Raw genomic sequence first — 54199 nt, forward strand, 5'->3', positions numbered from 1 at the left:
TGATACACCTCTGAAACTCAGTGGCTTGAAGCATGCAACAGAGACAGCAGCAACAAAATTAATGGGTCCAGAACCTAGTTATCTAAAGCGATCTAAAGGGCATACGAAAGCCGTCATCATTGATGACGTCTCTCGGCTTGCCCGAGGTATGAAGGCATACTTGCGAATAAAGGAGGAAATCGAAAGCGCGGGCGGTAAATTGGTAAGCCCTCGACTTCGCTTTGGCGAAAGCGCCGATGAAATCCTGTTTGAGATGATGCAAGCAGTGTTCTCTCAGCACTTCAGCCAAAAAAATGCAGAGACAAACAAGAGCCGCACTCGTGGTCGAATGTTGAACGGATATTATGCTTTCAGCCGCTTGCCGGTTGGCTACCTGTATGTTCGTTCGGACAATCAAGGGCGAAAAAAGGTTGTAAGGGACGAGCCCGTGGCATCCATTCTATCAGAGTTGTTATCAGGGTTTGCCGCTGGTCGCTTCGAAACTGTAGGAGAAGCCAAATCGTTCCTCGAGAATGATCCTACATTCATGCGCTCTATCGGGAAATGCAGGCTTACATACTCATACGTCTCAGCGATACTGCGGCGCCCGATATATGCAGGGCGCTACAGCAACCTCAAGTGGAACATTCCACTCACCAAAGGAAAGCATTCTCCACTGATCTCATAGGAGGAGCATCAGAAAATTCTGAAGCGTTTGGATGGAAAGGTGGTGGCTCGTGTCAGGCAAGATGTCAGCGAGGATTTTCCTCTCCGTGGATTCGTCCTTTGTGAAGCTTGCGGGAACTTCATGACCTCGAATTGGTCAGGAGGAAGATCAAAGCACTATCCTTACTACATTTGCCGAAAACACGGATGCGGCAGGGCCGGAAAGTCAATTCGAAGAGAGCAGATTGAAGGTGAGTTCGAATCTTTGTTGCGCCAGATCCAACCCGAGCCTGGTTTCGTGAAGGTATTTTCCCAAATGCTGCGAGATGCGTGGGAGCTTCGGAGGCTCAAGGATAGACAGTCACGTGGGGAGCGCAAAAAGCGAATCTCTCAGATAAACAGTGAAATTGAAAAGACGACTGACAGATACGTAGACACAGAGTTGGAAGTTGTGTCTGCGGCCCTGGAGAGAAAGCTAGAAAAACTACACAACGAAAAGGCCCATGAGGAACACAAATTAAGGGAATTCGACCAAAACAGCCCAGACTTCTCAGATGCGTTCGAACCGGCAATGCGGATTCTCTCAAGACCTTTTGATATATGGAAAAAGTCAACGCTCGAATGGCGAAAAGCTATGCTCCGAATGATATTTGCAGCTCCAGCAGTCTACAGCCATAAACAAGGGTTTCGAACCGTGAATCTGACTTTACCTTTCAGAGCTTTAGAGGATTTCAAAGCTTCTGAGTCTGGTTTGGTGCCCCCACACGGACTCGAACCGCGGACCTACTGATTACAAATCAGTTGCTCTACCAGCTGAGCTATAGGGGCGCTGGGTGTCGATTACTTTCTCTTTTGACGGACTGCAAGCCTCAATTTTCATCCAAACTTAGGGATTTTGAATTTTCCTTGTGACGCGACCGATCACCTTTAGGTGGGGGGGCAATATTTGACTGTCCCCAGCACAGCCTGTAACTCGACAGGCAGGTTCAGGAATGCAAGGACAAGAACCAATCATGCAGGTTGCTATCCACGCAGGCGCAGCTTTTACCGATGAAGGGCGGCTGCTCAGATCGTTGCAAACCAATGGAGCCGCTCTGGCCCAAAATAGTGTTTCTTATTTTGGCCCTCGTCGTTACCGGCAAGTATTCAAACCGGCATTCCAAGCACTAAATACACGACCGCCGTTGCCAGATGAGATTGAACGCATCCGGAGCAATCTGCCGATCCAACCAGAGGTAGCGCGAGCCATTTTTTCCAGTGAGGGTTTCATTGGTGAGAAAGATTCGGTGCTCGCGGACGGGCAATTCTATCCCTTCGCGGGCAAACGAGTGTCTGTTCTGGAAGAGGCCTTTAGCGATTGTCAGTTAGAATTGTTTCTGGCGCTCAGGAACCCCGGCAGTTTTATCCCGAAATACCTGATGTCTTTACCGGAACAGGCGCGCGAGGACGTGATCCGCAACAATGATCTTAGTCACCTCAGCTGGGTTGAGATGATCGAAGATGTTCACGACTTTGCCCCCGGGGTGCAGATTACCCTGTGGTGCAATGAGGACATTCCGCTTCTATGGGGGGACGTTGTGCGCAGCGTCGGCGGGCTTGCTGCGGACGTTGCGATCAAGGATGAATATGACCTGCTGATCTCTTTGCTGACCGAAGAAGGTCAATCACAAGCGCAGGCGATTCTGGACCAGGTTTCGACGCTTTCACAGGCTGAGACCCGAGACGTTCTTGCAGACATTCTAGCGAACCATGCTCAACCGGACAAAATGGAAGAAGAGCTGGACCTGCCCGGCTGGAGCGATGAGATCATCGACGCATTTTCCGAACTTTACGAGCAGGATCTGGCCAGGTTGGAAACGATGGCCGGGGTGAAGGTTCTGAAACCCTGACCCCAGGCGCGGCTCACATGCCCAACGCTTCCTTATACATTTCGAGTACCGCCTCTTCTTCGGCGATATCGTCCTTGTCGCGTTTGCGCAGCGCGATGACCTTGCGCATCACTTTTGTGTCGTAACCGCGGGCTTTGGCTTCGGCCATGACCTCTTTCTGTTGTTCCGCCAGATCCTTTTTTTCGGCATCCAGGCGTTCAATCCGCTCCACGAACTGACGCAGCTCGCCCGCTGTCACACGGTAGTTGGCGGCGGCCTGATCTTCGGTCACGTCTTCCATATTTATCTCTCCAAAAGGCTGCGATCTGATGCATTAGCAACGGCAGTTAGCCGGATACATTGCCGCCGCGTGAGCTGCAAGCATCCAATCCTCGATGGGCTTGTGCGCGGTCGGTCGATCCGCTAAGCGCAACCAGGATTTGCGGAAAAATGTGGGGAACCATGTTCGAAATCATCACCTGGGGCGGTGCCGCCCTGTCACTTGCAGGCCTGCTGGGTCTGGTTTGGTGTATCCTGCGTGTGATGAAAGCGCGCAAATCCGGCCTGTCGGACGATGAATTGCGCGCCGCCGTTCAAAGCGTCCTGCCGTGGAATCTGGCGTCGCTTTTTCTTTCGGTGATTGGCCTGATGCTGGTGATCTTGGGAATCTCGTTCAGCTGACACTTCGCCTCAGACCGGCATATTGTCGAACTGCGCCTCGATGACATCTTCGCACAAAGCCGCATCCAGGTGTCGCAGGCGCGATGGCACGTGCATGCCTTCCTGACGCATCCGATCAATCACTTTGGTTACACTGGGCTGAAGCGCAAGCCGGGTCTCAAAACAGGCATTCTGCAGCTTTTGCTCCAGGTGTTCGGCTTCGGAATACAAACTTTTTGCAGACATTTTATTCCTCCCAATTTCTATCACTGTCGCCGATATAGGTAACGGTTTTAAGACCTGGTTATCCTGGCGAACAAACGCGCGGAAAACTGCCTGTCGCCCACCCGGTATCGGCAACCTAAGGCAGAATGATTAAATTCTAATCGGAATTGGATTAACTTGCCTTGACACGCATCAAATCAAAGATTGCCGGTTGCATCATATTCTGAAAAACATATATGATGAGTTGCGCGCTGACGGAGAGCCAAATGACACCAATTGTGAAAGCGTTTTTCGACCCTGACACCAATACGGTCTCGTACCTCGTACAAGAACCCGAGGGGACGGCCTGCGCAATCATCGACAGCGTTCTGGACTTCGATCACGCCTCAGGCCGAACAAAGACCGACTCGGCGGATCAGATCGTCGCTTATGTTCGCGACAATGAGCTAAGGGTCGAGTGGATTCTGGAAAGCCATGTGCATGCCGACCACCTTTCAGCGGCACCCTATTTGCAGCAGGAACTGGGCGGAAAAATCGGCATCGGTGAACAGATCGTGACGATCCAGGAAACTTTCGGGAAAATCTTCAACGAAGGGACCGAGTTTCAGCGCGACGGCAGTCAGTTCGATGCTTTGTTCCGCGATGGCGACAGCTTCCATGTCGGGCAGATGCGTGGCGATGTTTTCCACACGCCCGGCCATACGCCCGCCTGCATGACATATGTGATCGGAGACGCGGCTTTTGTCGGTGACACGTTGTTCATGCCCGATTTCGGCACTGCGCGGTGCGATTTTCCAGGTGGATCCTCGGAAATGCTGTTCGAGTCGATCCAGAAGATCCTGGCCCTGCCCGATGATACGCGCATCTTTGTCGGGCATGACTACAAAGCGCCGGGGCGTGATGAATTTGCTTGGGAGACCACCGTCGGAGAGCAAAAAGCCCTTAACGTCCATATCGGACAAGGCAAATCAATCGAGGAATTTGTCGAGATGCGCGATGCCCGCGACGCAACCCTGCCCATGCCGCGCCTGATCCTGCCGTCTTTGCAGGTCAACATGCGGGCGGGGCAAATGCCGCCTGCGGACGAACAGGGCGACGTATTCCTGAAGGTGCCGATCAACAAGTTGTGACACAGACCCATCAGGCGAGTTGAGGATAACAAATGTACATTGAATGGATTTGGGGGCTTGCCGGTGGCCTGCTGATCGGGCTGGGCGCTGCAGTCTACCTTCTGGGCAACGGGCGCATAATGGGCGCCAGCGGGATTCTGGGCGGGCTGATTGATGGCAGTGACCGCACGTTAGAACGCCTAAGCTTCATCGCAGGCGTCATCGCGATGCCGCTTATTTTGAGCCCCCTGCTCTCTTCTGCGCCCATGACCCATCTGACCGACAATTTCACAGTGATCGTCATTGCCGGCGTTTTGGTTGGCGCAGGAACGCGCATTGCCAATGGATGCACCTCGGGGCACGGGGTATGCGGTATCTCTCGATTCTCAATCAGGGGCATCATCGCGACGTTGATCTATATCGGCGCAGGTGGGGCAACAATTGCCCTGATGCGCCATGTATGGGGGCTGATTTGATGCGGGTTCTCATATCGATGCTGGCCGGATCTCTGTTTGGTGCCGGCCTTTTGATTTCGGGCATGACCGATACCACCAAGGTTCAGGGGTGGCTGGATGTGTTTGGAAACTGGGATCCCACCCTGGCATTTGTGATGGGCGGCGCGATCCTGCCGATGCTTATCGCCTGGAGAATGACGACCCACCGCAGACCGCTGACCGGTGGTCAGTTTCCTAAGATGAGCCCGCCCGAGCTGGACCGCCGCCTGATTATCGGTTCCGTGATGTTTGGCATGGGCTGGGGCTTGTCCGGGCTGTGTCCCGGACCCGCTATCGCGTCCATCACCTATGGCGGCCTTGGCGGCGCTGTGTTTCTGGCTGCGATGATCACGGGAATGTTTGCGGCGCCCGGACTTGGTGCGCAACTGGACAGATCCGCAAACGCGGCCTAAGCAATTGCCATGGAGATTCGACCAATAACCCCCCGCTATGCCGTCTCGCCCCAAATCACGGTCGAGGACGTCCCAGCCATCGCCGCAGCAGGTTTCGTTAAGGTCATCTGCAACCGTCCCAATACGGAAGTTCCACCAACCATGCAGTCGGATGCAATCGGACAGGCTGTCCGGGCGGCCGGGATGGAATATGAGGTTCTGGAACTGACCCACCAGACCATGACGCCTGGCAATGTTGCCCTGCAACGAGAATTGGCTGAAAGCTGCTCTGGCCCCGTCTTAGCCTATTGCGCGTCGGGCACGCGCTGCTCAGTGGTTTGGGCTTTAGGTCAGTGCGACCACATGAGCGCGGACGAGATACTCGAGGCCACAACCAAAGCCGGTTATATGCTGGACAACCTGCGCCCCGCGCTGGAGCATATGCGCGGTTCTGACGGCTAAGGACGTTTGGCACTCAGGTCAGGTTGCATCGGGAACGTCGTCCAATCCCGTCAGACCTGCCAGTTGCGAAATTTCGGCTACCATCTGATCCGGGCTACCAAAGCCTAGATCGCCCTCCAATTCGTTCAATGCCACTGCATCTATTGGCATGACCTCATGTGAGGGATCGAATGGCATCGGATCTTTCAGAGCCTCCGGCCCTGGCGCGTTGCTTTGTGCTTCCAGAAACTCGGGCATTTCAGCTTGCTCCAACGCCGCAGCCGAAGCACATTCGTTCAACCGTACCGCGCGCATTCCTCCGCATTGTCCCAAACGTCCAATTGCAGCCCGCGTTCGACCAATTGTCAGGATTTCCGCACGATCCAGCCGTGATCCGGTCAACGGAAGGACATCCCCAACTGACAGCCCGGACAGGGTTGCCAATGGCACTGACATTCTGCCGATCACCGTATTCAATTCGGCCCGAACAACCCCCGACGCTTGCTCAAGCTTCGGGCCGGCAGCAACTTGAATTTCATCATCGGCCCCCTGCTCTGACGGTGTATCGGGCAACAGGACTGTGATCTGCCCCTGTCGTAGCCCGCCGCCAAGTTCTACCGTCAAGCCAAACACGCGATATGCGTCTTCGACCATGGCCAGCGACAAGGAACGCAGATCCGCCATCCGCGCCCGGAATTCATAACCGGCAAGACTGGATTGATCGGCGGCTGTATCGACCAGTGCGACGGCCCTGGTCAAAGCGTCTTCGACCAGCGGCGCCACCATTGCTGCATCCGTATCTGTGTACCCCCGTGCCGTTGGCGGGTTCGGCATAACTTCACCAATTGTCTGCACTTGCACGATCGCTGACACGACCCCCATATCCACGCAAATTGCAGCGGACATCCCGTCCGCGTTGCCCAGGCGCAGCAGCATCCAGTCCGCATCAATCACCTCAGCCAGCGTGTCCTGAGCTTTGAGAGACTCCCTTGCACCGATCACCGATAGCGGCAGCTGGAACTGATCCCCTGCCGTTCGCGCAAAGGCCAGTCTAAGGGCACGAAGAACGGAACGCGGCTTTTCACCTTGTTCCTCTTGTCCTGCCGAAAGTTTGCGCGCCAAAGCTGTGCTGACAGACTGCGTCATGCCCGATACCGATTTGAGTTTCTGAACCTGGTATCCGGTCTAACCCGAGGCAGGTTACCAATGTCTTTATGGTCGCATTATTGCGCAGCTTGCCGGTGCGCCAACGGAAGGCGGACCCGAAAGGCCGCACCGCCTTGCCCAGGAAGATAACTGATCTCGCCGCCCAGACGCTGCATGATCTCGCGGCAGATCGCCAGCCCCAAACCAGCGCCACCCGCCTTGTCCCCACCGACACGGGCAAACTTTTCGAACACCATCGACTGCGCTTCGGGCGGGATGCCACTGCCGTTATCGGTGAAATCAATGACGACCTGCCCCCCGACATCATGGGCCGAGATGGTCAAAACGGGTTCATCCGCGTCGCAATATTTCTGCGCGTTCGAAATCAGATTGATAAAGACCTGCCCCAACCGATCGAGATCAGTGTTCAGCGGAATACGCTCGGACGGTCGCGAGCGGCGAATCCTGAGTTTTGGATGTGACCCCGCCAATGCGCTTGAGACCGCCCGATCCAGGATCGAACCAAGGGTATCCCCACCCATGTTCAGGCTCACACGACCGCTTTCCAGAACGCTCAGGTCCAGCAAATCGTCCAGCAGGCGCGTCAGCCGCAGGGCCTCATCATGGATGATCGCGGCATAGCGCGTTTGCTCTTCGGCACTCAAACCATCCGTATCGCGCATGATCTCCGAAAAGGCCCGGATTGAGGTCATCGGCGTCCGCAATTCATGGCTGACCTGACTGAGGAACCCGTCTTTTTGTTCCGAGATCTGTGTCAGCTTGGTATTCGCCTCCCGCAATTGGCGCGCGGTACGGCTGAGCTCGGCGGATTTGGCCTCAAGCTGGCTGGAATACTCCAACAGTTCCGCCGACTCGTCAGCCACCGCAAGCAAGTCCTCAACCGAAACGGACGATCCACCGACAATCTGCCCGATCATCGCATGGGCCGTGGCCGCGCCGACCGAGCCGCTGAGTTCACGTTCCAGTCTTTCCAAAAATCCCGGCGTGGGCTCCGGCAGGCTTGTCCGTCCACCCTGTGCTTCGGCCTCGTGCTGAAAGAACTCCTGCGCCGGGCCAGAGCCCAGAATGCGCTGTGTCATGATCATCAGGTCTTCGCTTTGCGCCACCGACCCGGTCCAGCCAGCAGGTGAGACCGAGTGGTCAAAAACATTGACGAACTGCGCGCCCTGCAGACGCTCCAACGGGCTTGGGAAACTCAGCAAGGACGCAGCGCAGAACGCAGCCGTGTTCAACGCCAATGACCACATGACCGAGTGGACCATGGGGTCCATTCCTTCGATCCCGAACAGGGCCCTCGGCCGCAACCAGCCCCACCCGAAGGGGCCGTTTTGCAGTACCGAGTCGGGCATTATCGCGCCACCCATCCCCGGCAGTAACAAGGTGTAGATCCACAGCACGAATCCAACCGTCAGCCCAACGAGCGCTCCGGTGCGCGTGGCCCCGCGCCAGAACAACCCACCAACCAGCGCTGGCAGGATCTGGGAAATGCCCGCAAAGGCCACCAGCCCGATCGACGCCAGCGCCGCCCCACCGCCCGACAAGCGGTAATAGTAGTAACCTAGCGCCATGATGACCGCGATGGACACGCGCCGCGCCATCAGCACCACGTTACGCACATCACCCGAGACCGAACCCGCGCCCCCTTGCGTGCTTAGCCAGATCGGCATGACCAGATGGTTCGACACCATGGTCGACAGCGCCATTGCCGTCACGATGACCATAGACGTGGCCGAGGAAAACCCGCCGATAAACGACAGCATCGCCAGCCAGTCGTTCCCTTGCGACAAGGGCACCGTCAGCACGAACAGGTCAGGGTTCGAGCCTTCGGGCATCAAATCCAGACCCACAACGGCGATGGGCACGACAAACAGGCTCATCAACAGCAGATATAGCGGGAAAGCCCAGGCAGCGGTTCTCAGATGCCCCTCATCCGCATTTTCAACGACCATCACCTGAAACATCCGCGGTAAACAGATGAATGCGGCGGCCGAGAGGAAAATGAAGGTCGTCCAACGTCCGGCATCCACGTTCCATTGCCCGATTTCCGAGGCATCGATGCGATCCATCATCGGGCCAATCCCACCCGCAACGCCCCAAACCACGAAGACACCAACCGCAAGCAAGGCAAACAGTTTGACGACCGATTCCAACGCAATGGCGGTGACCACGCCGTGGTGACGCTCATTCGCATCCAGGTTTCGAGTACCAAACAGGATTGCAAACACCGCCAGGCCCGCAGCTACCCAAAACACACTGGAACCTTCTCGGTAGAGGCCCGAGGGATCGGCCTCGGCAAAGATGGAAAAAGACAGTGTAATGGATTGCAGCTGCAACGCTATGTACGGCGTTCCGCCCAAAACGGCCAGAATGGTCACGCAAATGGCCAGCGTGTTGGATTTTCCATATCGCGACGAAATCAAGTCTGCGATGGATGTTACCCGCTGGGTGCGTCCGACCCGCACGAGCTTGCGCAGACCCCACCACCAGCTGAGCATCACCAGCGTCGGCCCAAGGTAAATCGTGACGAACTCTAACCCGGACCGCGCAGCGTTTCCGACAGCGCCGTAAAAGGTCCAGGCCGTGCAATAGATCGACAGTGACAATGTATAGATCAGCGGAGACCGCAACCACGCCCCCCGGCCAGCGGCCGCCATCCGGTCAGCGGCAAAAGCCACCCCGAACAACAGAACGACATAGCCGAGGCAAACCAGGATCAGAACGTTTAGTGTGGCCATCAATCCGACTCTGCCTCGGCATCGTCACTTACAACCATTCGTCTGGCTGCAAATCCAAAGATTAGACTGATTAGGATCAGCAAAGCCCAGCACGTGAAGATATACAGAATTGCTGAAGACAACGGCACGCCATCATCAGATGAGCCTTGGCTTGGCCACAGCAGCGGAATGGCAACAAGAGCGGCCCCCAGAATAGGCAGTAAGCGCGCGGCATCCATCAACCTGCGGCGGCGATAGCTCTGACGCTCGAGAAATAGCGAAGGCCGGACCCCTTGGGGTTTACCATCTTCGCCCGAATTCATGACCGTGTTGCCTGCGCGTGCAGGTCTCGCACCGCTGTCAGCACTTCGGCGTTGGAAAACGGCTTGGTCATAAAGCGGCTGACCCCGGCATTTTCAGCCATTTCCCGGTCGCGCGATTGCCCGCGCGCGGTCAGCATCAAAACGGGCAAATGCTGCATGCCCTCAAGCTCGCGCAGGTTGCGCAAAATCTCCATCCCGCTTTTGCCGGGCAGCATAACGTCCAGTATGACCAGATCAGGATTTGAGCCCTGAATGACTTCTATCGCATCCGACCCTTCTGCGTGTGTTTCAACGTGCCATCCCTCGCGGGTCAGCAAAAATCGAATGGCCTCAGCGATGTTGGGCTCATCCTCAATTAACAGAACCTTGCGGCTCATATGTTCCATCCCTCCCCAAGACAGATTCCGTACGTAAACCTGTCGGCGTTAGCTTAAGCCCTCTGTCAGGAAACTGTCAAAAACCTTCGCTCAAAATCGACGGCTCGCGGCGCGATGCGCAGGCGTCATTCGGGCAGACCCGGCAGCTGGGGCCGACCCGGGTCACGGATTGCGCGCTCGGAGCCCCCTCTTCCACCGCTCGGACAAGCATGACTGAATGATAGGCGGGCGCATCGTCATATCCTGAAACCGCCTGCGGCCACGCGTAGGCATAGCAGTCGAACTCGGCCGCCGTTCGCCCCAATTGCACAACGCGTTTGCGGATCGGAACCAATGGTCTGTTCAGAGCCTGAAAGATGGGCCAGAACGGGCAGGCTTCGCCAAAGCGGGGCATGGCGAAGCCAGGCACGGATTTGCTGAACAGGATACTGCCCGACGCGTCACAGACCACCAACCCGGTCGGCCGCCCTAGATATCCTTCGGGCAATGTCGCCAGCCGCCGCAGGACTGTCGGGATATCTACTGAAAACCGTGCCGCCAGAGCCAGCGGATCAGGCTCGGCCTCGGTCAGAGCCTTCTGCACGTCGTCCAGAGGCATGGCTCTGACATCTGCGGCGTAGGTATCCAGATATCCCTTGGTCACAGTCCGCGCTGCTGCCGATTCAATCGCGCTCAGGTCAATGTCCGCACCGCTTCCGCCGGCTTCGATCTGCGGGAAATGGTGGCTGTTGGCCTGAAAAAAAGCCTCAGCATCCTCCGAGGGTACACCGCGACGGTCATCGGCCGCCTCAGAATCATCCAAATATGCCACCAGAGACTTGGAACTGTCAGCTAGCCTTTCAGCATCCTGGTGCAGGTTGCGGTGAAACCGATCGCGCCACTCGGGCTCGATTTCCTGCGTGTCGGCCAGAATCCCTGCCGTTGAACGAATGGCAGCGGCCGTTGACAGCACCTCGTGCATCGACGCGGCAAGATGTGGATCATGCGTCAGTCGGTCGGACAGGGTTTCAACCGTGCGCTCAAGCGAGACGACCCGGCGATGCATCTGCGCCAGAACTCCGGCCCACCCGGGAAACCGACCTGCGAACTCTTCCAGCGCGTCCACTTCGGCCTGTTGTCCAACCGCATCTGCAGCAGCCTCGCGCAGCGCCGAAATCAGCGTCGCCTCAATCCCTTGGGTCAGCAGCGAAGGCTCAACAGACAGCGCATTGGCGATATCCACCAGCAGCTTGCCCCCGATCCGACGGCGATTGTGTTCGATTAGATTCAAATAGGACGCCGAGATCCCAACCTGCCGCGCAAGCTCGGCCTGCCGCAGACCTGAGATTTGGCGTCGCTCGCGAATGCGGCTACCCGTCAGCGTGTCGCGCATGTTACATCACCCAATTCGACCCATTCTTTTCAAAACTCCCATTAAATTTCTAAAGCTTAAAGGCCGATTTTCATAGCCCATTTACAGCATTCACAACTGCGATTGCGGATGGCCCTTACCTTCCACCCCAGCTTTCGGTGCCCAATCTGCCAAATCTGCATCCACCCTCTTCTAATTTTCCCGAATTCCTTGCACGATAGCCAGATGAGCGACCCAGCCTTCGAATATGCCCCCATCGGATTGGTCGAGTTGGAAAACCGCATCATCCGACGCTGCAATCTGCAATTCGCCCGCACCTTTGGCGGCGAGGAGGCAGAGTATCGCAATATGCCCCTGCTGCACCTCTACCCCTCGGTCGCGGACTGGGAGAGGATCGGACAGCGCGGCCTGAAAGCGATGCAGGACACAGGATATTATACCGACGAACGGGTTATGCGCCGTCGCGACGGTGACCTGTTTTGGTGCCGTGCACGCGGACGATCCCTGACACCGGACGACCCGTTTCGCCATGGCATCTGGAGCTTTTCTGATATCTCCGAAGACCGCCCGCTGGTCGAACTGACAACCCGCGAACGCGAAGTTGCCATCATGTCCTGCCGTGGTCTGTCCGCCAAGGAAATCGGCGTCGAGTTGGGGCTGAGCTATCGCACAATCGAGGCTTACCGCGCCCGTCTGCTAGAGAAGTTCGGCGCGCGCAAACTACCTGAACTTGTGGCAAAACTCTCAGGCATGCCCCTTTAATCCGTTTCCCCCCGAAATATTGGGCAAAACCCCCATCTGACATGCCGAGACTGCGCTTTTCATGACCGTCCGCATAGCTTATAACGCTGCGTAATCAGACCAAAGCCCGCGAGAACAGACGGGCCAAAGGGGAACCGTCGAGGACACTCATGACAGATACCAAACACGAAGCGGACGTGGCATTCATCAAGGCACTGGCCGAACTGCTACGCGAAAATGACCTGACCGAACTGGAAGTCATGCGCGAATATGGTGATGACGACAGTTTGAATGTCCGCGTCAGCCGTATGTCGCAGGTCGCGCCCGCCCCTGTTCAGATGGCCGTACCGGCAGCGGCACCAGCACCCGTAGCAGCAGCCGCTGCACCTGTCGAAGCTCCGGCGGCACAGGAAGATCCGGCCAGCCACCCGGGCGCTGTCACCTCGCCCATGGTAGGAACCGTTTATATGCAGCCCGAACCGGGCGCACCTTCCTTCATCAGCGTCGGCGCATCGGTGTCCGAAGGCGACACACTGCTGATTGTCGAAGCGATGAAAACCATGAACCACATTCACGCACCCAAATCCGGAACCATCAAACGCATTCTGGTCGGTGACGGTGATGCGGTGGAATTCGGCACCCCTCTGGTCATCGTTGAGTAAGGCGGTCCCATGTTCGACAAGATCCTGATTGCCAACCGAGGCGAGATCGCCCTGCGGGTCATCCGCGCTGCCCGCGAGATGGGGATTAAGACGGTCGCCGTCCACTCCACCGCCGATAGCGACGCGATGCATGTGCGCATGGCGGACGAATCGGTCTGCATCGGCCCTCCGCCCAGCCCGCAAAGCTACTTGTCGGTGCCTGCGATCATCTCGGCGTGTGAAATCACTGGCGCACAGGCGATCCACCCTGGCTATGGTTTCCTGTCCGAGAATGCCGAATTCGTGCAGATCGTCGAAGATCACGGCATCACCTTTATCGGCCCCACCGCCGAACACATCCGCGTCATGGGCGACAAGATCACCGCCAAGGACACGATGAAGGCGCTGGGTGTGCCTTGTGTTCCGGGTTCGGACGGCGGCGTGCCCGATCTGGAGACGGCCAAGAAAATCGGTGAGGAATTTGGTTACCCCGTCATCATCAAAGCCACCGCTGGCGGTGGCGGTCGCGGTATGAAAGTCGCGATGAGCGCGGATGAGATGGAAAGCGCATTTATGACCGCACGTGCCGAGGGCAAAGCCGCCTTTGGCAATGACGAGGTCTATATCGAGAAATACCTGACCACGCCCCGCCATATCGAGATCCAGGTCTTTGGTGACGGCAAGGGCAAGGCTGTGCATCTGGGCGAACGCGACTGCTCGCTGCAGCGCCGCCACCAGAAGGTGTTTGAAGAGGCACCCGGCCCCAGCATCACCCCGGAAGAGCGCGCCAAGATCGGTAAAGTCTGCGCGGACGCCGTGGCCAAGATCAATTATATTGGCGCCGGAACCATCGAGTTCTTGTATGAGAACGGTGAGTTCTACTTCATCGAGATGAACACCCGCCTGCAGGTAGAACACCCGGTGACCGAGGGCATCTTTGGCGTCGATCTGGTGCGCGAACAAATTCTCGTCGCAGCTGGCGAACCGATGTCGTTTGGTCAGGACGATCTTGTGATCAACGGCCACGCCATTGAGGTCCGGATCAATGCAGAAAAGCTGCCGAACTTCTCACCCTGCCCGGGCAGAATCTCGGCCTTTCATGCCCCCGGCGGCCTGGGTGTGCGGATGGATTCGGCGCTGTATGATGGGTATTCGATTCCACCATATTACGACTCGCTGATTGCCAAGTTGATCGTACATGGCCGCGACCGGGCCGAGGCGCTGGCACGGCTAGATCGCGCATTGGGCGAACTGATCGTGGACGGTATCGATACAACCGTGCCGCTGTTCCATGCGTTGCTGCAAGAGCCGGAAATCCACAACGGTGATTACAACATTCACTGGCTGGAACACTGGCTTGCGGCGAATATGGCCCAATAAAACCAAGGGACCAGAGGGCACTTGCGCTCTGGTCCCCGGGTATCGCGCATGAGCCTGACCCCTGAACTTTTGCTACACGGTTATTCCATTGGAATTTTCCCGATGGCCGAACACCGCGATGATCCGGAACTGTTCTGGGTCGATCCCAAGTTTCGTGGCGTTTTTCCGTTAGATGGCTTTCATATCTCGCGCAGCCTCGCACGCCGCATTCGAAAGTCCGGCTTTTCCATCAGCATCAACCGCGATTTTGCCGGAGTGGTCGATGGCTGCGCTGATCGGGCAGACACCTGGATCAATGCAGAATTGCGCCGCCTTTATCAACAACTCCACCTCACGGGCCGGGCCCATTCGCTGGAGGTCTGGGATGAGGACGCACTGGTCGGCGGCGTTTATGGCGTTACGTTGGGTGCGGCGTTCTTCGGCGAAAGCATGTTTTCCCGTCGAAAGGATGCCTCGAAAATAGCGCTGGCCTATCTCGTGGATCGCTTGCGCCAAACCGGATTTCGCTTGTTTGACACCCAGTTTCTGACCGCTCATCTGGCGTCTCTGGGAGCGATCGAGATTCCGCGCACGCAATATCGGAATACGCTTGAAGAGGCGATCAATGCCAGTGCGGATTTCGAGGCAGCAGTGCCTCAGTCACCAGACGCAGTGATACAGCGCATCACCCAGACGTCATAACGCGCATGGTCCAGCGCGTTCAGCGCGGGCGACGTGGCAATCATCCAGCCGTCAAACAGTTGATCTGTCCTGCCTTTTTCCCAGATCGTCAAGTAGGCAAACGCATCACCGGTCGGGTTGTCCGCTGGATAGCGGCAATCGCCCAAGGCCACGTCCAACCCAAAAACCGGCAATGTCTGACCATTCCGCATTTCAACATCGACGGTCTGACCGCTGACCTTGTCCAGACCGCGCAGCATTGCGCCAGGACCGGATTGGGCTTTTTGCTGGGCCGTGGCCCCCATCGCGACCAGCAACGCTGCAATCAGGGCAAATCGCTTCATTCGCTTCCGTCCCCGGCGACAAACTTGACCAGCAGGGAAATCAGACTGACGGCACCTTGCGTATCTTCGACTTGATCGCCCGCTTCAAAGTAGAAAGGCGAACCACCCGGCATAATCTCGACAAAGTTGCCGCCCAGCAGCCCTTCGGATGAGATGACAATCGCGCTGTCGTCCGGCACCAGAATTCCGTCAGAGATCGAGAAGGTGGTATCGGCGCGATAGGTTTCGGGATTCAGGTCTACACCGGTTACAGTGCCGATCTTGACACCAGCAAGGCGTACGTCAGTGCCGACGCCTACCCCTTCCAAGGAACGGAAAGAGGCGCCCAGTTCATAGCCGCCACTGCTTTGCGACAGGCCGGTGGATTGGCTGGCGTAAACGCCAAATGCGACGGCACAGGCTAAGACGACCCCACCGACCAGAACTTCGGTTGCATTATAACTCGACATTGCTCGCCTCGTGTTATTCCGGGCTCCAGGCCTCGTAGTCCTTACGCTCGACCGGGTCCGGGCGGCGCAAAGAACCTGCTGGTGCATAAGCCAAAGCAGAGCCTGTCAGATTTTCCTGATGCGGTTTTTCCCAGGATTTGTGTTTCAGCGGTTTGTCCGTCGGCGGCTCATCCCAGGTGCGGTGCAGCCAGCCATGCCAATCGGGGTCAACTCGGCTTGCCTCGGCCTCACCATTGAAAATAACCCAGCGTCTGCTGTCGTCGGCATTGTGATAGAACACGTTGCCTTCGTCGTCTTCACCGACCTTGATACCCTTACGCGATGTGTAAATCTGCGTGTTCAATGTGGATCCGTTCCACCAGGTCACGGCCCGCAAAAGACTGTTTAGGATTCCCATCAGCTGCCTCCGGCATTTCTGTACCCGCAGATATGGACCAAAGGCGGGCTAAGGTCCAGTGTCACAAAAACCGCACCCTCTATTGCGGCAGAGCCGCGGTCACTTCGATTTCGATGCGGTCCTCGGGTGTTATGAGATTGCATTCGATCACCGTCGCTGCCGGTGGGTTGTCACCAAAAGCTTCTACCAACAACGGCCAGCAAAGTTCGAACTCATTCATGTCCGGCAAATAGTAATTGACCCGAACTACGTCCGCAAAACCGACTCCAGCCTCGGCCAGCGCTTTTCCAATCGCCTCCAAGGACGACTTGCACTGCCCTACAATGTCCTCCGGCACGTTGTCACCTTGGGCGCAAGTCCCGGCGACAAAGACGAAACCATTTGCAACAACAGCGCGACAATAGCCGATTTTGGCCTCGAATTCTCCGCCAGATGAAATGCGCCTGATTTTCATGCTTCCCTCCAAAAGAAAACGGCGCGGTCAATCCCGCGCCGTCTTGGTAATTCTTGTTGTGCCTTACCCTGCCGAAGCTGATTCCGCGGCATCCGCATAGATGATCAGGGGCTGCTTGTCAGACGACACCGCCTCTTCGTTCACCACCACTTCGGTTACGTTCTTCATGCCCGGAAGTTCGAACATGGTGTCCAGAAGGATATCCTCGAGGATCGAGCGCAGCCCGCGCGCGCCGGTTTTGCGTTCAATGGCCTTCTTGGCGATCGACTTCAGCGCATCATCAGTAAAGGCCAGCTCGGCGTCTTCCAGTTCGAACAGGCGCTGGTACTGCTTGACCAAAGCGTTCTTGGGTTTGGTCAGGATTGTAACCAGTGCATCTTCGTCCAGATCTTCCAGCGTCGCCAGAACCGGCAGACGTCCAACGAATTCCGGAATCAGGCCGAACCGCAGCAGATCCTCGGGTTCGAGATCCTTGAAAATCTCACCTACGCCGCGTTCATCATTGTCCCGCACGTCGGCACCAAAGCCCATGGCCGAGCCTTTGCCGCGCTGTGCGATGATCTTATCCAGACCCGCAAAAGCACCACCGCAGATGAAAAGGATGTTCGTGGTATCCACTTGCAGGAATTCCTGCTGCGGATGCTTGCGCCCGCCCTGCGGCGGCACACTGGCCACGGTGCCTTCCATCAGCTTAAGCAGCGCCTGCTGCACACCTTCACCCGATACATCGCGCGTGATGGATGGGTTTTCGGATTTGCGCGTGATTTTATCGACCTCGTCGATATAGACGATGCCGCGCTGCGCGCGTTCAACATTGTATTCGCTGGACTGCAGCAGCTTGAGAATGATGTTTTCAACATCCTCACCCACATACCCGGCTTCGGTCAGTGTAGTTGCGTCTGCCATGGTGAACGGCACGTCCAGAATACGCGCCAGCGTCTGCGCCAGCAGCGTCTTACCGCAGCCGGTTGGGCCGATCAGCAGAATGTTGGACTTGGCCAGCTCAATATCGCTGCCGGCCTTTTGGGCGTGGTTCAGACGCTTGTAGTGGTTGTGCACAGCAACCGACAGAACCCGCTTGGCGGTGGCCTGACCGATAACGTAATCGTCCAGCACCTCACAAATGTCTTTGGGCGTCGGAACGCCATCGCTGGACTTCAGGCCGCTGGCCTTCGTCTCTTCGCGGATGATGTCCATACACAGTTCGACGCATTCATCGCAGATGAAAACGGTCGGGCCGGCAATCAACTTGCGCACCTCATGCTGGCTCTTGCCGCAGAAGCTGCAGTAGAGCGTGTTTTTGCCGTCACCGCCTGAATTCGTCGCCATGTTCTACCTTTCGGGCTTCGTCCCTGCGGTCCGTGTCGGACCGCGCATGCCACATGTTGGTGCAGCTTAGGCCACCACCGGGGCGGCTACAATCTCAAAAATGGCCCCCACGCCTGGGACGTGGGGAGATATTATTAGGCCTCGTCACCGTCCATTTTGGCGCGATTTTCGACGATTTCGTCGATGTGACCCCAGTCTTTCGCCTCTTCCGGGCTCATGAAATTGTCACGGTCCAGCGCTTTTTCAACCGCCTTTTTGGTCTGACCTGTATGACGCACGTATATGTCATAAAGGCGATCCTTCAGCTTTTGCGTCTCGGCCGCGTGAATCATGATGTCGCTGGCCTGACCCTGATAGCCGCCGCTGGGCTGGTGCACCATGATCCGGCTGTTGGGCAGCGAGAAACGCATTCCCTTCTCGCCACCGGCCAGCAAAACCGACCCCATCGAGGCTGCCTGACCGATTACCAATGTCGAACATTTGGGCTTGATATACTGCATTGTATCGTAAATCGACAAACCGCTGGTAACCACGCCGCCAGGCGAATTGATGTAGATCGAGATTTCTTTGTTTGGATTTTCGGCCTCGAGGTGCAGCAATTGCGCGACGATCAGGTGGCTCATCCCGTCGTGGATCGGACCGTTGATGAAAATGATCCGCTCTTTCAGAAGGCGCGAGAAAATATCATACGCGCGTTCACCCCGGCTGGTCTGCTCGACGACCATGGGAACGAGCGTATTCATATAGGTGTCAACGGGATCGAACATGAGAACCTGCCTGTTTTGCTATGGATCGGGACATTACCCGAAGAAACGTTACCCGAGTCTTAGTGTCGGCACGGGGGGGCTGCAAGGGGGGCTCAACAGATCGCACTCCAACCGTCCAAAATAGGTGGATAGTCTGATGTCGAACGCACCGAGGCCGCCGATGTCAATGCGCGGTTTGATGCTCTAAACAATAAGTTCCCCTTTTCCCATCACGGCATTTTGATCCATGCATATGGAAATTCATGCACAGAACGTGTAGCAATGCGAACCGCTTTAGCGAACCACTCACAAAAGTGCCCACTCACAAAAGTGCCCCCACACCAGGGCCCAAAAGGAAAACAGCAATGGCATTGCCTCAGATTTCACAGAATATGACGTCTGACGATTTCGACCGGATGGCGGGAAATGCGACCCGCGCATCGAATTTCCTCAAGGCGATCAGTCACGAAGGCCGATTGATGATCTTGTGCCATCTAGTCTCTGGCGAAAAATCCGTGACCGAGCTTGAGGACCTACTTTCCGCACGACAGGCTGCTGTTTCGCAGCAGCTGTCCCGCCTTCGTCTGGAAGGCCTTGTGATTCCGCGACGCGAAGGTAAGGCTATTTACTACCGACTTGCTGACGACAGACCGCGCCGTATGCTTGAAGTGGTGTACGAGCTGTTCTGCGGCGACCAAAAGGACTGATTTCGTTTATCTTTCCACCGCACCAGACGCGTTGTTCCAGTCTTTCCGACCCGAACATTCTAACGTTGGTGCGGCCACACCCTGCCTTCGCAATCCATGCGGTCAATTTGGTCTGCAGCTTCGTGTTTCTACGCCCCGTGTCAGCGCGGTAAAATACTGGTTACAGCAAATAAAAACTGCTAGGCCATGCTTAGAACATCAAATGGAGGTACTGATGATCCGAGCAATTCTGGTAGGGTTGGCACTGTTTTCTCTCGCCGCGTGCGAGACTGCCAAAGGTGCTGGCAAAGATATCGAAAAAGCAGGTGATGCCATTCAAGGCGCGGCAACTGACGTTCAGCAAAATATCTGACGCGGTTCAGGATATTGTGAAAGCACAACTTCTACATACAAGATATGGTTGAAGATTGCAGCCAACCAAGTTACACTCCTTGGCACAGGTGCATAGACGCGGCATTGCATATCTGACACTTCGGGGTTCTTGTGCATCCACAAGAACCCCGTTCCCGTTTTGCAGGGGCAGAGTGGCAGCCTGGAAAAACCAGAGAAAAAGAAAAGGCGTCAGGTGCGCAGACGCGGTCCATGCATGTACCCTTGCGGATACTCCTGACGCCTTGCCGGGTCGATGCATCCGAGGGACGCCACGATCCAGTTGCCCAGACCCTGTTACAGGCCACGGCCGCTGCTCGGCATCCTAAGATGCTTTGCAGCACGCATCGACCTTCTGAGAGTCTGATCATCTGACCCGGGTCTGACACCCAATTCAACTGACCATCCACCGGTAAGCCTCTGCATATAAAAGCTAATCCTAAGACTCGCCCTTATTGCCTCGACCCCCTTTGGTCTTTGCGTCCCACCCTGGTTCCTAAGAACCGTTGCGGTAATAGAACTGTTACATCCGGGTCATGTTCCGACAAGGAAATAGCACTGCAGCATGAGAATTAGACGGGGATAAAGTGTTGATATCCGCTGGGAGAAAATTGTGGATAACTCCGGAAATTGAAACACCGTGCGGTCTTGGCAATGGAAAACGCTGAATTCGACGAAATGACCCGATTTTCCCGTTTTCTGCACCTGCAAAAGCCATTTTGCTGCCAATTGTGGATATTCACAGCCTCAGAGCATCGAATCAGGCGTATCTTGTGATTGCCCAGCCAGAGATGACCTGAGAATCCGGGGCCGGACGGCCCTCAGACCACAAGCAAAGCCGCGCTGAAGGTTCGCGAGAGCCTAAACCACAGGTGCCAGGGAACGCCGCAATCCGGCACCGTGTGTTCAGGACCCTGTCACTTGCAGCCAAGATGCCGCCCGACCCGTCCCCCCTGAGGAGACGCTGTGTCCGTTTATGAGAAGCGTTCCGACCCGACCGAGATTACCTACTACGCGCTGCAACACGGTGCAGCCAGTACCCCCTACGACCGGCCGGGCCGGAGACGCTTCAGTTCACCTGACGTTCGAGTACAACGCTGTACGTTGTCCCGCGTCGCAGGCTACGGAAATCCGCGTAAATCTTGCCGTCCTGATAGCGCGCATCCACCAGCGCATTCACACCCACCTGCGGATCGGCCGAGCTTTCGACGATGCCGATGGTGCCTGACCCATCCAGACTGATGGTGCCAGTGGCGTCAAACACGCGCCAATCTGTGCCAGCATCCGGTCGCCACATGCTGGGCCCCCAGAACAGGTTGTCCTGCTGCTGCTGGATATCCAACACCCACTCTCCCTGATGAAAGCGCGGTGCGTCTCCGGTGGCTACCCGAGACGGGGAGACCTTGGTATAGGTGCCGCTCCAGGCACCACGCAGATCAGGTGTGGTCTCGGCCATCGAGGCCGTGGCAAGGGTTAGGCTCGTGGCCAGAGCGGCTGCTCCGGCAGTCATATATCTGGTCATGGGCTCTCCTCCAAAGTTCAGGGCCGTTGCTGGCCTGTTGAACAGATTGGAAGGGAGTGCACGGGTTGCAACTTACCTGAGGGAAACTTCACAAACCGGTAATGTTTGCCTCAGGCCCAGGCCAGCGCGGTGCCGAGGATGACCAGACCGATGCCTGCAGCCTCGCGAAACGAAAAGTTTTCGCCGAACAGAAAGAACGAGGCGATGGCGATCAGAACGACCTCGGCCCCCAGAATACCGGTATAGATGATGCCCAACCGCTCCTCGCGCAGCGCGGCAAGCTCCAGCGTCGCCCCGGCCAGCAGAGTCGCGACGATCAGCAGCCCAAGCCCCACACCGGGGAGCTTCCACCAGAACTTCATCGCGATCATGGCCACGGAATAGAGACCCGCCGACCCGAGGGCGATGATGGGGATCATGGATGTGGACATCTGCGCCTCCTGCTGAGGTTGCCGTGGGGTCAAGTGTAGCAGGAGGGTGCGGTTGGGGCTGTGAGGTGGATCACAGTGTGGGTGATGGAGGCCAACGAAAATGATGTGTTATTAGACTCATGGCTCGCTCAAGCACGCATGATCTTGGGAGAGTTAAATGACCTTACAACTCTTTTAAGTTGCGCCACACAAAGACATTATGCAAAGTCTCAAAAAAAGACGAATAGGTTCAAATTGTTTATTCCAAGTTTTGACAAAGGTGGCGCACTACCTGCATTCATAGGTGCTGATCCGACAGAACCCAGAAGTAGATCTCCCTACAAAAGCGACATGTCGTTGCTGGTCACAAGATTTCTAACTTCTCGAGAACGAGCAAAGCTTTTGTTGGGCTTAAATCAGTATAGGAAGAAGCTGTTCAACGGCGGATTTATCGGCGGAATCCAATGGATTGACGGTAGCTTTGTTGAGGACGTTGAAACTATCCGCAGCCGCGCACCGAAGGACATCGATGTCCTAACTCTCTTCCACAGGCCGCTAAAATACCAAACAAATGCATCGCTGTGGCAGCACGACTACAAGAATTTCCTACATCAAGAGTTTTTTGATACAAATGTTTTAAAACCGATCTACCTCTGCGATTGCTACGGTCTTGACCTTGATACGGAACCCTATCGGATTGTTGGAAATTCCTCATATTGGTTTGGGCTATTTTCTGAACAGAGAGATACATTCAGAAAAAAGGGTATCGTTGAAATACCGCTGGCGAACGATCCAATGGAGTTTAGTAGAATAGAAACGCAAATTCGGACCAAATTCGATGTCTAATCTTGCCCATCTACAGCATCTCAAATCTCAGATTGATGAGGTTTCATTTTTGGCTGCAGAAGCTGAGGAGGCAGGTGATGTTGTGGCCGAGATGAATTTTCGATCCCGTGTGTCCGCGATTGAGTCTGAAATTGAACAGCTAGAAAGAACAGATTCGAACGTTGCTGAGGTTGCGCTTCTATTCGACGGGCGTCCGGTCCTAGGAACAGCGTCGATTGACGCTCGCTTCGCCACCAAAGCCCTCTCAATTTTTCAGGACATCGTGTCTAAGCTCTATGCTAGTGGTACGAGCTTGGGACTAAAGGGGGCACGAGGAATTGTTCCTAGCCAGAGAAACTCCTCACTCCGAATTACTGAGATCGCTCGCGGCTCGTTTGGGTTTGTATTGGAAGAACCGGGCGCTGACCAATCTAGTGCGGTGGCAACTACGCTCCGCGAAGCTCTAGACGAAGCAATTGAAACTATTGAAGAAATCACTCAAAGAGATGATGATGACTTCTTAGTTGAGCTTGATGCGATAAATCCAAGAGTGTTTTCATCTTTGAACCAGTTTTTCAAACATCTGCACTCTAGCGAAGCGACTTTACGAGCTGCGCTACCTACGAAACAACTAAGATTTGAAAACGAAGATATTGAACGCGCCTACTTAAGATTGAGTAACGCCAGTGTTGATATTAAAGAGGAAATTTGGATCGGAACATTGGTTGGCCTGTCACCGCTAAGCAGATCATTTGAGTTTCAACCAGATGACAAAGTAGACGTCATAACAGGGAATTTTGGCAAACAAGTTAGTCAGGATTACCTTGAACGCATTGAGAATGATGGCATCACGCTCGGGAGCAAGTTTAGAGCTTCTATAGAGGTAGCAAGAGTACGAAAGCCAAACGGCGAGGTGAGCATTAAGTACACCGCTCTTGACTTGACCGAGCTATCTTCGAACTAGCCCCTCTACCAACTGAATTCTTGTTGACTGGTCAACCACACACAAATGGACAGCCTTAGCTGTCCATTTTTAAGGCGCTAATAAACGCCTCCTGCGGGATATCCACCTTCCCGAACTGACGCATCTTCTTCTTACCCGCCTTCTGCTTGTCCAGCAGTTTGCGTTTCCGCGTGGCGTCGCCTCCGTAGCATTTGGCGGTCACGTCCTTGCGCAGGGCCGAGAGGGTCTCGCGGGCGATGACCTTGCCTCCGATAGCGGCCTGGATCGGGATTTTGAACATGTGGCGCGGGATCAGGTCCTTGAGCTTTTCGCACATCGCCCGGCCCCGCATCTCGGCCCGGTCGCGGTGAACCATGGTCGACAGCGCGTCGACCGGTTCGTCATTCACCAGCACCGACATCTTGACCAGATTGTCCTCGGTATAGCCGGTCATCTGGTAATCAAACGACGCATAGCCCTTGGTCACCGATTTCAGACGGTCGTAGAAGTCAAAGACAACCTCGTTCAGCGGCAGGTCATAGACGACCATGGCGCGGCTGCCCGCATAGGTCAGGTCCAGCTGGATGCCGCGGCGGTCCTGGCACAGTTTCAGCACGTCGCCGAGGAATTCATCGGGCACCAGAATGGTCGCCTTGATGCGCGGTTCCTCAATATGGTCGACCTTGGAGGGGTCGGGCATGTCGGCGGGGTTGTGCAGCTCGATCATCTCGCCGTCTTTCATGTAGACGTGATAGATCACCGACGGCGCGGTGGTGATGAGCTCGATATCATATTCGCGTTCGATGCGGTCGCGGATGACCTCAAGGTGCAAAAGGCCGAGGAAGCCGCAGCGGAAGCCAAAGCCAAGTGCTGCCGAGGTTTCCATCTCAAAGCTGAAGCTGGCGTCGTTCAGGGCCAGTTTGTCGATCGCATCGCGCAAATCTTCGAATTCGGAACTGTCGACGGGGAACAGACCGCAGAACACCACCGGCTGCGCGGGTTTAAAGCCGTCCAGCGCGATTTCGGTTCCGTTGCGGTCATTGGTGATGGTGTCGCCGACGCGGGTGTCACGAACCTGTTTGATCGAGGCGGTGAGAAAACCGATCTCACCGGGGCCGAGGCTGTCGACCATCTCCATCTCGGGCCGGAAAACGCCGACGCGATCGACATGGTGCAGGGTGTTGTTCGACATGAACTTGACCCGCATCCCCTTTTTCAGCGTGCCGTCCATGATGCGGACCAGAACGATGACGCCGAGATAGGCGTCGTACCAACTGTCGACCAGCATCGCCTTGAGCGGCGCGTCGAGATTGCCCTGCGGCGCAGGCAAGTGGGTGACGATAGATTCCAGCGTTTCGTGGATGCCCTGCCCGGTTTTGGCGCTGACCTGAATGGCCTCAGACGCGTCGATGCCGATCACATCCTCGATCTGTTCGGCCACGCGGTCACAGTCGGACGCCGGCAGGTCGATCTTGTTGAGTACCGGAACGATCTCATGATCTGCGTCGATGGCTTGGTACACATTCGCCAACGTCTGCGCCTCGACCCCTTGGGTCGAGTCCACAACCAGCAGCGAACCCTCGACCGCGCGCATGGACCGCGAGACCTCATAGGCAAAGTCCACGTGGCCGGGTGTGTCAATCAGGTTTAGCACGTATTGCTCGCCATTGTCGGCGGTATAGTCGATGCGGACCGTGTTGGCCTTGATTGTGATGCCGCGCTCGCGCTCGATATCCATGCTGTCGAGCAGCTGTTCCTTCATGTCGCGATCCTTGACCGTTCCGGTCTCTTGGATGAGCCGGTCAGCAAGGGTGGATTTGCCATGGTCGATATGCGCGACGATGGAGAAATTGCGGATATGAGCGAGGTCTGTCATGGGTTGGGGATATGTAGGGGAATCGTGGGTTGGTCAAGGTGGTACGTTTAGTGCGTTTAGGGCCTATTTAACTCCAATGGGATTGAAATGTCAGAAGTTGATTACGTGGAGTTGGTTCACTCGGAATTTGAGAGGCAAAGTGTTCAAAAGTGTGTTGGAGTTTCGTTACGAGCGGCACTTAGGGATTTGCCGCCAGTCAGCTTAAAAGGTAATGCTGATGCAACTAGGAGCCTGTTATTTCCGAGCTTACGATTATTGATAGCATCTATCGTCCATTGGCGATTTGACTGCCGAGCGTCGTTTGAAGGGTTGGGACGAACGCTTAAGACGATCAAGCCTGGTGATCTCCTGCTAAACGACAACTCGGCACACTTAGCAGCACAAGCAGCCCTCATTCGCGGCGTCGAAATTGCCAGAAGAACCGCCACAGAAACACTAAATTCCATTGCTCAAGCAGCAGATTCAGATGAGTTTCTTTATGCGATGACACCGGGGAATAGGTCGACGAAACGCGCTTCCGACAAGGCCGCCGATATTTTGGCAATGCAATGTCTTAGTGATCTCGACACGCCCTCTGATCGGGTTTTTGATCAGCTGCTTTGGCGTGAAGAGGTGCGACTGATTGTTCCCTTGGACGCCCGCGACGGCTTCGAGGAGTTTTTTCGAGGCCAGAGCTTTCAATTCTGGCGAGAATGGCGTCAGGGTTTCATTGATGGTCAACCTCTAGATTGGGAGCTTCAAAGGCGGGTTGCCTTGATTGAGTGCAGCATCTGGAGCGCAGGGCCCGAAGCTGTCGCCTATGAAATCGAACGGATTCGAGCCCGGTTGGAGGTCGAAAGAGCCTTATCTGGCCTGATCGATGACCCAAACATCCAAACATCCAAACCTCTGCGCGCCTCGGTATTGGAGGGAACAACCCTCCTGAGAGCAATTACGATGAGCGTTTAACCGGCCCAATAACATTGATCTGGGAAGCCGCCGAAGAACTCTCGACTACTTTGGAAGAGGAAAATCCGCCTTCCGAGTGGATTAAAGCAATCTTAAAAAAGCTCAAAGCAGGGTTGGCTGATCTGCTCAAATGGAGTGCTCTAACAGTCAAGTTGGCGGTAGGTACAGTTGTCGTGATAAGCTCCAAGAGTGTCACGACCGCTGTCGTGGATACATATATTGCTAAACATCCAGAGAAAATTGGGGGGTTAATAGAAGCTTTAGAGCGGTGGCTGCCCTTTTTATCTTGAACGGCGCCGGGCTGAAGCCCGACCTACAGGTATTGGGGGGGTAAGGTATCGTTGCCGTCTCGTGTATTCACTTTTTCGAACCACCCAATTGATCCAGACTCCACTTTGATTCATACTCCGCCGCAGACCGAGAGGGGCATCAGACCCGTCCGGGCAGGCAAAAACGAGGCATGAGCATGAAAAAATTCCTCTTAATCGCATTCTGTGCCACGTCGCTGACGGCGGTGGCTCCGGTCGCAGAGGCGGCGCAGATCAAACGGGCGTGTCTGGCATCTGACCGGTCGGCGGCGACGCGGGATCGGTGCAGTTGCATTCAACGAGTGGCCAACCAGGCGTTGACCCGCAGCGATCAGAAGACCGTTGCCAAGTGGTTCCGCGACCCGCATCAGGCGCAAGAGCTCAAGATGTCGAAGACCCAGCGCGACGATGCGCTGTGGGACCGGTATCGGAACTTCGGTCAGATGGCGCAGGCGATCTGCAACTAGGCTGATCAATCCTTGACCTGACCTGAACTGCGCCCCAGAAAGGCGCAGCGAAAGGGATATCTGATGGTTATGAAAGGGCTGACCCTGCGCGGCCTCGAAGTGTTCGAGGCGTTGGCGCGGACCGGATCAGTAGCGCAAGCCGCCGAGATCACAGGGCTTAGCCAGCCGTCAGTGTCCCAGCAGTTACGCAATCTGGAAAAGGCAGTGGGCACCGATTTGGTGGATCACGCACGGCGCCCGATGCGCCTGACCCAGGCTGGGCGCAGCTTTCTGGCCCGCGCGCAGGCTGTTCTGGCCGAACTGCAGATGGCCCAAAGCGAGCTGACTGTGATGGACCTGGGGCACCTTGCAACCCTGTCTGTCGGCCTGATTGACGATTTCGACAATGACCTGACCCCGCGACTGGCCACTCTGTTGGCCGAAAGTCTGACGCGGTCAAAGTTCAAACTGATCACACTGCCCAGTCTTGACCTGTTCGAAGAACTTGAGGCGCAGCGCCTTCAGCTTGTGGTGTCAGCCCATAGCGGCGAGGTGCTGGAAGGCGTGGTCGAGTACCCGCTGGTGCGCGATCCCTTCATTCTGGTGACGCCCAAAGGGGCCGAAAACGCCATGCAGGATCTGCCCTTCCTACGCTATGCCCGCGAGCAGTTGATCAGCCGCCAGATTGAGGCCCATCTGGCGCGCCAGCAGCTGGAATTTGAAGAACGGTTCGAAATCGGTTCTCATCTGGCGTTGATGGCAATGGTCGCGCGCGGCCTCGGCTGGGCGATCACGACGCCGCTGGGCTATATGCGGGCGGCGCGATTCCATGACGGGCTTGAGGCGCACCCTGCCCCGATCGGAGATGTGTCGCGGACGATTTCCTTGTTCACCCGCACCGACTGGTCAGGTCAGGTTCCGCAAGAAGTCGCAGGCATGATGCGCCGCCTAATGGGCAGCCAGATTGTTGACCCGGCCCTTGCGCAATTGCCATGGCTGAACAACCGCCTAAAGTTGATGAACTAGCCGCGTAGATGCGTGTCGAGACCTTCGACCGCCGCCTCGATTAGATCCAATGCTCCATCGAAGTCACGTGTATAGTATGGGTCCGGGACGTGGTCTGTGCCGATATGAGGCGCAAAATCCGTCAGCAAACGCACTGGGGTTTCGTTCCCAGCTGGCCTCAATGCCTCAATATCCGCGAGGTTGTCGGCATCCATCCCGATAATCAAATCGAACCTGTCGAAATCCGCGGGCACAAATTGGCGCGCCCGCAAATCATCCAGTTTTATGCCACGCGACAGAGCTGCCATTTGCATCGGCCCATAAGGTGGGTCACCAATGTGCCAGCCAGAAGTCCCGGCACTATCGGTAGCGTGATGCGGCGCACGGGCGCGAAAGGCGCCCTCGGCGGCGGGAGAACGGCAGATATTGCCCAGACAGACGAACAAGATACGGTGGGTCATGAACCACGGTGTAACGCGAAGGGCCAAGATGGAAAAGATCGTCATTCTGACAGGGGCCGGGATTTCCGCCGAAAGCGGGTTGGGCACGTTCCGCGACGAGGGCGGTTTGTGGGCCCAACACCGGATCGAAGACGTTGCCACGCCCGAAGGGTTCGCGCGTGATCCCGCGCTGGTGCACGGGTTTTACAATGCCCGCCGCGTACAGGCCGCCGAGGCGCAACCTAACGCGGCCCACGATGCACTTGCCCGACTACAGCAGGACTGGCCCGGCGAGGTTGTGATCGTCACACAAAACGTCGACAGCCTGCACGAGGCCGGTGGCGCGCAAAACGTGATCCACATGCATGGAACGCTGGCGGGCGCGCTTTGCGCGGCCTGCGGCCACCGCTGGACGGCGCCGCCCGAGATGGCCGTGGGCGAGCCCTGCCCTGCCTGCGTAGCCCCCACTGCGCGTCCGGATGTGGTGTGGTTTGGTGAGATGCCTTATCACATGGACGCCATCTATGATCATCTGGCAGGCGCAAGTATCTTCGCCGCCATTGGCACTTCGGGTCAGGTCTATCCCGCCGCGGCCTTCGTGCACGAGGCCATGATGTCCGGAGCAAGAACTGTCGAACTGAACCTCGAGCCGTCGACCGGCGCATCCAGTTTCGACGAAGTCATACTAGGCCCCGCAACAGAAGCCGTTCCGCGCTGGGTTGATCAGATCCTGAACTCGCAGTAGGGCGATACCCGCAGACAAGCGGCGAATTTCCTTGCTATACTAGTGCCCTAACAACCCGAGAGGTCCCCATGACAGACCCAAAAAACCAACAAGGTGAAATCCTTGATGATGACAGCCTCGACACGCGTGGCGCCCTTGGTGATCAGCTAACGGACCTGTGGTGGACATTCTTGCTGCGCGGAATCCTGGCTGGGGCGCTTGGGATCGCAGCGCTATTCTGGCCGACGGGCAGCATCTCTTTGCTGATCCGTCTGGTGGGCCTGCTGCTGGTCCTCGATGGTGGCCTGACGCTGCTGGGGTTTGGTCGACGTGGCCTGATTGGCGGTTTCGGCATCGGGGCGCTTCTGATCGGACTGATCCTGCTGATCTGGCCGGAAGGCGTCGCGCGCCTCGCGTTCTTCTTGCTCGGCGCCTGGGCTTTGATTGTCGGGATAGGCTCGCTGATGGCGTGGCGGCAATTGCCCGATGCACATCCTGATGCATCCACCATGCGCAACTCCGGCATTGTCGCGCTGTTGATCGGCCTTGTTTTGTTGTTTTGGCCGGGCAGTGGCATGGTGGCGCTGGGCTGGGCGATTGCTTTCTCGGCGCTGGCCTTTGCCGCAGTAATGCTCTGGCTGGCCATGCGCTTCAAGCGCGCCCATGACCGCGTGGCGATGCGGGTGGTCAACCGCTGAACCTTTTCCACAACGACAAAAGGCCGGGAATATCCCGGCCTGACGCATGGATGACGGCCGCAGCGCGGCCCGAGTTCAGGCGTAGCCCTAGTTCGAATGCGAACCGTGACCGCCGGTGTCCTTACGCACCAAATCCACCGGAATCTTGATCTCGACCTCGCCTGCTGTCTCGAAGATCAACGTAACGGGAACCATTGCATCCTGTTCAAACGGGGCTGTCAGGCCCATGAACATCACGTGATCGCCACCACGCTTCAGCATGTGCATTTCACCGGCGGGTATGACAAAGCCTTCTTCGACATGGGTCATCTTGGCAACGCCGTTTTCGTCGACAATATGGGTGTGCAGCTCGACTCGAGCAGCAGCGTCGGATTCCACGCCGATCAAACGATCATCGGTCGCGCCGGTGTTCTGGATCATCATGAAGGCTGCGCCGGCTTTGGCTGTTTTACCCGATGATCGGGCATAAGCGTCATCGACGGTGATGGTGTCCTGCGCGAAAGCGGCGGTAGCAATAGTTGCGGCGGCAAGGGTAGTCAGCAGTTTGGATGTGAGGGACATAGCGCCTCTCCTGTAGCTTTGTGTTTGATAAGAATTTTAATGAATCAAACACTTGCAGGCGGTGCCCGGGCTGGCTGTGACGGTATAGGCAGAGCGATCAGATTTCCCGCCATACGCGATGGCATGGGTCGATCGGTGTCCGGCGCAACCGGCAAGGACGGTTCGTCAATGCTCACCGCGCCCAACAGGTTCAACGCATAATCCGGACAGAAGTGCGGGGCCTTTGTCGGCTGCCCTTCGGCATCCATATAGACCACGACCGGACCAGATCCGGTACACAGCACCATATGCCCCACCGCCCGGTCCACACCGCGCGATGCAGCAACGCCCTGCCCGGTCAAAACGACCAGCAGCGACAGCACAAACGGCAGAACTTTGTTCAGAACGGGTTTCATCCTGTCCCCGATATAGGCCAGAGACAAAACGGGCTTCAAGCGCAATCAGACACGCCTGAAGCCCAGGGCCGGGAGGACAATGTCAGCGGTCCAGTTCCGGACGCTTGACGGACCCTTTTGTCAGGCTTGTATGCAGCCGATTCACCCGACGCTGCATCCGCAGACATGCCCCAAACGTTTTGCCGAAAAAGCCGGCCAGGAGGGAGAAAGAAGGTAATGATTTGAACGACATGAGGTTGAACTCCGCCAGATGAATATGCCTAAACATAATACGGGTAGAGCAAACGGTATGTGAACAATTTCACCCAATGCGAAAATTTAATTCCAAATTGAGAACAGCACTCTGCGCAAAATGAAAAAGCCCTGCACCATAAGGTACAGGGCCTGAATTCTTGCAGGAAAAAGGTCTTAGGCCGAAGCTTGCGCCTTGGCGATTTCCTTTTTCACTTTCAATGCGTTGTTGGACAGCTCATCGTCCTTGGCTTTCGCCAGGAACGCGTCCAGACCACCGCGGTGGTCCACCGAACGCAGGGCAGCCGCCGAGATGCGCAGCTTGACGCCACGTCCCAGCGTTTCCGACTGCAACGTAACATCGTTCAGGTTTGGCAGAAAACGACGACGAGTTCTGTTTTTGGCATGACTGACATTGTTGCCAGTCATCGGGCCTTTTCCGGTCAGTTCGCAACGGCGCGACATGGTTTCTTCCTTTGTTTCTGGAGGCCAGGCATTACACCCTCGGCCAAATCACAAGGGGCACAACCCGAAGTCGCGCCCGAAAACTGGTTGGATGCATGTAGTGGGAATCACAGACGGGGTCAAGCCATATGCCAAGGATTCACAGCACCAAGTTTTCATTTAATTCTCCCAGCCGTTTCAGGGCGTGATTTTCCAATTCAGGACGACCTGTTTTTGCCGCTGCGGCCGCCAGACGCGCCCAGTAGCGGGGGCTTTTCAGCCGTGCTGCACGATGCAATGCGCATACCCCGCTTTTATGAAAGTTGCCCCTGGCCAGGGCTCCCAAAACCGCCCCAGGTCAGAAACGCGGTGGCGAAAGATGTCATACAAGCGAGACTGACCTGGATTGAAAAGCGTGGCACGCAGTCGATTTCCATCAAAAATCCGACATTGCTGCATTCTTCAACTGCCCTTTTTTGACCGGAGTTGCCTGCCTGATCGGGTAATTTCATTCAGTCACGTGTTCATGGCGGGTTCAACATGGCTGCTTTTTTGGGATTTAAACACCCGAGGGGCGTCCCCTAGGCGTCGCATCCTACAGCAGTGGTTTTTCATTCTTCAGATGCCGCGCCACGAGGCGCGCCTGTTGGGGACCTTTGGGGATATACCGGGCCGGATTGGGATTGTGGTTCATATCCGCCAATTCCGGAAAGATATCGAATATCTCACGCCGAGCTTCAAGGCTAAGGGCCTTGAGGGCCTCAGGCCCGGTAAACAGGCTTTCGCTTGGGGCACTTTCGGCAAAGATAACCTCGTGCCGGTCAAAAAGCAGGTGGTAATATTCGACACTGTCCACCGTATCATCGACGAATATGCCTGGCAGGGTGGTCAGTTTTATCGCTGGAATCAGAACTTCGGGTTCTCCAAACATCCGTTCAGCGATTTTCGACTGCACCAGCATTCTGTGCTGCCGTGACACCAGCAGGTCTCGTTTGGGCAACCCATTGCCCAGCGCGCCTGCCAATATGCGGACGGGGCGACGTTTCGGATCGCCCGCCAATGCCACAGAGTCAAATTTACGGCGCCCGATCCAGCGGATCGGTTGCATCCCGTTGCCCCGCGTTGGGATCATATCCCCCTGTCGGAGATCCTGAATAAGGACCGGACCACGTTGTGCCTGAATTACTGTATCGCGGGTAAAGCACAAAAACCCTGTGCCGGATTCAAACCCGCTATAGTTGACCACGATCCCCGAGGGCAATTCGAAGCTGCCGCTGGAAAGCGAATAGGATTGCCCGACAACAACGGTGAACGTTCCGAAATTTGCGTCGGTTACAACTGTGCCCACCGGAAGGTTCAGCGCGTCCTGCCCGCCGCCGCCCTGAACATCCCCGGTGACTTGGGTTCGGATAAAGTTCAGGGTGTCATTGCCCTGCCCCAAACGGATATTGCCGACGCCTACGTCAAAAACCGTGACGGTATCCGCATCGCGACCCGCATTGATCTGCCCATCGATCTGGGCGTTGAACACGGTGATTTCATCGTTTCCGGCGTTGCCGCGTACACTCCCGGAAATAGTACTGCTTACAATCGTGATCTCATCGTCACCGCCACGGGCGCGAATATCATCAATGGGCGTGCCCTGGGGCGTGCCGTTCAGCGTACCTTCGTCGCCGGTGACTTCGATATCGTCGTCACCATTTGTCCCACGTATATTGGGCATGTACGGCTATCTCCGACGCGTTCATTTGTTGACTTGCGCAACAACGAGACTATCGCCTTCCCCTCGAAATAGCACAATCAGGAATTGTATCCTTGCCCATAATACATGATTTTGGCGCACCCTCCACCACTGACACCAACAGGCGTCTAGTGTATTGCCAGGATACTAAGCATTCGATCCGCAGCCGCCGTCGGGCTGAGATTGCCTGCGCCAACGGCGGCCCCAAGGCGATCCATTTCTGCGCGGGCGGTCGGCGTATCCAACCGCGATAGCAGCGCGTAACGCACCTCCTGATCGAACCAGAACCGCGCTTGCGCCGCGCGATTGCCATCCCAATGGCCGTTTTCACGCCGCCAGCCTGACAGGGTGGTCATTTCGTCCCAGGCTTGGTCAAGCCCATGTTCCTCGACCGCGGAAACGGTCATCGCTTTGGGGAAACCTTCTGGGTCCTGCGGGCGTTTTCGCAGCAGGCGCAAAGCCCCCGCGTAGTCCGCACAGGTTCGGGTGGCCGTGGCTTTCAGATCCCCATCCGCCTTGTTCACAAGGATCATATCGGCCATTTCCATGATGCCGCGCTTGACCCCCTGCAACTCATCACCGCCCGCAGGAGCGAGCAGCAGCAGAAACAGATCGGACATTTCAGAGACGACGGTCTCGGACTGCCCGACCCCTACAGTTTCAATCAGCACCACGTCGAATCCCGCCGCCTCGCACAGGGCAATCGCCTCACGTGTACGGCGAGCCACGCCGCCCAAATGGGATTGGCTGGGGGATGGGCGGATAAAGGCGTTCTTCTCGCGACTCAACCGCTCCATCCGGGTTTTGTCACCCAGAATAGATCCACCTGAACGGGTCGAGCTGGGGTCGACGGCCAGGACCGCAACGCGGAGGCCCTGCTCGATCAGCTTCATGCCAAAGCTTTCGATAAAGGTGGATTTTCCCACCCCCGGAGTACCGGACAACCCAACGCGCAGGGATTGCCGCCCGGCTTTGGCCAAATGCGCCAGCAATTCAGACGCCTGCGCCCGATGATCGGCACGGCCACTTTCGACCAGAGTGATTGCCCGGGCCAGCGCACGCCGGTCCCCGTCCAAAATCTTATCACCTAGGCTGTCCATATCCATTCCGACCCCGATCTTTTGCGGCACGACTACTTGCCGCCCCGACAGGTGATTTGTCCAGACCGGACCGCGAAGGAAACCTGCCCGATACCTGCATTTCGCATCTATGTGTTGCTGTTGATCCTCTTTGACCGGACCGCCGCTGGTTCTATGCTACAGCGGCGCGATCATCGTCATTGGGAAACAGCAGAACTGGACGTTGCGCCTTGGTTGGCGGATAAAGCGCCAATGACAACACGCCTGCCCATCGATGACGCCATCCCCGAATTGCTTGACGCCCTGAAGGCCAATGGCCGGGCCGTTTTGCAAGCCCCTCCGGGCGCAGGCAAGACAACGCGGGTGCCTCTTGCGATGCTCGAGGCCGGCTTGTGCGACGGCAAGATCATAATGCTCGAACCCCGAAGGCTTGCTGCGCGTGCCGCGGCAGAGCGGATGGCTGAAACACTGGGACAACGTGCAGGCGAAACCGTCGGTTACCGCGTGCGGGGCGATGCGAAAACCTCAAAAACAACCCGCATCGAAGTGGTGACCGAAGGCATTCTGACCCGAATGCTGCAATCTGAACCGGATCTGCCCGGCGTCGGCGCGGTGATTTTTGACGAGTTTCACGAACGATCTTTGAACGCGGATCTGGGACTTGCCCTGTGCCTTGAGGTTACGGGCGCACTACGCGACGACCTGATCCTGCTGGCGATGTCCGCCACACTCGACGCCGAACCGGTCGGCCAACTGATGAACGCGCCGGTGGTGACGTCCGAAGGGCGCAGTTACCCGGTTGAAACACGTTGGCAGGACCGGCCGCTGGGTGCACAGGCGCGACGACTGGACGCCCTGATTGATCTGGTCGTCCAGGCCGAGCATGAAACTGAGGGCGGTATGCTCGTATTTCTGCCCGGCGAGGGCGAAATCCGCAGGGCCGAAGCCGCACTAACTAAACGGTTGCCTGGCGATTGCGCTGTTAGACCTCTGTTCGGAGCAATGCCCTTTGCCGCCCAGCGCGCAGCGATCTCGCCAGCCGAGACAGGGCGCAAGGTCGTGCTTGCCACGTCAATCGCCGAGACCTCGCTGACCATTCCCGACATCCGCGTGGTTGTGGATATGGGTCAAGCGCGCCGGGCGCGGTTCGATCCGGGCTCTGGCATGTCGCGGCTGGTCACGGAACGGGTGACGCGGGCCGAAGCAACCCAACGCGCAGGTCGTGCAGGGCGCGTGGCCGAGGGCGTGTGTTACCGGCTGTGGTCCAAAGGGGAAGAAGGTGCGCTGGCTGCCTACCCCCCTGCCGAAATCGAAGCCGCCGACCTTACGAGCCTTGCGCTGGAACTGGCGCTTTGGGGGGCCGAACCGGATGACCTGGCCTTTTTGACACCACCACCCGAAGGAACGATGGCCGAGGCCCGCACATTACTGAACATGCTGGGTGCGTTGGATGCAAAAGGGCGGATCACCGACCACGGACGGGCCTTGGCTGCGCTGCCCCTGCATCCTCGGCTGGGGCATATGCTGGTGACTGCCGGGGCGAGTGCCGCTTCGTTGGCTGCACTGATGGCAGAACGCGATCCACTGAAAGGTGCCCCGGTAGATCTGCTGCTGCGACTCGAGGCATTGCGCGATACCCGCGCCTTTCAACGCAACCGGGTGTGGCAGATCAACATGGGCGCTTTGGAACGGATCAAAGCCGAGAGCAAGCGGCTAAAAACACGAAGCAGCAAGACAGACCTAAGCCCAGCCGCGATGGCCGCCTTGGCTTATCCCGATCGAATTGGGCAACGCCGTAAAGGCGATGTGCCGCGTTACGTTCTGTCCGGCGGCAAGGGCGTCGTGCTGGACAGCGGTGACACATTGGCGGCCGCGCCGTATCTTGTTGTGACAGATACGGACGGAAACCCGCGCGAGGCCAAGGTGCGCATGGCCGCACAAATCTCAGAGCGTGAAATCCGGGACCTGTTCGCGGATCAGATCGAATGGGTCGACAGCTGCGCGTGGTCGAAACGTGAACGCCGGGTCATTGCGCGCACGCAGGAACGCCTTGGCGCGATCACTCTGGATGACCGTATCTGGAAGGACGCGCCGGACGAGGCCATCGCCCGCGCCATGCTGGACGGAGTGCGTGATCTGGGATTGCGGCTGGACGGGGCCGCGGCACGATTGGCGGCACGGGTGGAACTAGTACGCGCCGAAGGGATCGACCTGCCGGACTTTTCATTGGGCGGGCTGATGGCCGCTCTGGACGACTGGCTGCTACCCATGCTGTCAGGTCAGCGCAGTGCAGACGACTGGAAAAAGTTCGACCTGCTGCCCGCCCTGCGTGCCCGGCTGGACTGGTCCCAGACGCAGGAGCTGGACCGTCGCGCGCCGGGATCGTTTGAAACACCACTGGGTCGAAAGGTGCCGATTGATTACGGCGGGGCGGTGCCCGAGATTTCGGTCCGCTTGCAGGAACTGTTCGGTGTCACCCGGCATCCGCTTATCGGGGGCGAGGCGCTCAAGATCACTCTGCTGTCCCCTGCGCGGCGACCAATCCAGATTACGCGCGATCTGCCGGGATTTTGGGCCGGATCTTACGCGGATGTGCGCAAGGACATGCGGGCGCAATATCCAAAACACCCCTGGCCCGAGGATCCGACCCAGGCCGATCCAACCTTGCGGGCCAAGCGGCGGACCTGACGTGCGTTCGCTTCAGAAAATGCGTTCGTTCAATAGATGCATTGAAGCCCCGGATTATAGTTGTTATGTCACTTTTCCTTGAACCTAAGAAAAGTACTGGCACTTAATCGATGGCATCTTGGCTCAACAATATCTGGGAAGAAGTAGGCAAACCCTTCTTCCAGCGCCCTCACAGGGTTCAGTTTGCAGCCTTGTGCGTACGCGGGACCGGCGACGACAAGCAAGTCCTGTTGATCACCAGCCGCGGTACGGGTCGCTGGGTCATCCCAAAGGGATGGCCGATTGACGGCATGGACGGGGCCGAGACTGCCAAAGAAGAAGCATGGGAAGAAGCCGGGGTGAAAGTGAAACACCTTGGCCGCAAGGCCGTCGGACATTTCACCTATGACAAGATCCTGGATGACGGCACAGCCCAGCCCGTACGCACCAATGTGTATCGCATAGATGTCAAAGATCTGGCCGAGGAATTCCCCGAAGTCAGCGAGCGTGAACGGTGCTGGTTTTCGCCGCATGAGGCCGCAGAGCTGGTGCAAGAGCCGGAACTGCGCGAAATGCTGCGTCAAATGTAACGCTTTCGCAACAAACTTCTGTGAGGCCGGTTGCAACGTGACCGGGCAACCGTTAACCGCGCCGGTTAAACCGTATCACCCACAGAAAACCGATGTCGAACACGAACGAAAAAAACCGCTGGCAGGCTCTGGACAGCGATCTGCACCGAATTTCGCGCCTTGAGAATGCAAACGTGCACGTAGCACGACCGCTTCTTGCACCAGGTATAGCGCTGGCATTCATTGTCATGGCGGGGCTTATCGCGGCAATTCTGTTCGGTCGGGCCGATGGCGGGCTGATCGTCATCGCGGCCGCCGGTTTTGGGGCCTATATGGCAATCAACATCGGTGCCAACGACGTTGCGAACAATATGGGCCCTGCGGTTGGCGCGAACGCACTGACCATGGGCGGGGCAATCGCCATCGCGGCCGTCGCGGAAAGCGCGGGGGCTCTGCTGGCGGGCGGCGACGTCGTCTCGACCATCTCCAAGGGCATTATCGACCCAGCTTCGGTCCAGAACAGTAATGTCTTTATATGGGCAATGATGGCGGCGCTGATCTCATCAGCGCTGTGGGTCAATCTGGCCACATGGGTTGGCGCGCCCGTTTCCACCACACACTCGGTCGTGGGCGGTGTGATGGGCGCTGGCATTGCTGCAGCAGGTCTCAGCGCGGTTAGCTGGGGCACAATGAGTGCGATTGCTGCCAGCTGGGTGATATCTCCGGTTCTGGGCGGCGCGATTGCTGCCGGGTTTCTGGCGCTGATCAAGGCCAAAATTCAATATCAAGACGACAAGATCGCCGCGGCCCGCCGCTGGGTACCCATTCTTGTGGCCGTGATGGCCGGTGCATTTGCCACCTATCTGTCGGTGAAAGGCTTGAAGCGGATCGTGAAAATCGATCTGGAAATTGCGCTTTTGATTGGTCTGACGTCAGGCTTTCTTGCCTGGGCCGTGACTGTGCCCTGGGTTCGGCGCAAGTCCGAAGGGCTTGAGAACCGCACCAAGTCGTTGAAAACACTGTTTGGATTGCCCCTGGTGATCTCGGCCGGGTTCCTGAGCTTCGCCCATGGCGCCAATGACGTTGCCAATGCGGTTGGCCCGCTGGCCGCAATCGTGCACGCCGCCGAGTTCGGCGATTTTGCCTCAAAAGTCACGATCCCGACATGGGTGATGGTGATCGGAGCCTTTGGCATTTCGTTTGGTCTGTTCCTGTTTGGCCCCAAACTGATCCGGATGGTGGGCAGTCAGATCACTAAGCTGAACCCGATGCGCGCATTCTGCGTCGCCTTGTCGGCAGCCATCACAGTGATTGTCGCAAGCTGGCTTGGGCTGCCGGTCAGCTCGACCCACATTGCGGTTGGTGCTGTGTTCGGCGTTGGGTTTTACCGGGAATGGAATCAGGATCGCCGGCGCAAGAAAAGCAATGATCGCCGTCCGCCCGAGCAGCGCATTGCTCGCGAAGAGCAGCGGCGGCGCAAACTGGTTCGGCGGTCGCATTTCATGACCATTGTGGCCGCATGGGTAATCACGGTCCCGGCGGCGGCGACAATGTCGGCGGTGATCTTCTGGATCCTGACTGCGTTCACCTGAACGCGGTCGGATCACTGGATAATCTGATCGGGTGACAAGCTCTCGTCCAGCTTCTGTTCAATCAATTCCTGAACCCTTGCGCAGGTCGGCGTACGCCGCCCATGTTGCGCACCCAGTCGGACAATCTCGCCTTGCAGGCTGCCGATTTCCGTAACGCGCCCCGCCATGAGATCATAGGCCATCGACGTTCGCGCGCTGGGGTCGATGGTCAGCATCCGCGCGGCGATCCGGGAAAACAATGGCGTTGGAAGACGTAGGATATGTGGTGTAACCCAAGCAGGCAACGGGGTCGTCGACGTGACAGGATGACCAGCGGCCTTTAGCACGCCCAAAGCCTCGGACATCTGATCGGCCATCAAACAGCGCCATTTGCGGTCCAGCAGTTGATCCTTCAATGTCAGCCCCGACAACGCATTCAGCGCATTGTTCAGATTGATGACCAGCTTGCCCCATTGCACGGCTTCGATCTCGTCACTTTCGATCACTGGCAGATTGGTTGAACTGAGTGCCTGCCCCAAGTCACCCGGGCCGGATTGGATCACGATTTCGCCGGACGTCGCGCGGTGGAAAGTAGCAGGTTCGGGCGGCACAACATTGAAGGGCACCATTCCTGCGCGAACCTCATGATCCGGCAATACTGCCTGCAGAACGCGGGCGTTTTCCATTCCGTTCTGCCACGACAGAACCGGCGCAGACGTTGGCGCGAATTGCGCAATCTGACCTGCCATACCCGCCGTGGCCGCCGTTTTGACAGTAACGATCACCAACTCAGCATCTATCAGGCAATCAGGGTTTTCCGACGTCGTTAGATTTTCGGCCGCCACATAAAGATGCAGGCCGGAAAAATCGGTAACGGTCAGGCCATTCTCGCGGATCGGGTTCAGAATGCGAGGACGGCCCAACAGGGTTACCGAGTGTCCGGCATCAGTCAGGAAAGCCCCGCAATAGCATCCAATGCTTCCGGCACCTGCGATAACGATCTTCATTGCGCCCCTCCCATTGAGACGAGGATTGCCGGTATCGCGGGTTCGGACAAGGCCCCCTGACGCTTGGTCAACGCGCCCGTCTTGGCTTAGTGCGCTCCAAGTCTTCTGAGATCGGAATAAACTCCTGATCGTCGCCGGGCGGTAGATGGAAGGCACCATTGGCCCAATCGGCGGCTTTCCATTCGCGCGTCGCGTTTTCAATCTTTTCCTTCGACGACGACACGAAGTTCCACCAAATGTACCGTTCTTCGGTTAACGTCGCACCGCCCAACAACATCAATCGCGCGCCAAGTGGACCGGCCTTAACCGACAGGTGGTCGCCCGGGCGGAACACCATCATGCGACCTTCCTCGAACATGTCACCAGCAACCTCGACCGAACCCTGAGTGACGTAGACGCCACGATCTTCATGATCGTCGGGCAGTGGAAAGGCGGCACCGGGTTCAAGCTGCACGTCCAGATAGAAGGTGTCCGACAGCATCGTAACCGGGCTGGTTTCGCCATATGCCGAACCAAGGATCAACCGGGCACTGACACCGTTATCTTCGATATGCGGTAATGCACCCTGTTTGTGGTGTTCAAAATCGGGGGACATATCTTCATGCGCCTTGGGCAGCGCAATCCAGGTCTGGATGCCAAACAGGCTGTGCCGCTTGCCGCGTGTTTCTTCGCTGGTGCGTTCCGAATGAGTTACACCGCGACCGGCCACCATCCAATTGACCTCACCGGGATAGATCATCTGATGGGTGCCCAAACTGTCGCGATGTTCGAACTCACCCTGATACAGATAGGTCACCGTACCCAAGCCAATATGAGGGTGCGGCCGCACGTCGATGCCACCATCGGTGATGAACTCGGCGGGTCCCATCTGATCGAAAAAGATGAACGGGCCGACCAGTTGCCGTTTGATCGAAGGCAGCGCACGCCGCACTTCGAACCCGCCCAGATCGCGTGCGCGGGGAATAATCAGCGTTTCCAGAGGCGAATCCTCAGGGTGTTGGGTGGGGTTCCAACTCATGACTGCTCTCCTGTGATCGGTCCGTTCAGTTCACTGATACAGAGTAGGATTGACAAACCAGCCATTCAATTTGCAGGAATGCACAGAACTGGTGCGAGCCCGGTCCTTAATTCAGACAAGACCCAGCCCGCGTGGCCAAAGCTGCGGGAAAAACGTCCCATCAATTCGATCACCTTCGCGATATCCTTCGGCTTCGAACTGCGCCCGTTCATCCTTGGCCCAATCCCCCCGATACCGGATCCTGCCATCCGGAGCGGTCATCCGCAGCGTAAACCTGTGTACCGTTTCCGTTGGGGTGACTGATGACAGCCCACCGTGCAAGGTGCGCATGTCGAAGAAGATGCAGTCGCCCAGATTCATATCCCATTGCAAAAGATCGAATGCACCCGGATCGGCATTGACGTCAGGCGGCGGGTGATAGGTCAACCCTGCAACCTCGGTGGGTTCGTAGCTGGGATGCCCGTCGGCGAACCTGACCCGCATGAACAACTTGTCCCACAGATGCGAGCCTTTGACGAAGGCGATACCGTTTTCTTTGGTAACCGGCTCAAGCGGCAACCACAGGACGCACATCGTTCCTTCAAAGTCGAAATAGGACAGGTCCTGATGAAACGGTGGACGCGAAGTTGATCCAGCCTCGCGCAGGAACCAGTTGTCCATGACAAGATTGATCGATGGTGCACCCAGCAACTGTGCGGCAAGCGGAGCACAAGGTGAGTTGTGAACGAATTGCGTGAATTGCAGGATTTTATTCCAAGCCCAGTAGTCCTCGAAATAGGCAGGTGCGCGAGGGTCCTTGGTATGGCGGGTGAAATTATCGGTTGGGCAGGCCAAATCCGCGTCGATGCCGTCTCGCAAAAGTGCCAGCCAATCCTCTGAGAACCTGGAGCGCAGCACAACCGCACCGTCGCGCTTGAACGCCTTGATTTCTTCGTCTGAGACAACGTCTTCGACAATCATAGTGCAGGACTCCCCGAACTGACGGATTTCAGGATGGCACCTGCGCGGGGGCACGGTCAAAGGAATTCACAATTTGTCACCTCCGCCGCGCGACCCCTCGGAAACTGAAAAAATCGTGCTATCTTCCCACTCAAAACACGCCCGGCATTGTCGTGGTGAGGTAAAACGCTTGAAAAGAGAGGTTTGCATGCCTGGTCTTACGTTCTCTCGTCGTTCTTTGGTTTTGGCGTCTGGGGCTGTTCTGGCAACGGGTGCGACAGGCTTTTTGGTGCCAGCGCGCGCAAGTGGCGTGGCCCCCACCGCATCCATGCGCGGAGGGTCCAACAATTATCGCCCTGGTGCACCCATCGTTGATCGGATCGGCGGCGGCGGGTTCTGGATGACTGGCACGGTGCGACGCGCCGGTGACGGTGCCCCCCTGCCCGGTCAGCGCATCCAGATCTGGGCGCATACGACAGAAGGCCACGAACGCGATCCGCAGAGCCACGGCGCAACTCTGACCGATGCCAATGGTGAGTTCCGACTGGAGATGCCGCAGATCGTACCCGCCTTTGGCCAGCCACACGGCCATCTAGCTTATGACAGTGGTGAATTCGAAACGGTTTTCCTGCGCCCAATCATGGGCAGCTCCAAGGACAAAACCTTGGCCGTGCATTTCGTGCTGCAGCCCGCCTGATCGCAGTGCGTCGAAGCCTGGTAATCTGGACACTCTTGATCCTTGCCATGGCCGCACCGCTTATCGCGGCCGCAGCCAGCCCTCTGCTGGCATGGCGCGAACCGGTCTACGTCGCCGCCGGGTTTGCCGGTGTTATTTCAATGTGTCTGCTGTTGTTGCAGCCGCTACTTGCGGGCCGTTTGTTGCCGGGACTGACCCCGGTTGCCAGCCGCCATTGGCATAGGTGGTGTGGGCTGGCATTAGTTGCAGCCATTCTGATCCATGTCGGTGGTTTGTGGGTCACCAGCCCGCCCGACGTTATTGACGCTCTGTTATTTGTTTCACCGACACCGTTTTCGGCTTGGGGTGTGATTGCGATGTGGGCCGCGTTCGGAGCCGCGTTTCTGGGTCTTTTTCGCAAGCGCCTTGGCTTAAGGTTTCGCGTCTGGAGGTTGGGTCATGCGAGCCTTGCGATCATCACCATTATTGGCAGCGTCGTACATGCCCTGATGATTGAAGGTACCATGGAGGTCATGACCAAGTGGGTATTGTGCAGTCTGGTCGTGTTGGCGAGCGTCGCGACGCTCGCCAAATTGCGGATTTGGCATATCAGGCGACCCACCTGAACAACACAGGGCCTGTGCCAACCCAACACTGGCTATGGTCCGGCGAGCCGTTTCGCGTAGGAAGCGCGGTTCATCTGAACGTCTTGCACTGTGATACTGCCAACCTCGGGCAAGGCCGCCGACAAAACCTTGAGAATGTCGGCGTTAAGCCCAGAGCGCGTCGCCTCGTCACGACCCTGCATCAGCAGAAGCGTGGCGTGGACAAAGCTCTGGGGATCAGTGCCGATACGGTAGTATTCTACCGGTGTCGCGCGGATTTTTATCGTTTCAGCGTCGAATTCACGATGTTCAGCCAGTAAGGCAAATAGCTGATCGCAAATTGCCTGAACATCATGGACCTGCTCTATACCTTTAGAAAACTCCAGGGTGACATGAGGCATTTTAGACTCCGTTCAGACCCCGAGACACCAGCGCATCACAGCCTTTTGCGCGTGCAGGCGGTTTTCGGCCTCATCGAAGATGACCGAGTTGGGGCCGTCCATCACCTCAGATGTCGCCTCTTCTTCGCGGTGGGCAGGCAAGCAGTGCATGAACAGCGCGTCGGGTTTGGCGTGTGACATCAGTTCGGCGTTGACCTGATAAGGGCGCAGCATGTTGTGGCGGCGTTCCTTGGCGGACTGGGAATCGTGCATTGATACCCAGGTATCAGCGACCACCAGATCGGCCCCCTCAACCGCTTTATACGGATCTCGTTCGACCAAGATTTTCGAGCCCTTTTGACGGGCAAGCCCCATGAACTCTTCTTCAGGATCAAGCTGGGCCGGGCCGGTGAAGGTGAAATCAAACCCGAACTGCCCCGCGGCATGCAGGAACGACGCGCAAACATTGTTGCCGTCACCGGTCCAGACTACTTTCTTGCCCGCAATCGGACCGCGGTGTTCTTCAAACGTCAGCACATCCGCCATGATCTGGCAGGGATGGGTGCGGTCAGTCAGGCCGTTGATGACTGGCACGTCCGAGTATTCCGACATCTCGGTCAGAATGGTCTCATCGAAGGTCCGGATCATGATCATGTCGACATAGCGCGACAGGACGCGGGCGGTGTCGGCAATGGTTTCGCCGTGGCCCAGTTGCATGTCCTTGCCCGACAGCACCATGGTCTGCCCCCCCATCTGGCGCACACCCACGTCAAAGGACACGCGCGTTCTGGTAGACGGTTTTTCGAAGATCAGCGCAACCATACGGTCTTTCAGAGGCTGTTCGTCATCAAGTGCTGCCTTTGGGCGGCCCAGGCGCGCCTGTTTCATAGCGCCCGCCTGATCAATCATGGTCCGCAGATCGCCCGCGTCGGTTTTATGGATATCGAGGAAATGGTTCATTTCAGTTCACTTTTCATTCGGGTGTGTCTTAGGCCGAGGCCATTGACTCTTCGACCTGCGCAGCGGCTTTGTCGAGGCGGATCACGGCTTGTGCGATATCGTCTTCTGTCAATGTCAGAGGCGGAAGCAGGCGGATCACGTTATCAGCGGCGGGAACCGTAATGACTTCATTGTCATAGCCTGCGTTGACCATGTCGATATTGGGCGCTTTGCACTTCAGGCCTAGCATCAGTCCTGTTCCGCGCACTTCTTCAAAGACTTCCGGGTGCTCGGCGATTAGCCCTTCGAGCTTCTGGCGCAGCAACCCGGCCTTGCGGTTGACGCCCTCTAGGAATGCAGGCGTTGCCACCTGATCAATAACGGCGCAGCCCACGGCACAGCCCAGCGGGTTGCCGCCATAGGTAGAGCCATGCGTGCCTGCCGTCATACCGCTGGCGGCGTCTTCCGTGGCAAGAACAGCACCCAGCGGGAAACCCCCGCCGATGCCTTTGGCGACCATCATGATATCCGGGGTAATCCCAGCCCATTCATGGGCGAACAGCTTGCCGGTACGGCCAACGCCGCATTGGACCTCATCAAGGATCAAAAGCAGGCCATTGTCGTCGCAGATCTGGCGCAGCGCTTTGAGTTCTGCGTCAGGAACAGGGCGAATGCCACCCTCGCCTTGCACGGGTTCGATCATGATTGCGGCTGTTTTGTCGGTGATGGCGTTAGTGACGCCATCGAGATCGCCAAATGTGACATGAACAAAGCCGGGCAGCAGTGGGCCGAAGCCCTTGGTCATCTTCTCAGACCCGGCAGCGGCAATACCAGCCGACGACCGGCCGTGGAACGAGCCGTCAAAGGTGATGATCTCGATCCGTTCAGGCTGATCCTTGTCATAGAAGTACTTGCGGGCCATTTTCACGGCCAGTTCGCAAGATTCTGTGCCCGAATTTGTGAAGAAAACAGTATCAGCAAAGGTGTGCTCGACCAGTTTGTCGGCCAGCGCCTGCTGCTGCGGGATGTGGTAGAGGTTTGAAACATGCCACAGCGCGTGCGCCTGCTCGGTCAGGGCATTGACCAGCGCAGGATGGGCATGGCCCAGCGCATTCACGGCGATCCCAGCGCCCAGGTCCAGAAAACGTCGGCCATCTGCCTCGGTCAGCCAGGCGCCTTCACCCTTCACGAAAGTCAGGGGCGCGCGGTTATAGGTCGGCAGAACGGACGGGATCATGGGATCATCCTTTTCAGGTAGTTTGAGCCTTGTGAGTGATACACTCGGGCTGTGTTCGTCAACTGATTTGGTGGAAATTGCGCCGATTTGAACAGCGCAAATAGATCAAAGAGGCCGGTTACGCGGCGAAGCGTCGGCGTCGGAGTCGCAGGATATGTGCGTTTTTGATCATAAGCCGCCGTATAGCGCTGCCCGAAGCATCTGAAAACCCTGAAATTGGCAACCAGCGAAAATACTTGGCGCGATGCATTTGCCGCTTGCCATTTGACATGCGCTGACGCACCGCTGACATATGTTTGTCGCCAAAGCCCATAATCCGCCTCTTGCGGCCGTGCTGATCACCGCCGCCAGTGCATTGCTGGCCGGGACCACCCTGCTGGCCAAAGCCTTGGGGACGGACACGTTGGGTCCCGCGCTGCACCCAATGCAGATCAGCCATGGGCGGTTTCTGTTTGCCTTTATCGTGATCGTCACCGCCGTCGGCGTGATGCGGCCGCGCCTGCAGCGTCCGCATTGGGGCCTGCATATTGGGCGTACAAGTTTCGGCTGGGTCGGCATTACGCTGATGTTCGCCTCGGTCGCATTCATCCCGATCGCGGATGCGACGGCGATTTCCTTTCTAAACCCGGTCTTTGCAATGGTGTTGGCAATCCCGCTGCTGAAAGAAGGCGTCGGCCCTTGGCGCTGGCTGGCGGCAGCTGTGGCGCTGGCTGGGGCACTGATACTGTTGCGCCCGACACCCGATAGCTTTCAGCCAGCTGCCCTGTTGGCACTGACCGCAGCCGCAGTCATCGGGATGGAGCTGATATTCATCAAGAAACTTTCGGGTCGAGAAATCCCGATCCAGATCCTGCTGATCAACAACGCAATGGGCCTGACGATTGCCTCTGTCGCGGTGAGCTTTGTTTTTCAGATGCCTACTTTAGAACAATGGGCGGCGCTGGCGGGTATTGGCGCATTGATGGCCTGCGCGCAGGCGTGTTTTGTGAACGGTATGGCCCGTGCGGATGCCTCATTTGTTGCCCCGATCAGCTATGCGACGCTGATTTTTGCCGCTTTCTACGATTTCGCGATATTCGGCGTGATTCCGGACGGGATCAGCATGATCGGCTCGGCCATAATTCTGACTGGCGGACTTATTCTTGTCTGGCGTGAAGCGCGGGCGCGGCAGGCCTGAAACTCTAAAAAGTTTTCCTGACATGGCCCGGGGGCGACCTGCATGTCGCAAACCCCGAAGAATGCGGATTTATCCGGCGCAATGTGGTCTCAGTTGATTTGAGAGTTTACCCATGCACGAACGCCGTATCCCCGAATGGGTGCGCCATGCCCCAGCACCGTCAGTCCGCGACTTTGGTATCCTTGCCGGGTTCGAGGCGATTGTCCGCGGCATTCTGATATCGGTCTTTCCACTGGCCATGTATCGCGCGCTGGGTGATGCGTCTTCGGTATCGTTCCTGTATTTTCTGGTCGGCGTTATCTCGTTGATTGCGGGGCTGATGGTGCCGTTCCTGATCCGCTTCATACCGCGCAGATGGGCGTACACCGCCGGTTGCCTCATGTTCATCGGCGGTGCCCTTCTGGCGATTGAGGGCAGCCCGGCGGCGGTGGTCGGTGCGCTTGCCCTGAACACGGTCGCGACAGTGGTCACGTTCATTTGCTTCAATGCTTATGTCCTAGATTACATCAGCAAAATCGAGCTGGGCAAATGCGAGACCAGCCGCATGTTTTACAGCGCCCTCGGCTGGGCAGGCGGCCCGATGGCCGGCGTCTTATTGCTGGAGGTATGGCCCCCTGCCCCGTTTGTCATCAGCGCGGTGGCAGGTGCGGTCATGCTGATCCAGTTCTGGCGCATGCGGTTGGGTAATGGAAAGTTGATCACCAAGGCGCGGGGCGCCGCGAAAAACCCGCTGGCTTTTCTGCCGCGCTTCTTTGCGCAACCCCGTCTGGTCGCGGGATATCTTTTTGCCATGATCCGATCCTGCGGCTGGTGGATCTACGTGGTGTACCTACCCATCTTTGCCATTCAAAACGGGCTGGGTGAGCAACTGGGCGGTATCCTTCTGTCCACAACCAATGCCATGCTGTTCGCGGCTCCGCTTATTCTGCGCTGGGTGCAGGGGCGTTCGATTCGCACGGCTGTTCGCGTTGGCTTTGCTGCCTGCGGAGCCTGCTTTGTCACCGCTGGGGCAATCGCGGGTTGGCCGGTCGCGGCGGTTGCGGCGTTGGTTCTTGGGTCCATCTGGCTTATCGTTCTGGACATTTGCGCCGGTCTGCCTTTCCTCATGGCAGTGAAACCATCCGAACGCACCGAGATGTCGGCGATCTACTCCAGTTACCGCGACGTTTCCGGCATTCTGACACCCGGAGTTGCATCACTGGTCCTTCTGATCTCACCGGTCGCCGGGGTATTCGCAGTCGGAGGCTTGGCCTTGTTCGGGGCCTGGGCCGTGGCCGCAAACCTGCACCCCCGATTGGGAAAGCCCAGAATGACTTTTCAACCCGGTTCACTGGCCGAGACAAGTTAAGCCTTAAGGCGATACCCCGTTCGCAGCATCTGCCAGGTCAGCGCACCGACTAACAGCGTGGCACCGGTGCATACTGCTATTCCCAACCAAGGTGAGCTGTCGGACACACCGATCATCCCGTACCGCAGGCCGTCAATAAGATAGAAAACTGGATTCACGTGACTTAGGCGGTTCAAAACCGGAGGCAGCGCCTGGACCGAATAAAACGTACCCGACAGGAAAGCCAATGGCGTCACGATGAAGTTCGTGATGGCCGCCATCTGATCAAACTTGTTGGCAAAAATCCCGGCGAACAGGCCCAAGGCCCCCATGAATGCGCCGCCCAGCACTACGAAGATCATGGCAAACAACAGATTCTGCGGGTAAATTCCCAAAACCAGCGCAAGTGCGACTGCAACCACACATGCGATCAGAACACCACGCGCGACCCCACCTGCCAGATAGCCCAGCAGTATCTCAAGCGGGGACAAAGGTGGCATCAACGTATCGACGATGTTTCCCTGCACTTTGGCGATCACCATCGAGGATGAGGTGTTGGCGAACGCATTCTGGATCACGGTCATCATCATGATGCCCGGCGCCAGAAAGGTCAGGAACGGCACCCCCATCACATCCGGACGCCCCGGACCGATGGCGATATTGAAGATCAGCAGGAACAGCCCTGCCGTCACAAGCGGCGCCAACAGGGTTTGAGTCCAGACCGCTAGAAACCGCAGAGTTTCACGCTGGGCCAACGTGTAAAGCCCCATCCAGTTAACTGTTCCGAAACGCCGTTCGCTCTGATCTGCGGAAATCTGCATCACCTGCCCTCATCCTGATTCGAGAACCGCTTGTAACTCGGCCCGCAGTGATTAAAATAGGGGGCTGAGACGAATTCCCAAGGCGGCCCGAATCCGGGGCCGCTTTCCGCTTTTGAAAGGCAAATGATGTCCTGGACTGACGAGCGCGTAGAACTGCTGAAGAAAATGTGGGGCGAGGGCCAGTCGGCCAGCCAGATCGCCAAAGAACTGGGTGGCGTAACCCGCAACGCGGTGATCGGCAAGGTACACCGTCTGGGTCTGTCAAATCGCGCAACCGGTGCCTCGCCGGCTAAATCCGAACCCAAGGAAAAACCGGCACCCGTGCCCAAGGCCGAGGCCAAGCCGAGGCCCGCGCCCAAAACCGAACCGGCGCGCCCGGCCCCGGCACCTACTGCTGAGGCAAAGCCTGCTGTTCCGGCCCGCCGCCAGATCATTCCGGCCGGTCAACCGCTGCCGCCACAACCATCTGCCAATGAAATCAGCCCCGAGGCATTGGCCAAGGTCAACGAGGTCGAGAAAAAGGCCAAGAAGCTGACGCTGATGGAACTGACCGAAAAGACCTGTAAATGGCCCGTAGGCGACCCCGCGACCGAGGATTTCTGGTTCTGCGGCCTGCCGGTTGAAGCGGGTAAACCTTATTGCGAAGCGCATGTTGGCGTGGCGTTCCAGCCAATGAGCTCGCGTCGAGATCGTCGGCGGTAGGTGCTTTGTGGTGAACGCAGGTATTTGCGGCGTGGCACTGACAACTTGATTTCTTAACTGACCACCCATCGCAAGGCGCGTGGTCAGTTATTTTTTAACCCGAGAGATTCTGCTATTCAACCAAGGTTGAGATACAAGGCCCTATTCTTCGCCTATGCTGTGCTGATCTTTACTGCCTATATGCAGCCGTTAGATCCGCAATTGTTCGAACCAAACACGGACAGAAATTCCCTGCTATTGTTCATTCAAGGCTTGTTTCTGCTCGTTTGGTTCATCCCCGCCACACCCATATGCATTGGCGGACTTGCCTTGCTGGGACTGTGTCCAATCCCGCGTCCTCTAGCGGTATTTCTGGCGATCTCGTCAGTTGTGATTGGATTGCTGCTGACACTGGCATCCGGTGTGCTCGCCCTATCTTCGGACACTCAGCTATTACATGGGATCAGCTTAACGATCGCAATTGCATCGAGTTTTCTCATTTGGTCGGGTCGTGATGGGAAGCCAAACCCATCATGGATTGCAAAAATCGGGATATCGATCTCAACGCTGATCGCGTTCTGGTCCCTGCTGACGATTCCGATGCTCTTGTTGCAAGCACGGTTGATCACGGACGGTTCACCCTATTGCATCGCCGAACATTCAGAGAATTCTCCGATAGAAGCCCTGCACGGGCTACGTGGATTCTCATTCTACACAACAAAAACCGGGTACAAATCGACGTCTGAATGGTACTTTCACGGTTTGATGATCGTAGATCATCCCGACGATCAAAGGGTTTACAATTGGTCTCCAAGACATTGGCGTTTCGATCTTGTAGAACGCCCGGATGCACTGATCGAACCGGTCAGAAACGTCTGCGTTCCAAAGTAAGTTCTACTGCGCCGGATGCGACGGCAGATCCGGCATCGGAACCCAGCCCGGTAATTCATCCGGCGAGACCGAGACGTGGAGTTTCTCTGACCGGTCGCGGCCCACCTTCCGATGCTTCCGCAGCAGAAAAATCTTGCCCCAACCACGCCAAGTTCCAACAGAACGGGCAGAGGTATCCGTCGGGAACTGATCACGCCAGCCTTCGGGTAGCGGCAGACCATGAAGTTCTGCCTTATCCAGCATCCAGACCAACGAGATGTTACTCAGCGGACGCGCCTCTTCGAACCCGTTCAATTGGCCACCGACATCGCCATGTGTGCCGCGGAACCAGACCTGCTCGACATGACCTTTGAATTCCGGGGTACATTTCCACAAGACCGGCTCGAACACCTCGCGGGTCTCGTCCAGCGCCATTGCGTGATAGCCGTGGCGCGTCGCCGGGCCAAGCTGGTGGGTGTGAAAGGCGTGACGCTCTTCGGCCCAGCGCCACAGCAGCGGCAGACGCATGCCCAGCGCTTTGACCGTATCCCAGACGCCGACCATCTCAATCGCCACATCTTCGTGACAGAATTGCCGCCGGAATTCGGCCGCGGCCGACCCGCTGGCGTTGCATTCATAGTGGCGGTAGGCCTGCTTGATGTTGCGAACGGTCGCATGTTCAGCCTTGAGCAGACCGATCATATCGATCACGCCAGCAAGGCTGCGCACACCGTAAGCGCCGCGCGAATAGCCGATGAAATAGATACGGTCGCCGGGTTTGTAGCGTGAGGCGAGATAGCCATATGCGCGGCGGATCTGGCGGTTGATCCCGCGCCCCATCATCACGTCCAGCGAGGATTTCCAGCTTTCCCATTGCACACCGGATTCGTAGAAGACGGACACTTTGCTGCCCATTTCGCGGCACAGTCGCAGGGTCTGGCCCGCATGGGTTTCGTAGCCCGGCTCAAGCGTCGACATTGTGCCGTCCAGGATAATCACATGGCTGACGGGTTCGCGGTGAAGCGCCTCGGCGGAGTGCTCGGAACGCAGAGGCCGCCCAAGCCATCCCAGAACCTTTTTACTCAGCCGCGTCAGAACCATCGTTCAGCAATTCCCATACTTTATGAGGTGTGAAAGGCATATCGGCCTGCCGCACCCCGTGATCCCAGAGCGCATCCTGAACCGCGTTTGCCACAGCGGCCAGCGCGCCGACGGTGCCGGCCTCTCCGCATCCTTTCATCCCCATTGGGTTGGAAGTTGACGGAACCGGCGCCGAGGTAAACTTAATCATGGGTATCTCGGCCGCGCGGGGCAAGGCGTAATCCATCAACGAAGCCGTGAGCAGTTGCCCCTGCGCATCATGCACAACGTGTTCCGTCAGTGCCTGACCAATGCCCTGCACCACCCCGCCATGCACTTGCCCCTCGGCCAGCATCGGATTGATAAGGTTACCAAAATCATCAACGATGGTATAACGATCCACCCATGTTTCGCCTGTGAAAGAATCGATCACGATTTCGGCAACATGTGCGCCATTGGGATAACTCCGCGCATCCAGATTGGCGCTGGCCTCATGGCTCAACAGGTCGGCGCGCCCATCGGCGCGGGCCATCTCCGCAGCCTCGGTGAGCGTCGGCGTCAGGTTTGATCCCGGTGCGCGGAAGGTTTCATGGTCGAAACGCACATCACTTTCCTCCACCCCCATCTTATCCGCCAGATACGGCGTGAATGCGGCGATCATGACGTCAATTGTCGCCAGCGTGGCCGTACTTTGCACCGTGACTGAACGTGACCCGCCAGTCCCGCCACCATGTGGCAACTGATCGCTGTCACCCTGGACCACATTGATCTGGTCCATCGGAACTCCGGTCTGGTCTGACAGGAATTGCGCATAGACCGTCTCATGCCCCTGCCCGTTCGATTGGGTACCGACATAAAGGTTCACCGTGCCATCCTCGCAGAACTCGACTTTCGCGTTTTCCGAAGGGTCACCCAAAATGCTTTCGATATAGTAACACAAGCCGCGCCCCCGGATCAGGCCACGTTCCGCATCTGCAGTTTTTCGCGTCGCGAACCCTTGGGTCTGGGCATATGCACGGGACAGGACCATATCGAAATCACCCACGTCATAGATTTCGCCGGTTGCGGTTTTGTAGGGGAAGTTTTCCGGCCGGATGAAATTCCTGCGGCGCAAATCCCAAGGATCGACGCCCAGATGGCGCGCGGCGCGATCCATGACACGTTCCAGAACATAGATCGCCTCGGGCCGCCCTGCCCCCCGATAGGCGTCGACTTGCGTGGTGTTGGTATAGAACCCCTCAACCCGCAGATACGTCGTTTGAGCGTCGTAAACCCCCATCAACACCTTGCTGAAAAGACTGGTCTGGATCGCTTGCCCGAAATGGCTGCTATACGCACCCAGATTTACCTTGCTGTGCACCCGGTAGGCCGTGATTTTCAGGTCCTCGTCAAAGGCGAGCTCAGCCAATGAGGTCAGGTCGCGACCGTGATGATCCGACAGCATCGCCTCGGATCGGTCAGACATCCAATGAACTGGCTGCCCGAGTTTCATCGCAGCAACTGAGACGCAAAAATACTCAGGGTACGGCATGACCTTCATGCCGAATCCGCCACCCACATCCGGGGTGGTGACACGGATCGCCTCGGGTTCCAGCTTCAGCTTTTGCGCCAACTGCCCCCGCATCGCCCAGACACCTTGCCCACCATAGGCAAAGTGCAAACGTCCATCGACCCAATTGGCCTGACATCCCCGTGGCTCGATTGAGGTGATGATCACGCGGTTGTCGGCCACATCCAGCGAAACGGTATGCGCGGCGGCCTGAAAGGCGGCATCGGTTGCTGCTTCATCGCCCAACCCCCAATCAAAAGCACGATTGTCGGCGACCTGATCATGCAGTGGTTCGCCACCGGCTTCGACATCCAGTTTTGCGGGCAGATCATCCGTGTCCATCCAGATCATCTCAACCGCATCTCGCGCCTGCAACAGCGTGTCTGCGATCACGACAGCCACAGGTTCGCCAACAAACCGGACGCGGTCTTGGGCCAGCATATGCCTGTCGGGCGCAAGGGTTTGAGAGCCATCGCGGTTCTCCACAGTCGCTGCGTTCATCACAGT

At 57.1% G+C, this 54199-nt stretch carries 62 protein-coding genes and 1 tRNA gene (1 of these 63 cut by a window edge); 31 read left to right on the top strand and 32 right to left on the bottom strand.

Going from position 1 to position 54199, the window contains the following annotated elements; translation table 11 throughout:
* Together AC2FJC_RS17705 and AC2FJC_RS17710 are read left to right on the top strand one after the other, a co-directional pair.
* On the top strand, positions 1-667 hold a 667-nt coding region (locus AC2FJC_RS17705; protein WP_496740488.1), incomplete at its 5' end, for a recombinase family protein.
* Between the two features lie 42 nt (positions 668-709).
* Positions 710-1435 (top strand): recombinase zinc ribbon domain-containing protein, encoded by a 726-nt coding sequence (locus tag AC2FJC_RS17710; protein ID WP_496740622.1) that lies wholly within the window; start codon positions 710-712, stop codon positions 1433-1435.
* Here AC2FJC_RS17710 and AC2FJC_RS17715 read toward each other — a convergent pair.
* A tRNA-Thr gene (locus tag AC2FJC_RS17715) sits at positions 1398-1473 on the bottom strand. The two genes, AC2FJC_RS17710 and AC2FJC_RS17715, sit on opposite strands and share 38 nt — an antisense overlap.
* Positions 1474-1658: 185 nt before the next feature.
* Between AC2FJC_RS17715 and AC2FJC_RS17720 the strand changes: the two genes are divergently transcribed.
* The gene (locus AC2FJC_RS17720; protein WP_496740489.1) at positions 1659-2534 is read left to right on the top strand and encodes a hypothetical protein; all 876 of its coding nucleotides are present in this window, start codon (positions 1659-1661) and stop codon (positions 2532-2534) included.
* 13 nt (positions 2535-2547) lie between these two features.
* On the opposite strand, the gene AC2FJC_RS17725 is transcribed toward AC2FJC_RS17720, so the two are convergent.
* Positions 2548-2814, bottom strand: a complete 267-nt coding sequence (locus AC2FJC_RS17725; RefSeq protein ID WP_058272185.1) for a DUF2312 domain-containing protein — start codon at positions 2812-2814, stop codon at positions 2548-2550.
* Positions 2815-2975: 161 nt separating this feature from the next.
* On the opposite strand from AC2FJC_RS17725, the gene AC2FJC_RS17730 reads away from it, so the two are divergent.
* Positions 2976-3194, top strand: a complete 219-nt coding sequence (locus AC2FJC_RS17730; RefSeq protein WP_058272186.1) for a hypothetical protein — start codon at positions 2976-2978, stop codon at positions 3192-3194.
* 9 nt (positions 3195-3203) lie between these two features.
* Here the strand turns inward: AC2FJC_RS17730 and AC2FJC_RS17735 are convergent, their stop codons facing one another.
* Entirely contained in the window at positions 3204-3419 is a 216-nt protein-coding gene (locus AC2FJC_RS17735) for a hypothetical protein (protein WP_496726068.1), read from the bottom strand.
* Positions 3420-3664: 245 nt separating this feature from the next.
* Here AC2FJC_RS17735 and AC2FJC_RS17740 point away from each other — a divergent pair, with 245 nt between their 5' ends.
* The 4 genes from AC2FJC_RS17740 to AC2FJC_RS17755 are packed head-to-tail and all read left to right on the top strand — an operon-like array spanning position 3665 to position 5855.
* The gene (locus tag AC2FJC_RS17740) at positions 3665-4528 is read left to right on the top strand and encodes an MBL fold metallo-hydrolase (RefSeq protein ID WP_496740490.1); all 864 of its coding nucleotides are present in this window, start codon (positions 3665-3667) and stop codon (positions 4526-4528) included.
* A 32-nt stretch (positions 4529-4560) separates the two neighbouring features.
* A complete protein-coding gene (locus AC2FJC_RS17745; RefSeq protein WP_496740491.1) occupies positions 4561-4983 on the top strand; it encodes a YeeE/YedE family protein in 423 nt (140 codons plus the stop codon).
* Positions 4983-5414, top strand: a complete 432-nt coding sequence (locus AC2FJC_RS17750) for a DUF6691 family protein (RefSeq protein ID WP_496740492.1) — start codon at positions 4983-4985, stop codon at positions 5412-5414. Before AC2FJC_RS17745 ends, AC2FJC_RS17750 begins: the two co-directional genes overlap by 1 nt.
* 9 nt (positions 5415-5423) lie before the next feature.
* Positions 5424-5855 (top strand): protein tyrosine phosphatase family protein, encoded by a 432-nt coding sequence (locus AC2FJC_RS17755; protein WP_108861797.1) that lies wholly within the window; start codon positions 5424-5426, stop codon positions 5853-5855.
* Between the two features lie 18 nt (positions 5856-5873).
* On the opposite strand, the gene AC2FJC_RS17760 is transcribed toward AC2FJC_RS17755, so the two are convergent.
* The 5 genes from AC2FJC_RS17760 to AC2FJC_RS17780 form a co-directional block, all read right to left on the bottom strand.
* Positions 5874-6980 (bottom strand): FliM/FliN family flagellar motor switch protein, encoded by a 1107-nt coding sequence (locus tag AC2FJC_RS17760; protein ID WP_496740493.1) that lies wholly within the window; start codon positions 6978-6980, stop codon positions 5874-5876.
* Positions 6981-7057: 77 nt separating this feature from the next.
* Complete coding sequence (locus AC2FJC_RS17765; protein ID WP_496740494.1) at positions 7058-9736, bottom strand: ATP-binding protein; 2679 nt, start codon at positions 9734-9736, stop codon at positions 7058-7060.
* The gene (locus AC2FJC_RS17770) at positions 9736-10038 is read right to left on the bottom strand and encodes a hypothetical protein (RefSeq protein ID WP_496740495.1); all 303 of its coding nucleotides are present in this window, start codon (positions 10036-10038) and stop codon (positions 9736-9738) included. The genes AC2FJC_RS17765 and AC2FJC_RS17770 overlap by 1 nt, the downstream gene beginning before the upstream one ends.
* The gene (locus AC2FJC_RS17775; RefSeq protein WP_496740496.1) at positions 10035-10415 is read right to left on the bottom strand and encodes a response regulator transcription factor; all 381 of its coding nucleotides are present in this window, start codon (positions 10413-10415) and stop codon (positions 10035-10037) included. The genes AC2FJC_RS17770 and AC2FJC_RS17775 overlap by 4 nt, the downstream gene beginning before the upstream one ends.
* A gap of 76 nt (positions 10416-10491) precedes the next feature.
* Entirely contained in the window at positions 10492-11787 is a 1296-nt protein-coding gene (locus AC2FJC_RS17780) for a helix-turn-helix domain-containing protein (protein ID WP_496740497.1), read from the bottom strand.
* A 204-nt stretch (positions 11788-11991) separates the two neighbouring features.
* Between AC2FJC_RS17780 and AC2FJC_RS17785 the strand changes: the two genes are divergently transcribed.
* The 4 genes from AC2FJC_RS17785 (at position 11992) to aat (ending at position 15209) form a co-directional block, all read left to right on the top strand.
* Positions 11992-12528: a LuxR C-terminal-related transcriptional regulator gene (locus AC2FJC_RS17785; RefSeq protein WP_058272193.1), complete on the top strand. Its 537-nt coding sequence runs from the start codon at positions 11992-11994 to the stop codon at positions 12526-12528.
* Positions 12529-12677: 149 nt separating this feature from the next.
* Positions 12678-13169 (top strand): acetyl-CoA carboxylase biotin carboxyl carrier protein, encoded by a 492-nt coding sequence (gene accB / locus AC2FJC_RS17790; protein WP_058272194.1) that lies wholly within the window; start codon positions 12678-12680, stop codon positions 13167-13169.
* A 9-nt stretch (positions 13170-13178) separates the two neighbouring features.
* Entirely contained in the window at positions 13179-14528 is a 1350-nt protein-coding gene (gene accC / locus AC2FJC_RS17795; RefSeq protein WP_058277013.1) for an acetyl-CoA carboxylase biotin carboxylase subunit, read from the top strand.
* Between the two features lie 48 nt (positions 14529-14576).
* Positions 14577-15209 carry a leucyl/phenylalanyl-tRNA--protein transferase gene (gene aat / locus AC2FJC_RS17800; protein WP_496740498.1) on the top strand — a complete coding sequence of 211 codons (633 nt, stop codon included), beginning with the start codon at positions 14577-14579 and terminating at the stop codon, positions 15207-15209.
* On the opposite strand, the gene AC2FJC_RS17805 is transcribed toward aat, so the two are convergent.
* The 6 genes from AC2FJC_RS17805 to AC2FJC_RS17830 all read right to left on the bottom strand — a co-directional run bounded on the left by AC2FJC_RS17805 (position 15164) and on the right by AC2FJC_RS17830 (position 18928).
* Entirely contained in the window at positions 15164-15532 is a 369-nt protein-coding gene (locus AC2FJC_RS17805) for a DUF2155 domain-containing protein (RefSeq protein WP_496740499.1), read from the bottom strand. The two genes, aat and AC2FJC_RS17805, sit on opposite strands and share 46 nt — an antisense overlap.
* Positions 15529-15981, bottom strand: coding sequence for an outer membrane lipid asymmetry maintenance protein MlaD (gene mlaD, locus AC2FJC_RS17810; RefSeq protein WP_496740500.1), 453 nt, complete (start codon positions 15979-15981; stop codon positions 15529-15531). The genes AC2FJC_RS17805 and mlaD overlap by 4 nt, the downstream gene beginning before the upstream one ends.
* A gap of 13 nt (positions 15982-15994) precedes the next feature.
* A complete protein-coding gene (locus tag AC2FJC_RS17815; RefSeq protein ID WP_058272199.1) occupies positions 15995-16378 on the bottom strand; it encodes an NADH:ubiquinone oxidoreductase subunit NDUFA12 in 384 nt (127 codons plus the stop codon).
* Between the two features lie 79 nt (positions 16379-16457).
* Positions 16458-16832, bottom strand: a complete 375-nt coding sequence (locus AC2FJC_RS17820) for a RidA family protein (protein ID WP_496736832.1) — start codon at positions 16830-16832, stop codon at positions 16458-16460.
* 63 nt (positions 16833-16895) lie between these two features.
* Entirely contained in the window at positions 16896-18161 is a 1266-nt protein-coding gene (clpX, locus tag AC2FJC_RS17825; RefSeq protein WP_058272201.1) for an ATP-dependent Clp protease ATP-binding subunit ClpX, read from the bottom strand.
* 134 nt (positions 18162-18295) lie between these two features.
* Positions 18296-18928: an ATP-dependent Clp protease proteolytic subunit gene (locus AC2FJC_RS17830; RefSeq protein ID WP_108861785.1), complete on the bottom strand. Its 633-nt coding sequence runs from the start codon at positions 18926-18928 to the stop codon at positions 18296-18298.
* A gap of 344 nt (positions 18929-19272) precedes the next feature.
* Here AC2FJC_RS17830 and AC2FJC_RS17835 point away from each other — a divergent pair, with 344 nt between their 5' ends.
* Positions 19273-19614 carry an ArsR/SmtB family transcription factor gene (locus tag AC2FJC_RS17835; protein ID WP_108861784.1) on the top strand — a complete coding sequence of 114 codons (342 nt, stop codon included), beginning with the start codon at positions 19273-19275 and terminating at the stop codon, positions 19612-19614.
* Between the two features lie 214 nt (positions 19615-19828).
* On the top strand, positions 19829-19966 hold the full coding sequence (locus tag AC2FJC_RS17840) for an entericidin A/B family lipoprotein (RefSeq protein ID WP_199913560.1): 138 nt from the start codon (positions 19829-19831) through the stop codon (positions 19964-19966).
* Between the two features lie 1086 nt (positions 19967-21052).
* Here AC2FJC_RS17840 and AC2FJC_RS17845 read toward each other — a convergent pair.
* Positions 21053-21505, bottom strand: coding sequence for a hypothetical protein (locus AC2FJC_RS17845; RefSeq protein ID WP_496740501.1), 453 nt, complete (start codon positions 21503-21505; stop codon positions 21053-21055).
* 110 nt (positions 21506-21615) lie between these two features.
* A complete protein-coding gene (locus tag AC2FJC_RS17850) occupies positions 21616-21936 on the bottom strand; it encodes a hypothetical protein (protein WP_496740502.1) in 321 nt (106 codons plus the stop codon).
* Between the two features lie 84 nt (positions 21937-22020).
* Here AC2FJC_RS17850 and AC2FJC_RS17855 point away from each other — a divergent pair, with 84 nt between their 5' ends.
* Both AC2FJC_RS17855 and AC2FJC_RS17860 read left to right on the top strand, forming a co-directional pair.
* Positions 22021-22761 (top strand): DUF6932 family protein, encoded by a 741-nt coding sequence (locus AC2FJC_RS17855; protein WP_496740503.1) that lies wholly within the window; start codon positions 22021-22023, stop codon positions 22759-22761.
* Positions 22754-23704 (top strand): hypothetical protein, encoded by a 951-nt coding sequence (locus tag AC2FJC_RS17860; protein ID WP_496740504.1) that lies wholly within the window; start codon positions 22754-22756, stop codon positions 23702-23704. The genes AC2FJC_RS17855 and AC2FJC_RS17860 overlap by 8 nt, the downstream gene beginning before the upstream one ends.
* A gap of 55 nt (positions 23705-23759) precedes the next feature.
* Here AC2FJC_RS17860 and lepA read toward each other — a convergent pair whose 3' ends face one another.
* Positions 23760-25559 (bottom strand): translation elongation factor 4, encoded by a 1800-nt coding sequence (lepA, locus tag AC2FJC_RS17865; RefSeq protein ID WP_496740505.1) that lies wholly within the window; start codon positions 25557-25559, stop codon positions 23760-23762.
* 87 nt (positions 25560-25646) lie between these two features.
* Here lepA and AC2FJC_RS17870 point away from each other — a divergent pair, with 87 nt between their 5' ends.
* From AC2FJC_RS17870 to AC2FJC_RS17885, 4 genes are all read left to right on the top strand, one after another.
* Entirely contained in the window at positions 25647-26507 is an 861-nt protein-coding gene (locus AC2FJC_RS17870) for a hypothetical protein (RefSeq protein ID WP_496740506.1), read from the top strand.
* Positions 26508-26521: 14 nt separating this feature from the next.
* Complete coding sequence (locus AC2FJC_RS17875) at positions 26522-26797, top strand: hypothetical protein (protein ID WP_496740507.1); 276 nt, start codon at positions 26522-26524, stop codon at positions 26795-26797.
* 176 nt (positions 26798-26973) lie between these two features.
* Positions 26974-27282: a hypothetical protein gene (locus tag AC2FJC_RS17880; protein WP_496740508.1), complete on the top strand. Its 309-nt coding sequence runs from the start codon at positions 26974-26976 to the stop codon at positions 27280-27282.
* A 63-nt stretch (positions 27283-27345) separates the two neighbouring features.
* Positions 27346-28287, top strand: a complete 942-nt coding sequence (locus AC2FJC_RS17885; protein WP_282119981.1) for a LysR family transcriptional regulator — start codon at positions 27346-27348, stop codon at positions 28285-28287.
* Here the strand turns inward: AC2FJC_RS17885 and AC2FJC_RS17890 are convergent.
* Positions 28284-28727 carry a low molecular weight protein-tyrosine-phosphatase gene (locus tag AC2FJC_RS17890; RefSeq protein ID WP_496726154.1) on the bottom strand — a complete coding sequence of 148 codons (444 nt, stop codon included), beginning with the start codon at positions 28725-28727 and terminating at the stop codon, positions 28284-28286. The genes AC2FJC_RS17885 and AC2FJC_RS17890 overlap by 4 nt on opposite strands.
* Before the next feature lie 28 nt (positions 28728-28755).
* Between AC2FJC_RS17890 and AC2FJC_RS17895 the strand changes: the two genes are divergently transcribed.
* Positions 28756-29451 (top strand): NAD-dependent deacylase, encoded by a 696-nt coding sequence (locus AC2FJC_RS17895; protein WP_496740509.1) that lies wholly within the window; start codon positions 28756-28758, stop codon positions 29449-29451.
* 68 nt (positions 29452-29519) lie between these two features.
* Complete coding sequence (locus AC2FJC_RS17900; RefSeq protein WP_496740510.1) at positions 29520-30128, top strand: HdeD family acid-resistance protein; 609 nt, start codon at positions 29520-29522, stop codon at positions 30126-30128.
* Positions 30129-30215: 87 nt separating this feature from the next.
* Here AC2FJC_RS17900 and AC2FJC_RS17905 read toward each other — a convergent pair whose 3' ends face one another.
* The 5 genes from AC2FJC_RS17905 to meaB all read right to left on the bottom strand — a co-directional run bounded on the left by AC2FJC_RS17905 (position 30216) and on the right by meaB (position 34606).
* A complete protein-coding gene (locus AC2FJC_RS17905) occupies positions 30216-30689 on the bottom strand; it encodes a copper chaperone PCu(A)C (RefSeq protein WP_496740511.1) in 474 nt (157 codons plus the stop codon).
* A 44-nt stretch (positions 30690-30733) separates the two neighbouring features.
* The gene (locus AC2FJC_RS17910; protein ID WP_496740512.1) at positions 30734-31129 is read right to left on the bottom strand and encodes a hypothetical protein; all 396 of its coding nucleotides are present in this window, start codon (positions 31127-31129) and stop codon (positions 30734-30736) included.
* A gap of 363 nt (positions 31130-31492) precedes the next feature.
* A complete protein-coding gene (gene rpmB, locus AC2FJC_RS17915) occupies positions 31493-31780 on the bottom strand; it encodes a 50S ribosomal protein L28 (RefSeq protein ID WP_058272217.1) in 288 nt (95 codons plus the stop codon).
* A 574-nt stretch (positions 31781-32354) separates the two neighbouring features.
* A complete protein-coding gene (locus tag AC2FJC_RS17920) occupies positions 32355-33482 on the bottom strand; it encodes a Hint domain-containing protein (protein ID WP_496740513.1) in 1128 nt (375 codons plus the stop codon).
* A gap of 146 nt (positions 33483-33628) precedes the next feature.
* A complete protein-coding gene (meaB, locus tag AC2FJC_RS17925; protein WP_496740514.1) occupies positions 33629-34606 on the bottom strand; it encodes a methylmalonyl Co-A mutase-associated GTPase MeaB in 978 nt (325 codons plus the stop codon).
* A 225-nt stretch (positions 34607-34831) separates the two neighbouring features.
* Between meaB and hrpB the strand changes: the two genes are divergently transcribed.
* The 3 genes from hrpB to AC2FJC_RS17940 all read left to right on the top strand — a co-directional run bounded on the left by hrpB (position 34832) and on the right by AC2FJC_RS17940 (position 39407).
* The gene (hrpB, locus tag AC2FJC_RS17930; protein ID WP_496740515.1) at positions 34832-37267 is read left to right on the top strand and encodes an ATP-dependent helicase HrpB; all 2436 of its coding nucleotides are present in this window, start codon (positions 34832-34834) and stop codon (positions 37265-37267) included.
* 110 nt (positions 37268-37377) lie between these two features.
* Complete coding sequence (locus AC2FJC_RS17935) at positions 37378-37836, top strand: NUDIX hydrolase (RefSeq protein ID WP_496740516.1); 459 nt, start codon at positions 37378-37380, stop codon at positions 37834-37836.
* 92 nt (positions 37837-37928) lie between these two features.
* Complete coding sequence (locus AC2FJC_RS17940) at positions 37929-39407, top strand: inorganic phosphate transporter (protein WP_496740517.1); 1479 nt, start codon at positions 37929-37931, stop codon at positions 39405-39407.
* An 11-nt stretch (positions 39408-39418) separates the two neighbouring features.
* Here AC2FJC_RS17940 and AC2FJC_RS17945 read toward each other — a convergent pair whose 3' ends face one another.
* From AC2FJC_RS17945 to AC2FJC_RS17955, 3 genes are all read right to left on the bottom strand, one after another.
* On the bottom strand, positions 39419-40393 hold the full coding sequence (locus AC2FJC_RS17945) for a 2-dehydropantoate 2-reductase (protein ID WP_496740518.1): 975 nt from the start codon (positions 40391-40393) through the stop codon (positions 39419-39421).
* Positions 40394-40460: 67 nt separating this feature from the next.
* On the bottom strand, positions 40461-41411 hold the full coding sequence (locus AC2FJC_RS17950; RefSeq protein WP_496740519.1) for a pirin family protein: 951 nt from the start codon (positions 41409-41411) through the stop codon (positions 40461-40463).
* A 111-nt stretch (positions 41412-41522) separates the two neighbouring features.
* On the bottom strand, positions 41523-42371 hold the full coding sequence (locus tag AC2FJC_RS17955) for a phytanoyl-CoA dioxygenase family protein (RefSeq protein ID WP_496740520.1): 849 nt from the start codon (positions 42369-42371) through the stop codon (positions 41523-41525).
* Positions 42372-42558: 187 nt separating this feature from the next.
* Between AC2FJC_RS17955 and AC2FJC_RS17960 the strand changes: the two genes are divergently transcribed.
* Together AC2FJC_RS17960 and AC2FJC_RS17965 are read left to right on the top strand one after the other, a co-directional pair.
* Positions 42559-43047 carry a twin-arginine translocation pathway signal gene (locus AC2FJC_RS17960; protein ID WP_496740521.1) on the top strand — a complete coding sequence of 163 codons (489 nt, stop codon included), beginning with the start codon at positions 42559-42561 and terminating at the stop codon, positions 43045-43047.
* Between the two features lie 47 nt (positions 43048-43094).
* A complete protein-coding gene (locus AC2FJC_RS17965) occupies positions 43095-43652 on the top strand; it encodes a ferric reductase-like transmembrane domain-containing protein (RefSeq protein ID WP_496740522.1) in 558 nt (185 codons plus the stop codon).
* 32 nt (positions 43653-43684) lie between these two features.
* On the opposite strand, the gene AC2FJC_RS17970 is transcribed toward AC2FJC_RS17965, so the two are convergent.
* From AC2FJC_RS17970 to AC2FJC_RS17980, 3 genes are read right to left on the bottom strand one after another with little or no spacing between them, the layout of a single operon-like run.
* On the bottom strand, positions 43685-44032 hold the full coding sequence (locus tag AC2FJC_RS17970) for a 5-carboxymethyl-2-hydroxymuconate Delta-isomerase (protein WP_496740523.1): 348 nt from the start codon (positions 44030-44032) through the stop codon (positions 43685-43687).
* A gap of 12 nt (positions 44033-44044) precedes the next feature.
* A complete protein-coding gene (gene argF / locus AC2FJC_RS17975; RefSeq protein WP_496740525.1) occupies positions 44045-44971 on the bottom strand; it encodes an ornithine carbamoyltransferase in 927 nt (308 codons plus the stop codon).
* A gap of 28 nt (positions 44972-44999) precedes the next feature.
* Positions 45000-46187: an aspartate aminotransferase family protein gene (locus tag AC2FJC_RS17980; protein ID WP_496740527.1), complete on the bottom strand. Its 1188-nt coding sequence runs from the start codon at positions 46185-46187 to the stop codon at positions 45000-45002.
* 292 nt (positions 46188-46479) lie between these two features.
* Between AC2FJC_RS17980 and AC2FJC_RS17985 the strand changes: the two genes are divergently transcribed.
* Both AC2FJC_RS17985 and AC2FJC_RS17990 read left to right on the top strand, forming a co-directional pair.
* Complete coding sequence (locus AC2FJC_RS17985) at positions 46480-47364, top strand: DMT family transporter (RefSeq protein WP_282169143.1); 885 nt, start codon at positions 46480-46482, stop codon at positions 47362-47364.
* A 112-nt stretch (positions 47365-47476) separates the two neighbouring features.
* The gene (locus tag AC2FJC_RS17990) at positions 47477-48712 is read left to right on the top strand and encodes an MFS transporter (protein ID WP_496740529.1); all 1236 of its coding nucleotides are present in this window, start codon (positions 47477-47479) and stop codon (positions 48710-48712) included.
* Here the strand turns inward: AC2FJC_RS17990 and AC2FJC_RS17995 are convergent.
* On the bottom strand, positions 48709-49512 hold the full coding sequence (locus tag AC2FJC_RS17995) for an ABC transporter permease (protein WP_496740531.1): 804 nt from the start codon (positions 49510-49512) through the stop codon (positions 48709-48711). The genes AC2FJC_RS17990 and AC2FJC_RS17995 overlap by 4 nt on opposite strands.
* 126 nt (positions 49513-49638) lie before the next feature.
* Between AC2FJC_RS17995 and AC2FJC_RS18000 the strand changes: the two genes are divergently transcribed.
* Both AC2FJC_RS18000 and AC2FJC_RS18005 read left to right on the top strand, forming a co-directional pair.
* Positions 49639-50214, top strand: coding sequence for a GcrA family cell cycle regulator (locus AC2FJC_RS18000; RefSeq protein WP_496740624.1), 576 nt, complete (start codon positions 49639-49641; stop codon positions 50212-50214).
* A gap of 309 nt (positions 50215-50523) precedes the next feature.
* Positions 50524-51084 carry a hypothetical protein gene (locus tag AC2FJC_RS18005; RefSeq protein ID WP_496740533.1) on the top strand — a complete coding sequence of 187 codons (561 nt, stop codon included), beginning with the start codon at positions 50524-50526 and terminating at the stop codon, positions 51082-51084.
* Between the two features lie 3 nt (positions 51085-51087).
* Here the strand turns inward: AC2FJC_RS18005 and AC2FJC_RS18010 are convergent, their stop codons facing one another.
* The gene (locus AC2FJC_RS18010; protein ID WP_496740535.1) at positions 51088-52164 is read right to left on the bottom strand and encodes a T6SS phospholipase effector Tle1-like catalytic domain-containing protein; all 1077 of its coding nucleotides are present in this window, start codon (positions 52162-52164) and stop codon (positions 51088-51090) included.
* Positions 52142-54199, bottom strand: the 3' portion of a protein-coding gene (locus AC2FJC_RS18015; RefSeq protein ID WP_496740537.1) for a xanthine dehydrogenase family protein molybdopterin-binding subunit. The gene runs 234 nt beyond the window's last position; 2058 of the gene's 2292 nt are visible here — the last part of the coding sequence; its start codon lies off the right edge, out of view; the stop codon is at positions 52142-52144. Before AC2FJC_RS18015 ends, AC2FJC_RS18010 begins: the two co-directional genes overlap by 23 nt.

Source organism: Ruegeria sp. CDSB117 (assembly GCF_059611005.1).

Bases quoted from the DNA above. Each gene is read 5' to 3' on its own strand.
- AC2FJC_RS17760 (WP_496740493.1), bottom strand. From the start codon at position 6,980: ATGACGCAGTCTGTCAGCACAGCTTTGGCGCGCAAACTTTCGGCAGGA.
- AC2FJC_RS17775 (WP_496740496.1), bottom strand. From the start codon at position 10,415: ATGAGCCGCAAGGTTCTGTTAATTGAGGATGAGCCCAACATCGCTGAG.
- AC2FJC_RS17805 (WP_496740499.1), bottom strand. From the start codon at position 15,532: ATGAAGCGATTTGCCCTGATTGCAGCGTTGCTGGTCGCGATGGGGGCC.
- AC2FJC_RS17730 (WP_058272186.1), top strand. From the start codon at position 2,976: ATGTTCGAAATCATCACCTGGGGCGGTGCCGCCCTGTCACTTGCAGGC.
- AC2FJC_RS17755 (WP_108861797.1), top strand. From the start codon at position 5,424: ATGGAGATTCGACCAATAACCCCCCGCTATGCCGTCTCGCCCCAAATC.
- AC2FJC_RS17895 (WP_496740509.1), top strand. From the start codon at position 28,756: ATGGAAAAGATCGTCATTCTGACAGGGGCCGGGATTTCCGCCGAAAGC.
- AC2FJC_RS17745 (WP_496740491.1), top strand. From the start codon at position 4,561: ATGTACATTGAATGGATTTGGGGGCTTGCCGGTGGCCTGCTGATCGGG.
- AC2FJC_RS17995 (WP_496740531.1), bottom strand. From the start codon at position 49,512: ATGCAGATTTCCGCAGATCAGAGCGAACGGCGTTTCGGAACAGTTAAC.
- accC (WP_058277013.1), top strand. From the start codon at position 13,179: ATGTTCGACAAGATCCTGATTGCCAACCGAGGCGAGATCGCCCTGCGG.
- AC2FJC_RS17980 (WP_496740527.1), bottom strand. From the start codon at position 46,187: ATGATCCCGTCCGTTCTGCCGACCTATAACCGCGCGCCCCTGACTTTC.
- accB (WP_058272194.1), top strand. From the start codon at position 12,678: ATGACAGATACCAAACACGAAGCGGACGTGGCATTCATCAAGGCACTG.
- AC2FJC_RS17960 (WP_496740521.1), top strand. From the start codon at position 42,559: ATGCCTGGTCTTACGTTCTCTCGTCGTTCTTTGGTTTTGGCGTCTGGG.
- AC2FJC_RS17740 (WP_496740490.1), top strand. From the start codon at position 3,665: ATGACACCAATTGTGAAAGCGTTTTTCGACCCTGACACCAATACGGTC.
- AC2FJC_RS17900 (WP_496740510.1), top strand. From the start codon at position 29,520: ATGACAGACCCAAAAAACCAACAAGGTGAAATCCTTGATGATGACAGC.
- AC2FJC_RS17725 (WP_058272185.1), bottom strand. From the start codon at position 2,814: ATGGAAGACGTGACCGAAGATCAGGCCGCCGCCAACTACCGTGTGACA.
- AC2FJC_RS17990 (WP_496740529.1), top strand. From the start codon at position 47,477: ATGCACGAACGCCGTATCCCCGAATGGGTGCGCCATGCCCCAGCACCG.
- AC2FJC_RS17955 (WP_496740520.1), bottom strand. From the start codon at position 42,371: ATGATTGTCGAAGACGTTGTCTCAGACGAAGAAATCAAGGCGTTCAAG.
- AC2FJC_RS17780 (WP_496740497.1), bottom strand. From the start codon at position 11,787: ATGCGCGACACGCTGACGGGTAGCCGCATTCGCGAGCGACGCCAAATC.
- AC2FJC_RS17720 (WP_496740489.1), top strand. From the start codon at position 1,659: ATGCAGGTTGCTATCCACGCAGGCGCAGCTTTTACCGATGAAGGGCGG.
- hrpB (WP_496740515.1), top strand. From the start codon at position 34,832: ATGACAACACGCCTGCCCATCGATGACGCCATCCCCGAATTGCTTGAC.
- AC2FJC_RS17945 (WP_496740518.1), bottom strand. From the start codon at position 40,393: ATGAAGATCGTTATCGCAGGTGCCGGAAGCATTGGATGCTATTGCGGG.
- argF (WP_496740525.1), bottom strand. From the start codon at position 44,971: ATGAACCATTTCCTCGATATCCATAAAACCGACGCGGGCGATCTGCGG.
- AC2FJC_RS17855 (WP_496740503.1), top strand. From the start codon at position 22,021: ATGGAGGCCAACGAAAATGATGTGTTATTAGACTCATGGCTCGCTCAA.
- AC2FJC_RS17735 (WP_496726068.1), bottom strand. From the start codon at position 3,419: ATGTCTGCAAAAAGTTTGTATTCCGAAGCCGAACACCTGGAGCAAAAG.
- AC2FJC_RS18000 (WP_496740624.1), top strand. From the start codon at position 49,639: ATGTCCTGGACTGACGAGCGCGTAGAACTGCTGAAGAAAATGTGGGGC.
- AC2FJC_RS17890 (WP_496726154.1), bottom strand. From the start codon at position 28,727: ATGACCCACCGTATCTTGTTCGTCTGTCTGGGCAATATCTGCCGTTCT.
- mlaD (WP_496740500.1), bottom strand. From the start codon at position 15,981: ATGTCGAGTTATAATGCAACCGAAGTTCTGGTCGGTGGGGTCGTCTTA.
- AC2FJC_RS17965 (WP_496740522.1), top strand. From the start codon at position 43,095: ATGGCCGCACCGCTTATCGCGGCCGCAGCCAGCCCTCTGCTGGCATGG.
- AC2FJC_RS17840 (WP_199913560.1), top strand. From the start codon at position 19,829: ATGATCCGAGCAATTCTGGTAGGGTTGGCACTGTTTTCTCTCGCCGCG.
- AC2FJC_RS17765 (WP_496740494.1), bottom strand. From the start codon at position 9,736: ATGGCCACACTAAACGTTCTGATCCTGGTTTGCCTCGGCTATGTCGTT.
- AC2FJC_RS17830 (WP_108861785.1), bottom strand. From the start codon at position 18,928: ATGTTCGATCCCGTTGACACCTATATGAATACGCTCGTTCCCATGGTC.
- clpX (WP_058272201.1), bottom strand. From the start codon at position 18,161: ATGGCGACGAATTCAGGCGGTGACGGCAAAAACACGCTCTACTGCAGC.
- AC2FJC_RS17870 (WP_496740506.1), top strand. From the start codon at position 25,647: ATGTCAGAAGTTGATTACGTGGAGTTGGTTCACTCGGAATTTGAGAGG.
- AC2FJC_RS17920 (WP_496740513.1), bottom strand. From the start codon at position 33,482: ATGCCCAATATACGTGGGACAAATGGTGACGACGATATCGAAGTCACC.
- AC2FJC_RS18010 (WP_496740535.1), bottom strand. From the start codon at position 52,164: ATGGTTCTGACGCGGCTGAGTAAAAAGGTTCTGGGATGGCTTGGGCGG.
- AC2FJC_RS17785 (WP_058272193.1), top strand. From the start codon at position 11,992: ATGAGCGACCCAGCCTTCGAATATGCCCCCATCGGATTGGTCGAGTTG.
- AC2FJC_RS17750 (WP_496740492.1), top strand. From the start codon at position 4,983: ATGCGGGTTCTCATATCGATGCTGGCCGGATCTCTGTTTGGTGCCGGC.
- AC2FJC_RS17880 (WP_496740508.1), top strand. From the start codon at position 26,974: ATGAAAAAATTCCTCTTAATCGCATTCTGTGCCACGTCGCTGACGGCG.
- rpmB (WP_058272217.1), bottom strand. From the start codon at position 31,780: ATGTCGCGCCGTTGCGAACTGACCGGAAAAGGCCCGATGACTGGCAAC.
- aat (WP_496740498.1), top strand. From the start codon at position 14,577: ATGAGCCTGACCCCTGAACTTTTGCTACACGGTTATTCCATTGGAATT.
- AC2FJC_RS17935 (WP_496740516.1), top strand. From the start codon at position 37,378: ATGGCATCTTGGCTCAACAATATCTGGGAAGAAGTAGGCAAACCCTTC.
- AC2FJC_RS17885 (WP_282119981.1), top strand. From the start codon at position 27,346: ATGGTTATGAAAGGGCTGACCCTGCGCGGCCTCGAAGTGTTCGAGGCG.
- AC2FJC_RS17850 (WP_496740502.1), bottom strand. From the start codon at position 21,936: ATGTCCACATCCATGATCCCCATCATCGCCCTCGGGTCGGCGGGTCTC.
- AC2FJC_RS17860 (WP_496740504.1), top strand. From the start codon at position 22,754: ATGTCTAATCTTGCCCATCTACAGCATCTCAAATCTCAGATTGATGAG.
- AC2FJC_RS17820 (WP_496736832.1), bottom strand. From the start codon at position 16,832: ATGAAAATCAGGCGCATTTCATCTGGCGGAGAATTCGAGGCCAAAATC.
- AC2FJC_RS17950 (WP_496740519.1), bottom strand. From the start codon at position 41,411: ATGAGTTGGAACCCCACCCAACACCCTGAGGATTCGCCTCTGGAAACG.
- AC2FJC_RS17845 (WP_496740501.1), bottom strand. From the start codon at position 21,505: ATGACCAGATATATGACTGCCGGAGCAGCCGCTCTGGCCACGAGCCTA.
- AC2FJC_RS17985 (WP_282169143.1), top strand. From the start codon at position 46,480: ATGTTTGTCGCCAAAGCCCATAATCCGCCTCTTGCGGCCGTGCTGATC.
- AC2FJC_RS17770 (WP_496740495.1), bottom strand. From the start codon at position 10,038: ATGAATTCGGGCGAAGATGGTAAACCCCAAGGGGTCCGGCCTTCGCTA.
- meaB (WP_496740514.1), bottom strand. From the start codon at position 34,606: ATGGATATGGACAGCCTAGGTGATAAGATTTTGGACGGGGACCGGCGT.
- lepA (WP_496740505.1), bottom strand. From the start codon at position 25,559: ATGACAGACCTCGCTCATATCCGCAATTTCTCCATCGTCGCGCATATC.
- AC2FJC_RS17970 (WP_496740523.1), bottom strand. From the start codon at position 44,032: ATGCCTCATGTCACCCTGGAGTTTTCTAAAGGTATAGAGCAGGTCCAT.
- AC2FJC_RS17815 (WP_058272199.1), bottom strand. From the start codon at position 16,378: ATGGGAATCCTAAACAGTCTTTTGCGGGCCGTGACCTGGTGGAACGGA.
- AC2FJC_RS17940 (WP_496740517.1), top strand. From the start codon at position 37,929: ATGTCGAACACGAACGAAAAAAACCGCTGGCAGGCTCTGGACAGCGAT.
- AC2FJC_RS17835 (WP_108861784.1), top strand. From the start codon at position 19,273: ATGGCATTGCCTCAGATTTCACAGAATATGACGTCTGACGATTTCGAC.
- AC2FJC_RS17905 (WP_496740511.1), bottom strand. From the start codon at position 30,689: ATGTCCCTCACATCCAAACTGCTGACTACCCTTGCCGCCGCAACTATT.